Annotated in this window: 57 protein-coding genes and 2 pseudogenes (1 of these 59 running past the window's edge); 33 read left to right on the forward strand and 26 right to left on the reverse strand. The window is 48.3% G+C overall.

The window, feature by feature from the left end; genetic code table 11:
- Window positions 1-53: 53 nt before the first annotated feature.
- Together F4X88_11850 and F4X88_11855 are read right to left on the reverse strand one after the other, a co-directional pair.
- A complete protein-coding gene (locus F4X88_11850) occupies window positions 54-341 on the reverse strand; it encodes a hypothetical protein (protein ID MYA56985.1) in 288 nt (95 codons plus the stop codon).
- A gap of 62 nt (window positions 342-403) precedes the next feature.
- Complete coding sequence (locus tag F4X88_11855) at window positions 404-736, reverse strand: tetratricopeptide repeat protein (protein ID MYA56986.1); 333 nt, start codon at window positions 734-736, stop codon at window positions 404-406.
- A gap of 151 nt (window positions 737-887) precedes the next feature.
- Here F4X88_11855 and F4X88_11860 point away from each other — a divergent pair, with 151 nt between their 5' ends.
- Both F4X88_11860 and F4X88_11865 read left to right on the forward strand, forming a co-directional pair.
- Complete coding sequence (locus F4X88_11860; protein ID MYA56987.1) at window positions 888-1,613, forward strand: M14 family metallocarboxypeptidase; 726 nt, start codon at window positions 888-890, stop codon at window positions 1,611-1,613.
- Window positions 1,614-2,873, forward strand: a complete 1,260-nt coding sequence (locus F4X88_11865; GenBank protein MYA56988.1) for a mandelate racemase/muconate lactonizing enzyme family protein — start codon at window positions 1,614-1,616, stop codon at window positions 2,871-2,873.
- Window positions 2,874-2,974: 101 nt separating this feature from the next.
- Here the strand turns inward: F4X88_11865 and F4X88_11870 are convergent, their stop codons facing one another.
- The 7 genes and pseudogenes from F4X88_11870 to F4X88_11900 all read right to left on the reverse strand — a co-directional run bounded on the left by F4X88_11870 (window position 2,975) and on the right by F4X88_11900 (window position 8,486).
- Window positions 2,975-3,763 (reverse strand): hypothetical protein, encoded by a 789-nt coding sequence (locus F4X88_11870; GenBank protein MYA56989.1) that lies wholly within the window; start codon window positions 3,761-3,763, stop codon window positions 2,975-2,977.
- Window positions 3,764-4,198: 435 nt separating this feature from the next.
- Window positions 4,199-4,576, reverse strand: a complete 378-nt coding sequence (locus tag F4X88_11875) for a tetratricopeptide repeat protein (protein MYA56990.1) — start codon at window positions 4,574-4,576, stop codon at window positions 4,199-4,201.
- Window positions 4,504-5,100, reverse strand: coding sequence for a hypothetical protein (locus tag F4X88_11880; GenBank protein ID MYA56991.1), 597 nt, complete (start codon window positions 5,098-5,100; stop codon window positions 4,504-4,506). Before F4X88_11880 ends, F4X88_11875 begins: the two co-directional genes overlap by 73 nt.
- A 6-nt stretch (window positions 5,101-5,106) precedes the next feature.
- Window positions 5,107-5,434: pseudogene (locus F4X88_11885) on the reverse strand (type II toxin-antitoxin system HigB family toxin).
- A gap of 129 nt (window positions 5,435-5,563) precedes the next feature.
- Complete coding sequence (locus tag F4X88_11890) at window positions 5,564-6,457, reverse strand: hypothetical protein (protein ID MYA56992.1); 894 nt, start codon at window positions 6,455-6,457, stop codon at window positions 5,564-5,566.
- Between the two features lie 31 nt (window positions 6,458-6,488).
- A complete protein-coding gene (locus F4X88_11895) occupies window positions 6,489-7,616 on the reverse strand; it encodes a hypothetical protein (GenBank protein ID MYA56993.1) in 1,128 nt (375 codons plus the stop codon).
- Window positions 7,617-7,652: 36 nt separating this feature from the next.
- Window positions 7,653-8,486: an HAD family hydrolase gene (locus tag F4X88_11900; GenBank protein MYA56994.1), complete on the reverse strand. Its 834-nt coding sequence runs from the start codon at window positions 8,484-8,486 to the stop codon at window positions 7,653-7,655.
- Between the two features lie 129 nt (window positions 8,487-8,615).
- Here F4X88_11900 and F4X88_11905 point away from each other — a divergent pair, with 129 nt between their 5' ends.
- Together F4X88_11905 and F4X88_11910 are read left to right on the forward strand one after the other, a co-directional pair.
- Window positions 8,616-9,494 carry a DUF58 domain-containing protein gene (locus tag F4X88_11905; protein ID MYA56995.1) on the forward strand — a complete coding sequence of 293 codons (879 nt, stop codon included), beginning with the start codon at window positions 8,616-8,618 and terminating at the stop codon, window positions 9,492-9,494.
- Between the two features lie 83 nt (window positions 9,495-9,577).
- On the forward strand, window positions 9,578-10,348 hold the full coding sequence (locus F4X88_11910) for an ABC transporter ATP-binding protein (protein ID MYA56996.1): 771 nt from the start codon (window positions 9,578-9,580) through the stop codon (window positions 10,346-10,348).
- On the opposite strand, the gene F4X88_11915 is transcribed toward F4X88_11910, so the two are convergent.
- Window positions 10,345-11,337, reverse strand: coding sequence for an NAD(P)-dependent oxidoreductase (locus tag F4X88_11915; protein ID MYA56997.1), 993 nt, complete (start codon window positions 11,335-11,337; stop codon window positions 10,345-10,347). The genes F4X88_11910 and F4X88_11915 overlap by 4 nt on opposite strands.
- A gap of 84 nt (window positions 11,338-11,421) precedes the next feature.
- Window positions 11,422-12,936 carry a glycoside hydrolase family 32 protein gene (locus tag F4X88_11920; protein MYA56998.1) on the reverse strand — a complete coding sequence of 505 codons (1,515 nt, stop codon included), beginning with the start codon at window positions 12,934-12,936 and terminating at the stop codon, window positions 11,422-11,424.
- 269 nt (window positions 12,937-13,205) lie between these two features.
- Here F4X88_11920 and F4X88_11925 point away from each other — a divergent pair, with 269 nt between their 5' ends.
- Both F4X88_11925 and F4X88_11930 read left to right on the forward strand, forming a co-directional pair.
- Window positions 13,206-13,961: a hypothetical protein gene (locus F4X88_11925; protein MYA56999.1), complete on the forward strand. Its 756-nt coding sequence runs from the start codon at window positions 13,206-13,208 to the stop codon at window positions 13,959-13,961.
- A gap of 17 nt (window positions 13,962-13,978) precedes the next feature.
- Window positions 13,979-14,959 (forward strand): Gfo/Idh/MocA family oxidoreductase, encoded by a 981-nt coding sequence (locus F4X88_11930; GenBank protein MYA57000.1) that lies wholly within the window; start codon window positions 13,979-13,981, stop codon window positions 14,957-14,959.
- A gap of 6 nt (window positions 14,960-14,965) precedes the next feature.
- Here F4X88_11930 and F4X88_11935 read toward each other — a convergent pair whose 3' ends face one another.
- On the reverse strand, window positions 14,966-15,202 hold the full coding sequence (locus F4X88_11935) for a hypothetical protein (protein ID MYA57001.1): 237 nt from the start codon (window positions 15,200-15,202) through the stop codon (window positions 14,966-14,968).
- A gap of 507 nt (window positions 15,203-15,709) precedes the next feature.
- On the opposite strand from F4X88_11935, the gene F4X88_11940 reads away from it, so the two are divergent.
- Window positions 15,710-16,606 carry a hypothetical protein gene (locus F4X88_11940; protein MYA57002.1) on the forward strand — a complete coding sequence of 299 codons (897 nt, stop codon included), beginning with the start codon at window positions 15,710-15,712 and terminating at the stop codon, window positions 16,604-16,606.
- 575 nt (window positions 16,607-17,181) lie between these two features.
- Here the strand turns inward: F4X88_11940 and F4X88_11945 are convergent.
- The 6 genes and pseudogenes from F4X88_11945 to F4X88_11970 form a co-directional block, all read right to left on the reverse strand.
- The gene (locus F4X88_11945) at window positions 17,182-17,376 is read right to left on the reverse strand and encodes a hypothetical protein (GenBank protein MYA57003.1); all 195 of its coding nucleotides are present in this window, start codon (window positions 17,374-17,376) and stop codon (window positions 17,182-17,184) included.
- A gap of 69 nt (window positions 17,377-17,445) precedes the next feature.
- A pseudogene (locus tag F4X88_11950) lies at window positions 17,446-17,741 on the reverse strand (VRR-NUC domain-containing protein).
- The gene (locus F4X88_11955) at window positions 17,734-17,925 is read right to left on the reverse strand and encodes a hypothetical protein (protein MYA57004.1); all 192 of its coding nucleotides are present in this window, start codon (window positions 17,923-17,925) and stop codon (window positions 17,734-17,736) included. The pseudogene F4X88_11950 and the gene F4X88_11955 overlap by 8 nt, the downstream one beginning before the upstream one ends.
- Window positions 17,926-18,119: 194 nt before the next feature.
- Window positions 18,120-18,650, reverse strand: a complete 531-nt coding sequence (locus F4X88_11960; GenBank protein ID MYA57005.1) for a hypothetical protein — start codon at window positions 18,648-18,650, stop codon at window positions 18,120-18,122.
- On the reverse strand, window positions 18,643-19,698 hold the full coding sequence (locus tag F4X88_11965) for a zinc-binding dehydrogenase (protein MYA57006.1): 1,056 nt from the start codon (window positions 19,696-19,698) through the stop codon (window positions 18,643-18,645). Before F4X88_11965 ends, F4X88_11960 begins: the two co-directional genes overlap by 8 nt.
- Window positions 19,699-19,710: 12 nt before the next feature.
- Entirely contained in the window at window positions 19,711-20,697 is a 987-nt protein-coding gene (locus tag F4X88_11970) for an NADP-dependent oxidoreductase (protein ID MYA57007.1), read from the reverse strand.
- Window positions 20,698-20,949: 252 nt separating this feature from the next.
- Here F4X88_11970 and F4X88_11975 point away from each other — a divergent pair, with 252 nt between their 5' ends.
- The 4 genes from F4X88_11975 to F4X88_11990 all read left to right on the forward strand — a co-directional run bounded on the left by F4X88_11975 (window position 20,950) and on the right by F4X88_11990 (window position 24,940).
- Window positions 20,950-21,723: a class I SAM-dependent methyltransferase gene (locus F4X88_11975; GenBank protein ID MYA57008.1), complete on the forward strand. Its 774-nt coding sequence runs from the start codon at window positions 20,950-20,952 to the stop codon at window positions 21,721-21,723.
- Between the two features lie 17 nt (window positions 21,724-21,740).
- Window positions 21,741-22,580 (forward strand): phytanoyl-CoA dioxygenase family protein, encoded by an 840-nt coding sequence (locus tag F4X88_11980; GenBank protein MYA57009.1) that lies wholly within the window; start codon window positions 21,741-21,743, stop codon window positions 22,578-22,580.
- Between the two features lie 90 nt (window positions 22,581-22,670).
- The gene (locus tag F4X88_11985) at window positions 22,671-23,468 is read left to right on the forward strand and encodes a phytanoyl-CoA dioxygenase family protein (protein ID MYA57010.1); all 798 of its coding nucleotides are present in this window, start codon (window positions 22,671-22,673) and stop codon (window positions 23,466-23,468) included.
- Between the two features lie 47 nt (window positions 23,469-23,515).
- Complete coding sequence (locus tag F4X88_11990) at window positions 23,516-24,940, forward strand: sulfatase-like hydrolase/transferase (GenBank protein MYA57011.1); 1,425 nt, start codon at window positions 23,516-23,518, stop codon at window positions 24,938-24,940.
- 43 nt (window positions 24,941-24,983) lie between these two features.
- Here F4X88_11990 and F4X88_11995 read toward each other — a convergent pair whose 3' ends face one another.
- Window positions 24,984-25,451 (reverse strand): NUDIX domain-containing protein, encoded by a 468-nt coding sequence (locus F4X88_11995; GenBank protein ID MYA57012.1) that lies wholly within the window; start codon window positions 25,449-25,451, stop codon window positions 24,984-24,986.
- A 235-nt stretch (window positions 25,452-25,686) separates the two neighbouring features.
- On the opposite strand from F4X88_11995, the gene F4X88_12000 reads away from it, so the two are divergent.
- The 5 genes from F4X88_12000 (at window position 25,687) to F4X88_12020 (ending at window position 32,626) form a co-directional block, all read left to right on the forward strand.
- Window positions 25,687-28,770 (forward strand): DUF1553 domain-containing protein, encoded by a 3,084-nt coding sequence (locus F4X88_12000; protein ID MYA57013.1) that lies wholly within the window; start codon window positions 25,687-25,689, stop codon window positions 28,768-28,770.
- 56 nt (window positions 28,771-28,826) lie between these two features.
- Window positions 28,827-30,260 carry a DUF1501 domain-containing protein gene (locus F4X88_12005; GenBank protein ID MYA57014.1) on the forward strand — a complete coding sequence of 478 codons (1,434 nt, stop codon included), beginning with the start codon at window positions 28,827-28,829 and terminating at the stop codon, window positions 30,258-30,260.
- 39 nt (window positions 30,261-30,299) lie between these two features.
- A complete protein-coding gene (locus tag F4X88_12010) occupies window positions 30,300-30,482 on the forward strand; it encodes a hypothetical protein (protein MYA57015.1) in 183 nt (60 codons plus the stop codon).
- Between the two features lie 106 nt (window positions 30,483-30,588).
- Window positions 30,589-31,623, forward strand: a complete 1,035-nt coding sequence (locus tag F4X88_12015; GenBank protein MYA57016.1) for a zinc-binding alcohol dehydrogenase — start codon at window positions 30,589-30,591, stop codon at window positions 31,621-31,623.
- A gap of 58 nt (window positions 31,624-31,681) precedes the next feature.
- Window positions 31,682-32,626 carry a hypothetical protein gene (locus F4X88_12020; protein ID MYA57017.1) on the forward strand — a complete coding sequence of 315 codons (945 nt, stop codon included), beginning with the start codon at window positions 31,682-31,684 and terminating at the stop codon, window positions 32,624-32,626.
- Between the two features lie 17 nt (window positions 32,627-32,643).
- Here F4X88_12020 and F4X88_12025 read toward each other — a convergent pair whose 3' ends face one another.
- Window positions 32,644-33,180: a hypothetical protein gene (locus tag F4X88_12025; protein MYA57018.1), complete on the reverse strand. Its 537-nt coding sequence runs from the start codon at window positions 33,178-33,180 to the stop codon at window positions 32,644-32,646.
- 198 nt (window positions 33,181-33,378) lie between these two features.
- The gene (locus tag F4X88_12030; GenBank protein MYA57019.1) at window positions 33,379-34,371 is read right to left on the reverse strand and encodes a Gfo/Idh/MocA family oxidoreductase; all 993 of its coding nucleotides are present in this window, start codon (window positions 34,369-34,371) and stop codon (window positions 33,379-33,381) included.
- 345 nt (window positions 34,372-34,716) lie between these two features.
- Between F4X88_12030 and F4X88_12035 the strand changes: the two genes are divergently transcribed.
- The 4 genes from F4X88_12035 to F4X88_12050 all read left to right on the forward strand — a co-directional run bounded on the left by F4X88_12035 (window position 34,717) and on the right by F4X88_12050 (window position 38,240).
- Window positions 34,717-34,992 carry a glutaredoxin family protein gene (locus tag F4X88_12035; protein MYA57020.1) on the forward strand — a complete coding sequence of 92 codons (276 nt, stop codon included), beginning with the start codon at window positions 34,717-34,719 and terminating at the stop codon, window positions 34,990-34,992.
- A 32-nt stretch (window positions 34,993-35,024) separates the two neighbouring features.
- The gene (gene ggt / locus F4X88_12040; GenBank protein ID MYA57021.1) at window positions 35,025-36,644 is read left to right on the forward strand and encodes a gamma-glutamyltransferase; all 1,620 of its coding nucleotides are present in this window, start codon (window positions 35,025-35,027) and stop codon (window positions 36,642-36,644) included.
- A gap of 17 nt (window positions 36,645-36,661) precedes the next feature.
- Window positions 36,662-37,111: an NUDIX hydrolase gene (locus F4X88_12045; protein ID MYA57022.1), complete on the forward strand. Its 450-nt coding sequence runs from the start codon at window positions 36,662-36,664 to the stop codon at window positions 37,109-37,111.
- Between the two features lie 79 nt (window positions 37,112-37,190).
- Window positions 37,191-38,240, forward strand: a complete 1,050-nt coding sequence (locus F4X88_12050) for a BMP family ABC transporter substrate-binding protein (protein MYA57023.1) — start codon at window positions 37,191-37,193, stop codon at window positions 38,238-38,240.
- 97 nt (window positions 38,241-38,337) lie between these two features.
- Here the strand turns inward: F4X88_12050 and F4X88_12055 are convergent, their stop codons facing one another.
- Window positions 38,338-39,279 carry a hypothetical protein gene (locus F4X88_12055; GenBank protein MYA57024.1) on the reverse strand — a complete coding sequence of 314 codons (942 nt, stop codon included), beginning with the start codon at window positions 39,277-39,279 and terminating at the stop codon, window positions 38,338-38,340.
- A gap of 117 nt (window positions 39,280-39,396) precedes the next feature.
- On the opposite strand from F4X88_12055, the gene F4X88_12060 reads away from it, so the two are divergent.
- The 6 genes from F4X88_12060 (at window position 39,397) to F4X88_12085 (ending at window position 45,811) form a co-directional block, all read left to right on the forward strand.
- Entirely contained in the window at window positions 39,397-40,323 is a 927-nt protein-coding gene (locus tag F4X88_12060) for an ATPase (GenBank protein ID MYA57025.1), read from the forward strand.
- Between the two features lie 126 nt (window positions 40,324-40,449).
- A complete protein-coding gene (gene murQ, locus F4X88_12065; GenBank protein MYA57026.1) occupies window positions 40,450-41,334 on the forward strand; it encodes an N-acetylmuramic acid 6-phosphate etherase in 885 nt (294 codons plus the stop codon).
- A gap of 72 nt (window positions 41,335-41,406) precedes the next feature.
- Window positions 41,407-42,414, forward strand: coding sequence for a DUF362 domain-containing protein (locus F4X88_12070; protein MYA57027.1), 1,008 nt, complete (start codon window positions 41,407-41,409; stop codon window positions 42,412-42,414).
- Window positions 42,415-42,614: 200 nt separating this feature from the next.
- A complete protein-coding gene (locus F4X88_12075) occupies window positions 42,615-43,496 on the forward strand; it encodes a hypothetical protein (GenBank protein MYA57028.1) in 882 nt (293 codons plus the stop codon).
- A 184-nt stretch (window positions 43,497-43,680) separates the two neighbouring features.
- On the forward strand, window positions 43,681-45,024 hold the full coding sequence (locus tag F4X88_12080; protein ID MYA57029.1) for a selenium-binding protein: 1,344 nt from the start codon (window positions 43,681-43,683) through the stop codon (window positions 45,022-45,024).
- Window positions 45,025-45,169: 145 nt separating this feature from the next.
- The gene (locus F4X88_12085; protein ID MYA57030.1) at window positions 45,170-45,811 is read left to right on the forward strand and encodes a hypothetical protein; all 642 of its coding nucleotides are present in this window, start codon (window positions 45,170-45,172) and stop codon (window positions 45,809-45,811) included.
- 107 nt (window positions 45,812-45,918) lie between these two features.
- Here F4X88_12085 and F4X88_12090 read toward each other — a convergent pair whose 3' ends face one another.
- From F4X88_12090 to F4X88_12105, 4 genes are all read right to left on the reverse strand, one after another.
- On the reverse strand, window positions 45,919-46,473 hold the full coding sequence (locus tag F4X88_12090) for an amino acid transporter (protein MYA57031.1): 555 nt from the start codon (window positions 46,471-46,473) through the stop codon (window positions 45,919-45,921).
- A gap of 207 nt (window positions 46,474-46,680) precedes the next feature.
- Window positions 46,681-46,929 carry a hypothetical protein gene (locus F4X88_12095; protein MYA57032.1) on the reverse strand — a complete coding sequence of 83 codons (249 nt, stop codon included), beginning with the start codon at window positions 46,927-46,929 and terminating at the stop codon, window positions 46,681-46,683.
- A gap of 58 nt (window positions 46,930-46,987) precedes the next feature.
- Entirely contained in the window at window positions 46,988-47,203 is a 216-nt protein-coding gene (locus F4X88_12100) for a DUF433 domain-containing protein (protein ID MYA57033.1), read from the reverse strand.
- A gap of 38 nt (window positions 47,204-47,241) precedes the next feature.
- Window positions 47,242-47,919, reverse strand: a complete 678-nt coding sequence (locus F4X88_12105) for an HD domain-containing protein (GenBank protein ID MYA57034.1) — start codon at window positions 47,917-47,919, stop codon at window positions 47,242-47,244.
- 537 nt (window positions 47,920-48,456) lie between these two features.
- Between F4X88_12105 and F4X88_12110 the strand changes: the two genes are divergently transcribed.
- The 7 genes from F4X88_12110 to F4X88_12140 form a co-directional block, all read left to right on the forward strand.
- Window positions 48,457-49,512 (forward strand): aldose 1-epimerase family protein, encoded by a 1,056-nt coding sequence (locus F4X88_12110; protein MYA57035.1) that lies wholly within the window; start codon window positions 48,457-48,459, stop codon window positions 49,510-49,512.
- Window positions 49,513-49,572: 60 nt separating this feature from the next.
- Window positions 49,573-51,597 carry a DUF3352 domain-containing protein gene (locus F4X88_12115; GenBank protein MYA57036.1) on the forward strand — a complete coding sequence of 675 codons (2,025 nt, stop codon included), beginning with the start codon at window positions 49,573-49,575 and terminating at the stop codon, window positions 51,595-51,597.
- A 524-nt stretch (window positions 51,598-52,121) separates the two neighbouring features.
- Complete coding sequence (locus tag F4X88_12120; protein ID MYA57037.1) at window positions 52,122-53,438, forward strand: hypothetical protein; 1,317 nt, start codon at window positions 52,122-52,124, stop codon at window positions 53,436-53,438.
- A 104-nt stretch (window positions 53,439-53,542) separates the two neighbouring features.
- Window positions 53,543-55,063, forward strand: coding sequence for a BCCT family transporter (locus tag F4X88_12125; protein ID MYA57038.1), 1,521 nt, complete (start codon window positions 53,543-53,545; stop codon window positions 55,061-55,063).
- A gap of 116 nt (window positions 55,064-55,179) precedes the next feature.
- On the forward strand, window positions 55,180-56,151 hold the full coding sequence (locus tag F4X88_12130; GenBank protein MYA57039.1) for an acetyl-CoA carboxylase carboxyltransferase subunit alpha: 972 nt from the start codon (window positions 55,180-55,182) through the stop codon (window positions 56,149-56,151).
- 18 nt (window positions 56,152-56,169) lie between these two features.
- Window positions 56,170-57,300, forward strand: a complete 1,131-nt coding sequence (locus F4X88_12135) for a DUF711 family protein (protein MYA57040.1) — start codon at window positions 56,170-56,172, stop codon at window positions 57,298-57,300.
- A 138-nt stretch (window positions 57,301-57,438) separates the two neighbouring features.
- On the forward strand, window positions 57,439-57,671 hold the 5' end (the start) of the coding sequence (locus F4X88_12140) for a sulfatase-like hydrolase/transferase (protein MYA57041.1). The gene runs 1,225 nt beyond the window's last position; 233 of the gene's 1,458 nt are visible here — the first part of the coding sequence; the start codon lies at window positions 57,439-57,441; the stop codon falls past the right edge of the window.

The raw sequence follows: 57,671 nt of genomic DNA on the forward strand, positions 1-57,671 counted from the left end.
CCGCGTTCCTCTAAAGCACTTCCATCGTGCATACTGCACGATATACAAGACCCTCAGTCAGCAAGCCCTTCAATGACGAAATCTGCTTGCTCTGCTAGGTCAACAAGCAGTTCCGTCGGTGCGGGACGCGTGAACGTTGGTTTTTTAACATGAATCACTTCGGCAAGATCAAACCGTTCCTGCATCAATTCAGCAATGCGGTCAAGGAAGATATCGCTGCCGTTTTTCGTGATGTTCAGCAGTCCCATCACTTTTCCATCAAGGCTCTGAAGCCGCGGTGCGGGAAATTTCGCTGATGCGTCGCCTTGAGAAGTCGGATCAAGCAAAGTCGTATTTGGCATTATAAAAACCTCAAATATTCTGTTGCTGGCGAGGTTTGTAACCCCACCTATCCTTCAAGACATTATGTAGATGAACCGGATGCCTCCATCTGCAGTTGCTGCGACTTTGCCATCGCGTCTTCTGCTTCTTGGATCATCCCTTTTCGTTGATAACACATGGACAAACTGGTATATACAAGCGGGTCCTTCGGGTTGATTTCTATCGCCTTCTGGATAGCCGCAATGGCTTCATCGTATAGACTCATCCGTTCGTAGGCGTGTCCAAGCCCGAGAAATCCTTCAATATAGTCTGGGTAAGTTTCAATCAGTTCTTTAAAAGCATTAACAGCCGCTTCGAGGTCGTTATCAGCAAAATGGGTGAGTGCGACATCGTAAAGTTCTGCTTCGGTCGGCATCTTTTACGTCCTTTTATGAATTCCTAATAGGTTTAATGCATTTTATCAGAAAAGTCAGAAAATGTCAAAGATAAAATAGTATTGCACATCAGAGCGTTTTGCGATATGCTATGCGTATATGCTTTACCAACCTTGTTAAGGAGTCTGAAGTTTGCGCAATTACGCTGAAGTTACCGAACGCTTAAACCGTTTAGACGTGCCAATAGAATTACTCGGCACTGCCCATACTTACCCGATACATCAAATTCACTTAGCGTCTTCGGCGGGAACACCGAAACACATTCTTATCACTGGCGGTATGCACGGCGACGAACCTGCTGGTGTTGCGGCGGTTTTACAGTTCCTTGCGCGTGATAACACCGCACTCCTGAAAAACTTCTCGTTTTCAGTGATCCCTTGCATGAATCCATACGGTTACGTTCACAATACGCGTGAGACGTTTGACGACGTAGACATCAATCGCGCTTTTGAAACGGAAGATGTCGCCGAAGTCGCTATCGTCAAAAAAGCCTTAGGTCAAACGCAGTTCTCACTCGCGATAGATTTCCACGAAGACTACGATGCGACTGGATTTTACCTATATGAAGGCAAGCGGGACGAGAAATATATAGGTCCCAAACTCGCCACCGCTGCGAAAGCGATTGGTCCAATAGATCCCGAGGATCCGGGTGAAGATGCCCCCGATCTCGCTGAAGGTGTCTACAAAGTTGCCACTTCATGGGGAACACAAGGCTTGGCACCTTACCTGTTGCATTTTCATAGCGAACATGTTATTATCTCTGAGACACCGACAGTCTGGCAACTGGAACAACGCGTAGCACTCCATTTAACAATACTGGATACCGCGCTCAACATTATCTCAGAAAGGGACGTATAAATGGAAGATCAACAGATACTCTCAAATGTCAGGACGGCTTCTCAACCCTCAGCCCTAAAAATCACCGATATGCGTATCGTTCGGACGCAAACAGGTGGTCCTATTTTGAAACTGGACACGAATCAAGGCATTCACGGTCTCGGCGAGGTCCGCGATGGCGCGAGTCCGACATACGCACTGATGCTCAAAAGCCGTATTATCGGTGAGAATCCGTGTAATGTCGATAAAATCTTTCGGCAGGTTAAACAGTTCGGTCACCACGCTCGGCAAGGCGGCGGTATCTGTGGGATTGAGATGGCATTGATGGACCTCGCTGGTAAGGCTTATGGCGTGCCGTGCTATCAACTCGCTGGCGGTAAATTCCGGGACAAAATCCGATGCTATAGCGATACCCCGTCCTTCAAAGATCCTGAAAAAATGGGGAAAGTGCTCCAAGAACGCATGGACAGAGGGTTCACCTTTCTGAAGATGGACATCGGTATTGGACTGCTTCGCGGAACGCCGGGCACGGTCTCGGCACCCGCGGGGAATTTGGAAACCTCTAACCTGATGCACCCGTTTACTGGTATCCGTCTTACTGAAAAGGGTATTGCTATATTATGTGAATACGTGGAAACGGTTCGGGGCATTATTGGTTATGAGATACCACTCGCGGTGGATCATTTTGGGCATATCGGTATTGAGGACTGTATCCGCATCGCGAGGGCATTGGAGAAATACAATCTCGCGTGGTTAGAGGATATGGTGCCGTGGCAGTATACCGATCAGTATGTGCGTCTCTCGAACTCGTGTGCGACCCCCATCTGCACGGGTGAGGACATCTATTGCAAAGAGGATTTCATGCCACTGTTCGAGAGTCGAGGAATTGCCATAGCACACCCGGATATTGCGACATCCGGCGGGATTTTAGAGACGAAGAAGATCGGTGATCTGGCAGAAGAGCACGGCATTGCGATGGCTATGCACATGGCAGGCACGCCTATCGCCGCAATGGCGAGTGTCCATTGTGCTGCGGCGACATCCAATTTTATGGTGTTGGAAAACCACTCTGTTGACAATCCGTGGTGGGATGAGATGGTAACTGGCTTGCCGAATCCGATTATTGAAGACGGTTATATCAATGTCCCAGAGACACCGGGGTTAGGCATCGATCTTAACGAAGAGGTCATCCGCGAGCATCTCCACGCAGAAGAGACAGACTACTTCGCGCCGACGACAGAATGGGACTCCGAACGTTCACACGATAGGTTATGGAGTTAGGAATTTTGTTTGTAAGGGCGGACTGGACCTCCACATCCGCCCTACTTAAACAAGTTGCAGCACCCGGCAGATCGTTGAAAATCTGGAGGTTACAATAACGCCTAATATCGCATCGACCACATTTTCAGATTTGCCCACATTGTTGTGAGTTTACCATCTGCTTCAATAGCGGCAAATTCTTCGACATGGAACAGCAAATTTTCCATAAAAAGTTTTGCCATGTCTTTCGTGTTGTTATCGTTACCCGCGATATGGTATTTATCAGGCGCGATTGCCATCATCAGGAACTTACCTTTCCCGAATTCCGCCTCCATAATGACAGGTTCCCCTAAACTTTCCATCAGCACGTCAAAGCCCTTTTGAGAAGAGATGACTTCCCAGACAGTAGGCCAGCCCTGATGTTTCCAACCTTCAAACGTTTTTTGATCCATACGGTTCGGTTCGTTAAAGAGCGGATGGTCGGCTTGCAGTATTTCAAAAACTGGACTATCACGGTCACTACGAACACAACTCAATCCGGGTGGCAACCAATCCACATTCGCTTCGTTCTGATCAGCTTGGGTCGGTTCCCAGACGAGCCCCCCATTTTCGACGAAATCCTGAATCGTTTTTGCGTTTTTGTCAAGATTTTGATGCAATATAGGATTGTTAGTCAGCATGCTACCAATCAAAAAAATTTTAGTTTCTGCTTTGAGAGGTAACTTTCCACCTTCAAGTGCCTTTGTCAGATCATCGTACTCAACTTTAAACGCATCCAGGGTCTGACGTAACGCATCAACCTTTGTCCACTCGTCGGCAAAATCAACAACAGCAATTTTAGCAGCTTCTACAACCATTACATTCAAAACGAGCGTCAAAATACAGAGCGATGCAAACAAATGGGGAAACATAAGTTAATCTCCTTACGTGTAATACGTGTTTCCATGAGCTGAACCTCAAAATTATTGATAGTCACGGAAGACATAGCGTTGACGCCACGTCTGGTGGATGTTTCCTACGATTTGAAGGGTTTTGCTAAATGGGTGCCATCAGGCTCCACATACACATTATAACATAAATCCAAATTTGCAAAAAACACACATTGGCGCGCGAAACAAAAAAGGATAAACGCTATCAGCAGCAAGTTCAACTGCTTGCTCTCTGGGTCGCGAGTGGACTTCAAAGTCAAAAGCATTAAGTGTCTGAGTAGCATTGACTTACCATGTGTGATGGCTGAACCACCTGCTATAGACGATCGGCAAAAGAACACTCAAAAGGCATTTGCCACAGCGACCACATATAAAATGTTCACAACCTCATCGCCAATGTGTTTCATAGTTTCCCCTTTAAGTTTTTCCAAGGCATTCGGTGCTGCTGACTTTGATATCTTCACGTCCCTGCTGTTCAGCCAATTTTAACGCTGTTTGAAAATGAGAACGTGCTTCTTCACGCCGGTTGAGGGCAAGTTTTGTGGTCCCGCGATTGTAGTGTGCCTCTACAAATTCTGGATGCAGACGGATAGCTTCATCAAAATCAGGAATGGCGGCTTTGTATTCGCCAATTAACGTTTTCGCCGTGCCGCGATTGTAGTAAGCTTCGGCGTAATCGGGTTTCAGGCGAAGTGCCATGTCGTAGGCAGAAATGGCTTCTCTTACCCAACCCCCCCCGAAAGGATATTGCCCATTGAGAAGAAGGCATGGATAGTTACCTCCATTTCGCTCCATTCTAAGATAGCAGCAGGGCTATACCCTTTTTCAAGTTCCTGCATTTCTTCTGGTGTTAAGTCGCTTATTTCTATAATTTCCCATTCGTCGTTCCATTCAACGGGCTCCTCTTCTATCGGTTCCGGCGGAAGTTCTGACAACTTTGGGACGTTTTCGGTCTCATACCTTTCAACGAGAAACCCGACGAGCATCATTAGGGAGGTCGCAGGATGGTGTATATTTTCACCGACTGTGTCAACTAACTCTTCAAGCAGCGGTGAAAGTTGTCGGTAGTCACTTCTCAAGACGATGTTAAAACTAAGATCTTTGTCTCGATTCCCGATCTCAATTAGCAATTCCAGCACGTAAGCAAGCCAACGGTAATCGCTTTCTGAATAAGGAGCAACCTTCATAGTTTTGAGAAGGAGAAAGGGTTGTGTTACAAAAGGAGTTTGCTTTTCGGATTCAAACATACTCGGCTGCGTAGGTGTCGGAGGTGCCAATAGGGGCAATACATTTTTTGATGTTTGTGTGCTGGCTAACATTATTTTTTAAATCCTCTTGTTCCACTTATCATACTCCGCGTGCGTTAGCACTTTACGAATGGAGTTGATACTGTATAGATGCCAGAAGACGGACTTTGTTGCCGCCAATGTTGAAAACCGTCCAAATTCTCTTTAGGGTGGTGTACGAGCCCGTAGGCAGTCTTTCTTGAACTGTTACTGGAACTGGGTCCGCATGTGGAAATTTCTCACGCAACTCAACGATTGAACCGAAACTCTCTTGCTCTATCAACGCACGCCATCTGTTAAGTGCGGACCTAGAATTGGGGTGTTTCTGGACAAATTCGGTCAGTTTTTCTTGATTTCTGATATGCATAGGCTGTGTGATCTGCACGGTAGTGTGCTATTGTTATCCAGGTCCTTTTCATCTCCACTGAACGGTGCAGGTGCTTCCATCACAACAGTAACTATTATATCATCCCAAAATTGAAATGACAATGTTGATTTACTGTTTGAACGCATTTGCCACAGCGACCAAATCTAAGACATTGACAACACCATCGCCATTCACATCTGGGGCATTTCCCCCAAATCCATTGGCAACCGCAACCAAATCCAAAATGTTCACAATACCATCTTCATTGACATCGCGTCTGTCGGTTGTTCTTTTCAGGTAAATTTCACCGTCTAAATCGGGAAGCACATGCCAATGCCTATTTTCAACACCAGAATGCCAGCCTGACACTTTCTCAGGCAGATAGACCCAGCGTTCCTGACCACTTCTGTTATACACCGCCCAGCCGTTGGTGAATTCTCGGATAAATAGCCCATCTATTGTGCCACCTTTAGAGGTTTTGTGGAGGACACCCTTGCTTTCATCGCCACCGATTGGACGACCAAGGAGGGCATTCCAGAAGTCATACCAGATGTGTTCGTGATGCGGAATAAAGTCGCCTTTCTCATCAAACCCGTTAAAAAAACCCGATCGTCCCGTCGTGTAAAGGATGTATCCATCAGAATGTGTTAGACTCATTGTCGTAAAAAGCCGCATCCAACGTTTGTTTTCAGGGGCATCGGGAGCATATTGTCCGAACCCTTGGGGACGAAGCGAATTGATTTGTGGAGATCGAAGATTCTTTTCATTCCACAGGCGGGTATTTTCTACCGCTTGAAGGTATTTGTAACTATAGCCCCCTTGATGCCAAGGACCTATTTCCATGAAAGAACCGTTGACATATTCACTGTGAACCGGTACTTTACCATCGTTAGCGTTGACGAGGATGAGGAAGTCATCTCGGACCTGTTCGCGAACACCTTTTAGAATCTGGGCATGTGCCTCTATAATTTCTGTGCCACTCCAACACCGTTTGCAACGCCAAACAAAATCGATATTAAACATATCGTATAAATCGGTCTCATTCCTTATCACCTCATGGAATAACGGCAACGTAAACCTGTGAATGCCCGGAAACGTCTGAGGTATACACAACAGCCGTTTCATCTGGACTAAAGGAGGGATGTGGATGCGTCCATTGCGGTCCGTAGACCGTGTCTACCTTCATCTCCATCCAACTGAGTGCCTGCTCTCTATCGCCTGATTGCTGTGCGGCTGCCCAATCCTCGGCGAGTGCATACCGGTCGGTTTTCCACTGGCTCCCGCTGGATGAACTTTGCGGATAACAGATCGGCGTGTGTTCGCCTGTTTTCACATCAACGAGCCTTAAACCGATGTCAGGATGGACAGTGTCACATAGGACTTTTGTCCCGTCGCGATTGCTGGCGATGTGCCAGGCGTTGAAATCGGCGATTGTCTGCATCTGCAGCGTTTCCAGAGACATTCGCCGAAGCGCGTAGGGCCAATGCGTCACGATCAGTTCGTCCAACGCACCGAGGAAGGTTTCGTGGACAAGGAACTCGTTATTGTCGTGCTGATAAAGCGACTGGTTTTCTGTGCCGTCCCGTTTGAGAGTCCACATCCGAGGTGCCGGATCCCCGGAATACGCGATGAGGTCAGGATGTTTCGGATGAAATTGTGGATGGATAATCGTCTGATCTGGAGAGGTGTAGATGACCTCACCACCACTTCCATCGGTAGCGGTTACGGTGATGTGCGATTTGTCGTCGCGCTTCATCGCCGTTACGATGAATTGTTCATCTGCACTGACGCTGCATTCACCGAGGCTCCCACCCGGAAACTCTGCCAGCACACGTTCCTCAAGGGTATCAAGATGGATTGCTTTTATAGCGTCTGCTTGGGTGTAAAAGAGCTCAGTCCCGTCTTTAGAGATCACACCGGAGTAGCCGTGAATCTCGTCGGCATCGGTCAACTGGACGATGTCGCCATTGGGGAATTGTAGTTTGAAGAAATTCGGTTTTCCTGAACGGTAGGAGGTAAAGATAAGATGTCCTTGGTCGGGGGTGAACGAAGATGTCAGGAAGTAGAGGTTGTGGTTGATAGAGGTATCGTTTGTGAGTTGATAGATGTGCGCGCCCGTTTGGCTATCTTGCCATTCGCGGAGTTCTGAAGGATGAACGGACGCTTTGGCGTAGTTTGGCATAGTGTGCTCCTCGTGAGTCTGTTCATGAAATAATTTCTACAGATTGAACAGATGGTTTATTAGCTGCGTGCCTTCGCGAAAATCGGAGATGATGATGTCGGCTCCGGCGCGAATAAGACGTTCCCGTTTATCGGCGTTCATATTGTATATATTGCCCTCTACAGACGCAACCCCAACAGCGAGTGCTCCGACTTCTTTGGCGTTTTCGATTTCTACGTAGCCGTCCCCAACGATTAATAATTCGCTTCCGCTGAGGTTGAAATCCGTGATGATTTTCTGGATGACCATGGCTTTGGAAAACTTCTGGTATTCCCGCAATGCCCCGAAAATCCCACCGTCAAAGTATTCCGCAACACCGAGAAGTGATGCCTCATTTTTGACGAATTCGACATCTGTTCCACTGGCGAGATAGCAGCTGATCCCCATCTCACGCAGGCTTTGGAGGAATTCGAGCGACATCGGCACGCGAAGCGGATCGGCTGACAGTGTTCCCGCGGCGAGTCCCGCAATCCGTTCCTCAACGACAGGCAACAATCGACGGTTATATTCGTCTTTATAGGCGAGTGGATCCTTTGGTGTCCCACCACGTTTCTCGATTTCTTCGCTTAACTGGATCATTTGATAAATGGTCTGTTTACCGGTCAGTCTATCCACAAATTCAACGACGGTTGCTTCGAGCTGTTCTTGCGTCTCGGTGGTATGCGTTTCGGTCTGGAGATATTCAATCATCATTGGAACCATCACATTCTGCCAACCGTCTCGAATGAGGGAGATTGTTCCGTCAAAATCGAAGACGACGTGACAAATGTTTCCGACCTGGATTTCACGATGGATCTCAATGGCGGTGTTATCCAAAAAAGTGTTTTGCATGGGTATAGGTTTTACAGTTATCGGTTGTCAAAAAATATTGATTCTGCTTTTTTCCAATAGTATAATAGCGTTCAGAGCATTAAGCAAGGATTTTCCTTCTTTTAATTTTCCTCAGACAAAATAGGATAAATGGACGAAAAAGACATACTCAAAAAAATCCAACGCATTGAAATATTTACCAATCGGCTTGTTAACACTGTCTTTGCTGGAGAGTATGAAAGCGTCTTCAAAGGACAAGGGATTACCTTCGATGAGGTTCGCGAGTATCAGGTAGGCGATGAAATCCGCACAATCGATTGGAACGTCACGGCACGCATGGGCCAGGCTTACATCAAAAAGTACGTGGAAGAGCGTGAACTTGTCATGATGTTGGTTGTGGATATGAGTGCCTCGACCAGTTTCGGGAGTATCACAGAAACGAAGGCAGAAATTGCTGCCGAGATTGCAGCACTCCTCGCCTTTTCTGCGATAAAAAACAACGACAAAGTTGGACTTATCTGTTTTACGGACACCGTTGAGCATTTCGTCGCGCCCCGTAAGGGAAAAAGGCACGTCCTACGCGTCGTTCGGGATATTCTCCATTTTCAACCGAAGCAGTCCGGGACGAACATTGAAACGGCGTTAGCGTTCGCCGATCGGGTACTCAAGCCGCACAGCGTTGTGTTTCTCATCTCAGACTTCAAGGATTCGGGGTATGAAAAGCAGTTACGCCTGAGCAGTAAACAGCATTCGCTTATCGCTATTACCTTACAGGACAGGCGCGAGGTAGAATTGCCAAATGTTGGACTCATAGAACTGGAAGACGCGGAGAGCGGAGAGCGAGTCATTGTTGATACACGCTCCGAGACAGCCCGGGACCGCTATACGGAACTGAATCGGCGTGCCGATGCGGAACGCCGACACGTTTTTCGGGTAAATCAAGTGGATTCGATTCACATCAGAACGGACGAATCGTATGTGAAACCGCTTATCCAATTTTTCCGCCAACGTGCCGCCCGACGTCTTTAACTGTGATTTACTGATTATCCCTGCTACCGATTGCTTAGAATTCTATCCAAAAGATAGTAGTGACGGCGAGAATTTGTAGGCTTATGAGCAGATTAGAGGTAAAGAATTTAACACAAACCTTTGATCAGAAAAACACCTCATTGCGGGTTCTGGACGGCCTGAATCTCTCTGTTGATGATGGGGAGTTTGTCGCCCTGCTGGGTCCTTCTGGTTGTGGCAAAAGCACGCTTTTTAATATCATCTCTGGACTTCTCGTTCCAGATACTGGCGGAATTTACCTCAACGGCGAGCGTATCTATGGTAATACCGGAGATTTCGCCTACATGCAGCAGAAAGACCTCCTTTTACCGTGGCGGACAGTCATTAGGAACGTCCTCGTCGGACCAGAAATTCATAATGAACCGCTTGACACCGCGAAGATAGAGGCACAACAGCGTTTAGCACAACTCGGATTGAGCGGATTCGAAAATAGTTACCCGATGCAGCTTTCAGGGGGGATGCGGCAACGCGTTGCACTCGTCCGGACGCTTATGTTTCGAAAGAGAATCCTGCTTTTGGATGAACCTTTCGGAGCACTGGATGCGATGACCCGAACCGTCATGCAGTCTATTTTACTCGACATCTGGGCAGAAGACAAACAGACTGTGTTACTCATCACTCACGATGTTGAAGAGGCACTTCTACTCGCCGATAAAATCTATGTGTTGACGGCCAGACCCGCAACACAAAAAGCAGAGATACTTGTTCCCTTGCGGCGTCCGCGGAACATTACAGATGTTTCCCTCATTCGTTTGAAAAAGGAACTTCTGGCGGTATTACAGGTCGAAATGTCAACGGTTTTCGATGCAGGTTAACGCTCTTCAGCGTCTGAATCCTTTGTCAACGTCCGCCAAAATGAACGCGAAGGACGGTTCATGTTGTCAAACATCTCGTAATTCTCTTTTTTACAGAACTCGTAGAGTGCTTCTGTCAATGGAATGTCAAACCCAGAGGCTTCTGCTGCGGCGAGGAAATAGGGCAATTCCGGGTATTTGATGACGAGGGTTCCACCTTCCCCATCGATAATGCGCTTGGCGATTCTATCGAACTGTCCACGCCACCCTTCACCCATACCGACGGCTTCGCGAATCGCGGTCGGATCCACGCCTGCACATACACCGAACGCGATTGCCTCCATGAAGGCTGCATCGCCGAGTCCCATCGCCAATTGATTCACGCCTTTAACGATCTGCCCGGTGCCGCTCGGACCACAGTATACCACATATTTCGGTTCCCCGAGTACTTCTAAAATCGATCGGCATTTTTCGACAACCGCTGCATCACCACCGACAAAGATACGGAGTGTTCCGGTTTCGGATCCGTGTGGTCCTCCGCTTACCGGAGCATCTATCAAGGTCGCATTCTTTTCGGCGAATGCTCTGGCAATGCCCCGCGTTTTTTCCACTTCTGTCGTGCCTAAATCAATAAAGACGTGCCCCTCGCGCGCATTAGGGATGAGGTGTTGTTCTGCGACACTGCAAAAAATATCGGAAGATCGCAAACTGGTCATAATGACATCGCTATTTTTCAGAACGTCCTCGGTATCTTGACCTGCAGTCGCGCCTGTCGCAGCGAGTGCCGCGCATTTTGCGGCATCAATATCATATCCGATGAGGGGGTACCCGGCATTGTGAAGATTCTTCGCCATCCGCCCACCCATGTTTCCGAGTCCAATAAAACCGATTCTGCGGATTTTTAATTCTTCCTTGCGGTTAAATTTCATGCGTTTAAACTCCTGTGTGCGTTCCTCAAATCCGCACTCCATTACATTACGTGCTATGTGTTTTGACGTTATGCCGCACATATCCTTACTTCAGTCTCGACTTAACCCGAAACTTGCTCGCAATAAAATTGAGAGCAGCCCAAGGGACCCATAGTAAAAAAACGATTAGCCTACTGTTGGGGTCATCGTCCATGCGTCTAAACTGTTTAAAATTGCCTCGCCGCCGTGCGCGAAAATTGAGATGCCGAGGCTGTCAGCCCGGGTGGGATAGATACGCTGGGTTAGGCATAACCGACTGTTCGCGAAAACTTCCAGCACCGATCGATCTAAAAAGATATGGAGTTTCAGGGATTCTGCTTCAAGCAGTTTAAACGGTGCTTCCTGTGAATGTGTATAGCGTTCTCCGCCGTCTTCATCTTGTGGTGTCAGGCGCGGATATTTTACGTCGTCATCCAAAGTTGATTTCGTGAGATCAATTTGAAGGAATCCGTTGGCGGACGAATATACAATCGCGGTTTCCTCCTCACCATCAGGCGAACAGCGAACCTTTATACCGAATTCTGTAGCATCCCTCGGCTCAATTTCCACCTGTATTTCAAGACAATCACCCTTTACATCTTCAATCCCAATCTCCGTATCCGCATCGAGTCGGGTTGTTTCTTCCTGGTGATGCTGAGTTCGGAGTTTTTCGAGTTCTGGAGCAGGTTCGATACAAAGACCTCCGTCTGCATTCAACGATAGGATCCGCGGCAACGTCATCACAGAAGCCCAGCCGTATTTCTCCCATGGACGAACTTCGCGAATCCAACCGAAAAAGATACGGCGTCCCTTATCGTCAAGGAGCGTTTCGGGACCAGAAAGCTGTCCACCTTGCCAGTTCATACGTCCGTGTGTTTCAGGATAGAACTGTGCATCTTCGTAACGCCCGAGGTAGTAATGTGCCATACCGTAAGGACGATGCCCGTGCATCAGGAGCATATATTTATCGCCGATCGGAAAGAAATCGGGACAGGCGCAATCTTCAACCTCATCTGTCCAACGTCGCGAAGACGTGTAGAAGGGTCCGAGGTATTCCCACTGCATGCAGTCGTTCGAACGGAAAAGACTCGTCGCGTCGCCTTCGTATCCCGGTCGGCTGTTTTTGTTGCCGATGAGTGCATAATAGAAGCCATTTTCATACCATGCACACGGATCAAACACGTGGTATTCTTGCGGTTCGTCCGGTATTGGAATGACAGGGTTTGCGGGTGAAGGGTTCCAGTGAATCAAATCGTCGTCTTCACTGGTTGCGATGCAGGTCCCTTGATTGGGGACGTGATAGATGAAGGTCGGAATCGGCGCGTTCTCAATAGCGTCTCCGCTATATATGCCGCGCGGCATTGATCCATCAACCGCAGGTTTTATCGCCGGTGGATGGTGTATCCAATGCACCAGATCGCAGCTTGAGGAGTGGTCGAGGACTGGCAGCCATTCATCTGAATTTGGATTTGGCATGCGCCCAAGATAAAAGACGTGGTATCGCCCATTCCAGAAAATAGTGCAGTTTGCGTCGTTGAAAAATCCATCGGGTGGGAGCAGATGATAGCGTGGACGGTGGGGGTCTGCTGAGAGATATTCTCGCAATTCGCGCGCATTCCCGACGCGTTTATGAAGGTCGTCAGTTGTAAGTGCTGGTTCCATTTGCTGTGAGTTCTCCTCGAAAACTTGCTGTTCAGAAGATCGTTATTTCAAGTGTAGAAGGCGGTATCAGAGTATAGCATGTTAGGAGAGAAGTGGCAACAGAAATCGGGACACATCAAACCTATTTCAGTGTGTCTATAGAGACGTTTTTCCTTGAGGTTTTTTATTTTGTCTGTTATACTGCCTTGATTGGTTCTAACATCACTTGGGTCAGTGGATTTCGTCTCGTCTCAATAATTCTGATGGATCGTAACAGAGGAGTTTAGAGCATGACATACCTAATTGGATATGCCTTAATTCTGACGATACTCATTTTTGGAACGTTTGATGCGACAGCGGAAATTGTGTTACAAGAAGATTTTGAAGGCGAACTGGATTTAACTTCTAAATGGCAAACGGGTCATCCCAAATTTGTTTACCCAAAAGACGGTATCCTCTATTTAAACCAGAAGAAATCTGGTGGGGACTACGTGAGCCTCCGGTCTTTTGCAGTTTTCAGCGATGTCATCATCTATTACGAATGGTTCATCATTGAATGGAGTGGACAGGGTGATGGTGGCGGCGCACTCCGGCAGACACCGGATGGTTCTTATTGGATGCGCTGGTGGGGACGCAACAGTGTCAAAGTAACAACGAATAAAGATGGACCTGTCAATGCTTGGCAACCTTTTCCAGCGAAGGGGGGTCCGGCGTCGTCTAATTACAATGCGACATCTGACCATTTCATACTCAAAGCAGCGTTAATGACGCAGGAAAAGCGGGTGACCATTCATATATGGGATGTCACTGAGAAAAAGAAGATACAGGTCGCTGCGTGGGAAATCAAGGACGACACTTACAAGTCAGGCAATATCAGTTTTGATTGCTGGAAATTTGGTATTTATGGTGTTGATAATGTGATCGTTGCTACGCCTGAACACGAAGAAGAGATCTTCGCGGAAAATTTTGATCCACACGGTCTTGCCGTTCAACCGGAGGGAAAACTCACAACGACGTGGGGAGACCTGAAATTGAAGGGTTGGTAAACAGAAAGGATTTAGTCATGCAAAAATGTGCACTTATTAGCGGTAGAGGTATGGGTTTGATGCACGGCGGAAACTTCCACAACCATCCGGACGCGGAAGTGGTCGCGGTGTGCGATATGGACCCGGAACTCCTTGCGAAGGCAGCGGAACAATTCGGGGTTCCCGGATATTCAACGATTGAGGATCTCTTAGCAAATTGCGATGCGGAACTCGTTCTGCTCATTGTCAATGAGACGCGACGTATCCCACCGTTGCGGCAACTGCTCGAAGCAGGACGAAATATATTCACAGAGAAACCGCTCTGTGGATTGGAAGGACAAGCTCGGTTGCGTGAAGAGGATCTCCGAATCGCGGCACCTGCTATTGCAACATGGCGCGACTCTCATCTTAAGTTCGGGATCGATTTCAACTACCGATTTATGCACCATTTCCGTAAACTACACGATGATGTCGCCGAAAATCGATTGGGTGAGATTCGGATGGTACACGCCCGTGCACATTTCAACTGTTGGTCCCATGTCATTGATCAGATTCTCTGGACGGTCGGCAGACCGGAATGGGTAAGTGTTGTCGGAGATCCGAATGAAGCCGGGGGTTGGAGCCGTTTAATCCACATCGGTTGGGAAAATGGTGTCATCGGTTCCCTGAGCGGCACAAATCTGTGGGGTTACGACGATCACCCGCTGCGAGTTAAGGTTCTTGGCGATGAATTCTATGCGGAGGCAAAAGGCCTGGAGGGGTCGTACTGCCTGCGAAAAGCGAACAATTCGGAAATAGAGGAAGTCTGGGAAGCCGAAGATGACAGTCCAGAGATGCCGGAATCTTTCAAACGGATGGCTGATGGTGTGGTCAAGGCAATGCATGCCGATACACCCTTCCCTGCAGATGGCGAAGCGGCATGGAACGAGCTCCTGTTTGAGGCGGCAGTCCACAGGTCGGCCTTTCAGAACAATGCGCGCGTATATCTGAAAGATGTCGAAGAAGAAGCGAGTGCCTGAACAGGGCTACAGGATATGCGTTCCAGAACACGGATTGTTCGCATAGTCTTGCTTGAGTATCCAGTCAGCACCAAGACGGACAGCATAGGCGTAGTCTATCTCACTTCCAGTATGAATAGAGATTGTTGGTTCTTCTGGGAACTGACCTTTGTATCTGCGGTTCGCTGCGGCTTTCTGTCGGTTGATGATGATCTGTGTCTTTTTTACTTTTATATCCGTTTTATACCAATTTTGTATTGACAATAAACCCTGAAGACAGGTAAACTTAAAAGCATAAGGAGAGAAAAAGGTAACAGTCACGCAAAGTCAGAGATGTTAAATCTTTCTAAGCCTCCTTTAGCAGGGGATGCTACGAGACCGTCAAAACTCGATTTTCTCTTGCGTACTTTCTATATGGGGTGGGCTACAAAACCGCCCTATCCTCAATAAGCTATAAGCTCAATAGACTATAAATACTAAACTTTGGACAATTTTTAGAGGATACACCTGTCGCCCCGCTGGGGCTGAGACCTTGGGGGATACAGGGGTTCTACACACCTGTCGCCCCGCTGGGGCTGCCCCTCTCGGATTTTAGCGTTTATTTTTCTCCGAGTTGCGTTTCTACAAGGAACTCTCACAAAAATCAGAGATAGCGATGCACAGGAAACTAACAGCCTATGCTACAATTGTCCAAACTATAGTATAAATAGTATATCAAAATACTGCTGATTTAGCAAGTAATTATTAACCATACATCACCTTTTCTGCAGCATGAAATTTAGATATTTTCTAATACTCTTACTCATTATTACTTTTGGATGCAGTGAAAGCGAACAGCCTCTTAACGAAGATTCTGAAACTCTTAACGAAGATTCTGAAATCGCTATCGAAGAAACACCCACACTTGCACCCACAAATCCACCTGTGCAGATACAGGCATTATCTGGATCTAATTTTTTGGAATCGCGCGTATTGTTGGGAATGATGATCAATGGAGATTTTCTTCTACCAGACGGAAGTTATCTCTCCCCCGGTTGGGATCCAGTAGACCCTGGTAAAAAACGGCGGATAAGGGACGGCAAACTCATCAACAACACAAGCATGATTACTTCTGCGGGAACACCCACGAGCGTTTATCGTTTGCGGGAAGGTGAGCTCATGATAGAAGATGTCATCTTTAACAAAGAATATTTTTATCTTCAGTGGTTCGTGATGAATAACGAAATTGTTTTAGTCAATCTCTTAGAAGAAAAAATACCTTTTGTCGATGCGTGGGAACTCGCTGACTTACCGGAAGATGATCCCAGAGAAAAGCGTCTCGACGAAATTTGGGATGAATACAGGAAAAAAGTAGATAAAATTGTTGAAGAAAACAACCTTGTGATCGATCCTGCAGTGGGCTGGCGAGATCAAGAAGGTAATATTGCCAAAAAAGAACTCTTTGATGAACTGGAAGATCCATTCATCACATGGGAAAAAGAAGTAAGTACTCATCCATTTGCAACATACGTCTATATTGAAGCAAACAGCGATGTATTGGAAGTCAATATTAAGCATACTTACACCTATAAAGACGTAGCAGGAAATGAAAGAAAGATGCTGTTTGTAAAGATACTACGCAATCTCACACGCCCCCATATCACTTTTCCAAGACCTTTCTTCCCTTAAGTTTTTGAACTTAACGTAAATAGCCTTCGCTAAGTTCAACTGCAAAAGAAACGACAATTTGTATCATAACGCCAGTTTGAAAAAAAGTCCGAGAAGTTAAAATAAACGTCCATTCAGGAAAAAAGACGCTATTTTTACGGAATTAACCCCCTAAATCCCCCTTATCAAGGGGACTTTAAGAGAAAATGCGTCTGCCTTAAGTATTTATCAAACTCACGTTATCATACCATCTTTGAAGTCAGTAACACCCGGGAACGGCGTATAACCTGATGTCCTGCAACCATCTGCAATCTGAATCAAAGCATGCCGATCCCACGGGAGGTTACCTCTATCATCATTCAAAACACCTTTCCCTAAAATATCCTCCCCAAATCTCCCCACAGTCCAAACAGTGAAAGGGTTTTCTGGAATATAGTTTAAAGGATCATTGACACTTTTATCAGGGTACTTCATTAGAACGCGGCCAAAAATCAGCAAAAAAGTAATTTCAGCACTAACGTTAATGACCAGTAGGAAAAAACACAAACTCACAACGAAAAAAACTTTTTCATGAGAATCTCCTTCGGTTCTTCTCGTTATATTCCTATCAGAGGGTCTTGAGTGCGAGGTATTCTGATGACCCAAGGACGATTATTATATTGAAAGGTGAGCGTATACCCGTTCCTTCGCACAGCGTCATCATCGTCCTCCCAAGCGGTGCGGAACTCATTCGTTTGGAACGCTACTGGCTGATCGATACCTTCAACTTCTCTAAATTCTAAATTATACATGACAAACTCCTTTTTTACATCAATTTTTGGAAATTTTCTCTCATATTGCTCGGTCGCCACACCGCATAGTCAACACCAGCGCGGATCAGCTGACGTTGACAGTGTTTGAACAATTTCACTCATTGCCGAAGGTCTCCACACCGCATAATCCGCCCAGACGACTCCAGTACCTCACCCCAATCTTTTTGCACTTGCGCCAGCCATCGTTTCTCCGTCTTCAGCTCTCGGAACAATACTCGGTCTCTCACCAGCACCAGATCAAGGAACCCCGGCTCACATCGGCGGCTATCATAGGTATGGTATAGCAGCCAGCCAATCTGTTTTTCGATGTCAATAACTTCTGATTGAAACTGATTTTCAGTCATCTCTTTTCTCCACAACGACGACCTCCAACGGACTATCATTGGGTTCGCGAGAGACGAACACTCCTTCTAAATCCCCAGCCAATTTCGCACGTAAATGACACAAATGGTCTGCGATCTGTCTCAAGTATTCCTCTTGATTTCGCTGTGATTCAAGCATCTGTTCTTTGTATTCATGATCCATCATTTTCTTTTTCTCCTTTGCGGATTTGGGTCACAAAGGTCACATAGGGTGTATCCCACTTTGACAAAAAACACACCCTATGCATTTTCAGATTAACCACTATGCAACCGTGACCTTGTGACCTTGTGACCAAGTCAATAACCATGCGGGTTCACGAGATCCCAAAAACGTGACCTTTTCGTGACCAGAGCATGACCTTACAACGATTGCATGCCGACAAACGCAAAATAACGCTTGCCACTTTCATTCAACCTTTTGCGTTTTGGACCCCACAACTCAACACCATCACGAAACTTTGCTTTACTCAACGGCTTGATACCCTCATCATCACACCAGTCTTCTTTGTAGTGCGTGTAAAGGTCATCTTCAAGCACAAAAGAACCATCACAGCATTCATACCACTCGAACAAAAAGCGTGCAACGTGGTCATTCTGTTCCTTATACATTGCCAGCATATTGCGGGTTGACTCAGTTTTTTTGAATGCGTTATCCGCCAGCAAGACCCGCAAAGCGTCCAAGACATGATTCAGGATACCCGACAACTCATGTGGTTGTCTCAAGCGGTCATCAAGTCCACGATCCACCGCCGTCCCAGTGTGTTGTTGCATAAATGGTAGTATAACCAATCTTTCATACCACGCATCAGAACGATCGTGCGCGGTTTTCAGCCACGCCCACGATTCAAGATACAGCAGCTTGTGGGGAGGGTTGTAACCCGAATTATCCAATAGCACCACCTTCGACAGCGATCTTAATCGCGTCCTTTCCGTCTAAGTGGTAACTGCCGTGAAGCGCGTCGAAACCTTTGGACACATCCTCTAACGGAAGAATGTGGCTGACAAAACCTTCAAATAAGTGTGCGTGTTTCTCAAGCATCGGAATGGCGCGGATAAAATGTTTCCTCTCAAATCCCCATCCAGCTTCCAATCGTAGATTCTTACGCATTAACATCTGATTCGGATTACAATCAAAAGAACCAACATCCACAAAGTGTCCATAAACTACATAGGTGCCGCTATGCCTGATATAGTCCAAGCCTTCGGGAATAGCAGCGAGGAAACCGGTGCATTCATAGACGACATCTGCCCCGTTGCCTTGGGGTGTGTTTTCTCTGACAATCCGCTTTCGCTCTTCTGGGTCCGGCACTTCAGCGATGTCAATTGTAAGGTCTGCTCCCAATCTTTTTGCCATCTCAAGCCTTCCGGGAGGTCCACCGACGACAATCAGTCTTCCGGCACCAGAGACCCGTGCCCAATTAAGTGCCAGCAGGCCAATGGGACCAGTGCCTTGAATGACAACGGTGTCTCCGAATTCGATTTTGCCGCGTGACACACAGTGTGCGGCACACGAAGCAGGCTCCGCGAGCACAGCGATTTCCGGTGGTAGATCGGTCTTAATAAACATATTTGTCGCCGGGTTTGAGAGGTAGATGTACTCACTGAAACCGCCACGCAGATACGGTGCTTCCTCCGACGGAGAGAAACCGAGTCCTCCACTTGGGGAAAGTGCGATCCTGTCCCCCTCTTTAACGGGGTTGCCGAGGGAGTCCGTATCGACCCCTTCCCCTAAAGTCTCAATCACACCGACGTTCTCGTGTCCGAGGATAATGTCGTGGTCGATACGTTGAAATTCCCAGTTGTGAAGGTCGGTCCCACAAATACCGCCTAACTCCTGACGCACGAGCACCGTTCCCGGAGCAGGATCGACGATCGGGTACTCTCGAATCTCAAAATCTTTGCCACTCATCACAGTGGCTCGTGATGTTCTGGTTGCCATTTTAAAACTCCTTTATACTTTGACGATAATTTTCCCGAGTTTTTCGCCTGTGAAAAGCGCGATAAACGCCTTGGGTGCATTCTCTAATCCTTCCACGATCGTCTCTTCCCACTGTATCTTGCCTTCGGCTATCCACTGCCGCATATCACTGTAAAATTCAGGATTGCGTGCCATGAAGTCGGTGACGATAAACCCTTGTAATCTAATTCGTTTACCGATAGCGGAACTGAGGTTTGTCGGACCTGGCGTAGGTTCAACATCGTTGTATTGGGAGATCATACCACACAGGGGGATCCGTCCGTGCATATTCATCACTGCAAGCGCGGCTTGTAGGTGTCTGCCGCCTACATTTTCAAAGTAGATGTCAAGTCCATCGGGACCGTGTTTCCTGAGTTCAGCCTCCAAGTCATCGACATTTTTATAGTTAAATGCTGCGTCAACGCCGGCTGTCTCCAATAGCCATGCGACTTTCTGATCGGAACCAGCACTCGCAACGACTCGGCATCCTTTGATTTTGGCAATCTGGCATACGATTGAACCGACGGCACCTGCTGCTGCGGAGACGAAAACCGTTTCTCCCGCTTTGGGCTGACCTATCTCCAGAAACCCGAAGTAGGCGGTGCGTCCGGGCATACCGACAGCCCCTAAAAACGACTGGAGCGGTGCAACCGTCAGATCGACAGCGGTCACGCTCTCTGCAGACGCGATGTAGTGGTCTCTCCACCCTTGCATACCCGTTACATAATCTCCGGCTTGAAACTGGTCACTATTGGATTCCACTATCCGACCGGCGCATCTACCTTCTAAGGGTTTACCGAGTTCAGCCGACCGCATACCCCCACGCATATACGGGTCTACGGACGTGTAAAGGTTTTCAACTAACACCTCTCCTACTGCGGGTTCAGGGAGCGTCGCCTCAACGATTTCAAAATCATCTTCCTTGGGCATACCGACGATTCGGTTCTTCAAGCGAATTTGTCGGCTTACAGTGTTTGGCATTTTCTTCTCCTAATTGGCTTGTCAATGTACCCCGCCTAAAGGCAGAGGGTTTCCAATCCGTAAACTTTGATGATTTCATTGATTTAATTAGCATAGATGCAATGATAGCATATTTGAGAAAAAAGTCAAGATCGGAGTGATAAAGAATTCGCTTGACATCTGTTTGTGAATGTGGTTTGATTGAGTTCAATAAGGGGCTTGTAGCATAAATTGTTAGTTTGTGCCACTCGATGCTCATTTTAGGAGGAAAAGATGGACGTTCTCCCTAACGAATTTATGAGAACAGATTTCGGACATGAAGTATATGATGAATGGTATCTTGGACCTGCCAGTTATAATTTTGACCCACCGGAGTTCGTAGAGAGGCATTTTCCTTTCTATGAAAAGGCACTATCGCTATCTAAAGATGACAAAATATTAGAGGCAGGCTGTGGAACGGGCAGTTATACACGTGAATTTTCACGACGTGGATATCATGTTATCGGCATGGACCTGTCACCGAACTTTCTTGCTGAGGCAAAAAAGATTACACAACGCGAGAATTTAGAGATTGAATTTATTCTTGGTGATTATAACGAAATGCGTTTTAAAGAGAAATTTTCTGTTATTTTCTTTGAGGGTTCGTTTTTCTATCAATCCAAAGAAGGTTTGGTGTCGCTCTTAAAGCGAATCCACACAGCACTCGCACCTAAGGGTAGGGTTTACTTTGTGCATTCAAATCCGTCAACGCGAAAGAAGCAATTCCCAACGGTGGATTGGAGTGAGATTCAGGAGAATGTGTTTGTCCTACAAAAGGCAGAATGGAACGAAGATGATCAGGGAGAAAGATGTACTTGGCTTAAAATAGATCTAAGGACACAGAAACATTATCGGTGTAACTTTTTTAATCAGCACCTCCGACCGGACGCACTCAAGAACTGTCTTGTGGAAGCGGGATTCACAGATTTCCATTTCTACAAGAAACGTAGACTGGAGGACTTCCATCCAGAGAAAGATAATGGGTTTTCTGTAGTGGCTACAAAGTGATAACAACAGGAGCAAACATGAACGTTGAAAAACCGAAAGAAAGATACGATCAATTGATTGCTGACGGCTATTGTGTCGTTGAGGATGTCTTGAAAGAAGAGATGCTTAACCGACTTCGCTCAGTAACCGACGAACTACTGGATGCACAAACGGAAGATCAACACGCAGCCTATCGCTCCGCTGGTAGCATGATTAGCGTGTATATGCACTCACTGTTCGCTGAGTTGGTCGTTTATCCTCAGACATTACAGGCTCTTGAAGCGTTGGGTTTCTTGAGACCGAAATGGTCGTCGGGATATGTCATCAGTAAACCACCGCAGAGTCCACCCCTGTTTTGGCATCAAGACTGGTGGGGTTGGAACGATCCGTGCAGCTACACGGCATTGCCGCAACAGTTGTTCCTCATGTATTATCTGGTTGACACTATGCCGCATAACGGGTGCCTCCGTGTGATTAAAGGTTCGCATCTCAATCGGCATCCGCTGCATGATATACTGCCCGATGCCCATGGGGCAGCGCTCCAGCGCGTTGATGATGCTGACCACCCTGCCTATCAACATTTTCCGGACGAAATTGATATACCGGTGAAAGCGGGAGATCTGGTTATCGGCGACTCTCGGCTGTTACACGCCTCGCATGGCAACGAATCAAATAAACGCCGGACCGTGATTACACTCTGGTATCATCCATTTTTTGCGCTGTTACCTGCGAAAATGCAAGCACATATCGGGAGACTTCGGCAAAGTCTGGCTTGGTCGGACGGAGATTGGGAACGCATTGCCGAACTCGCGCCAGTCTGTAAAGGCGACATCGAACCGTTAAAATGGAACCGGAATCCGGGACCTGAATTGAAATAGATGGGTTTCAACATAAGTAGAATTTGGTTGGAAAGAAATGGTATTTCATGGTATATTATGCAACCGTAGCATAACCTGTTAGGTTGTGTCATGTTCACGTGGAGGAATTTCAAACGAAAGGAGGGCGCCATGCCACAAGGACCGATTTTTCACCCCTACACGTTTGGTGAACAAGAACGAAAAACGTTGGATAGCGATGGACATTTCGTCCTCCCTGGCGTGCTCACGTCGGAGGCACAGGAAAATTTGACCCGCTCCCTGTCGTATATTCTTGAATGCTCGCGCACGTCGAAGGAAGGACATGAGCCGAACCGGTTTTCTGCAGAATATGACAGTTATCTCGAAAGCCTGATTGCACATCCACAGATGCTTGAACTCGCACGGCAGGTGTTGGGTGAAGACATTCGATACGATCACTGTGTCAGTCTCAATCGGCCGGGCGGCAATCGTGGCATTGGGTGGCACAGCCACGGATACTCCGATGACGATCCGAGTTTGGGTTTCGTCCGTATCTTCTTCTATGTCAGCGGATTTGAACCGGATGACGGCGGTTTGAAGGCTGTTCCCGGAAGCCATTTGTATCGCGACGCAAGAATTCATGCCCAGTCCGATGCGGAACTGCGAGAAAGTTGGCTAACAGGAAAAACACATCCAGAAACAGGTGAACCTCTGGAGATCGAGGCATTATCTGCACCACCCGGTACAGTCGCGTTGATGTGGACGCATGCGGCACATGCTGTGTCCCCAAGAAAAGAGAATAGCGATACGCGGTGGTGCGTCGTTTACGCCTATCGGAATCCCGGAAAACCTTCTGGTGCCCGCTGGATCACACCCGAATTTGAGCAAAAGCCGATCCCCGGTGCAGAGGGATTGATGTCCCTTTATTAAATTTAAAGTAGTAGGCATACTCCGTATGCCGTAACCCCAAAGTAGCCATGCCACAAAATAAACCACACATTCTCTTCCTTATCAATGACGAACACCGTCCCGATGTGTTGCCGATCGAAGGGGACACTGCTATCCGCACCCCGACACTTTCTCGATTTATGGATGAAGGGGTCTACTTCCGCAATGCTTATACGCCTTCGCCGATCTGTGTGCCTGCCCGACAGAGTTTTCTTTCAGGACTCTATCCGCGAAACTGTGGAAGTCTTAACTTTGGGGATCCGATGCCGACAGAGGTCAGAACAATACCGGGACAGTTAGGAAACTACGGGTACTATAGCTGCTGCGCGGGCAAAATGCACTTCGTCGGGACAGATGTGATGCACGGCTGGCAGGAACGCGTGGGACGCGATATCATTGGTAAAAATGGTTATCCTTACCCTCCTGTTAAAGATGAACACTACGCACGCCCTGAATCGGAACCCGGCACGGGTCCGAAGCAGAGCAAGGTGATCCAGGAAGTCCGAGACGCACAACCCGGCTTAGGGCGTTGGATGCTCAATGACGAATACAATGTGGACGGTGCGCTGCTGTTCCTTGATGAATATTTTGTCGATGCGCCTTATGACCGTCCGAGATCCAATCCACTCTGCATGGCGGTAAGCCTCATCGCACCACACTATCCGTATCAGTGTCCGATGGATCTGTTTAACTACTACATGCAACGGGTGGAACCGATCGTTGAAGAGCCGAACGAGCAGTTTGGATACGACGATTTTTTCAGGGTCCGAGTTGGCGAAGATGTCACCTACCGTCAGGCGCACCGGGCAACCGCGGCGTATTACGGGATGATTGAATGGATGGACGCACAATTCGGGCGTGTCATTGAGAAACTGGAACATCTGAACGTCTTAGATGATTTTATCATTGTTTTTCTCTCTGATCACGGCGAAATGCTTGGCACGAAAGGACTGTGGGAGAAACAGAGTTACTTTGAGGCTTCGGCACGGGTGCCACTCTCTATCTGGTATCCGAAACGGTTCGGACGAGAACCGAAAATCATTGAACAGAATGTCTCGTTGGTCGATCTGTTTCCGACTCTATGCGAGTTAGTAGATATTCCCGCCCCGGATGAACTCGATGGACGTTCGTTCCTGCCCTTGATTGATGGAAATGCAAGCGACTGGCATGATACCGTTTATAGTGAACTGTGGCGTGCCCAAAACGGACCCTCTGTGATGGTTAAAGAGGGGAATTTAAAGTATTTCCAATTTAATAACGATAAGGGATGGCCCGAACAACTTTTTGATCTCGCCAAGGATCCGGATGAACGAAACAACTTAATCGATGCCCCCGCCTACGCCGATGCGCTCTCAAAACTGCGAGCGAAGGCCGACGCATTACCACCCCCGCGCCGAAAGGATGAGCATAACAGGTTCATTGATCCATATCGCCCGATCACGTTATCCAATTAAAGTCGCTCCACGCAAATTTAGATTCTTCTGTCTAAAAGAGCCGTCATCTGATAAAAGTCGTCATTTCTCCGCTATAAGCATCTTTGATACGCTGTGTATGGTTCAAAAGCAGATCCAATTCTTGTATCGCTTGATAGGAGAAATATCCGTATTCGGTGGTTTCGCAACTCAGCCGGAGTTCACCACCGACAACTTCTGCCTCGAAGCATAAAGCCACCAATTGGATTTTGTTCCCGTCTTGATACACAATTAATTGGTGTGGGGTTGTGTAAACACCGATTAAGCGTTTTATGGTGACTTGCAACCTTGTTTCTTCTTCAACTTCTCGTACACATGCTTCGCTTGCACTTTCTCCGGGCTCCATCCCTCCACCGGGTAAGCACCACTGGTTGTTATCTTCGCGTCTCGTTAATAGAATCTTGTCGCGATTCTTGTGAAAAATAACAGCCGAACATCCGACACGGATTATGCCATTTTGCCCAACGCGATGCCCCGTAATAATTTTAGCCATTTCCCTCTCTCCATCTGTGCCCAATATAATACTCCAAAGTATAATACTCTAAAGTATAATTAAAATTCAGTAAAATTGGTGAAAGTGGCATCTGTAGTTCGCGGGATTTGCTTGCACATATTTCGCTTTCATGATACACTATTGAGCAATCAAGCAATTTTGAGGATGGCAAGATTTACGTCACTGTCGGGGGTTGACATCACCCGTACAGAAGAAATGGAGGAGATATTCCATAATGTCCCAGACACAGTTATCACCTTTAAACTCTCGAAGATGGGTTTGCACGCGTTGTGTGAGCTTTGTATTACTCCTGTTAGGACTCGCTATTGTCCTACAACCTGTCTATGCTGAGAAGCTTCAATTCGACCGTGATGTTCTGCCGATATTGTCGGATAAATGCTTTGCGTGTCACGGTCCCGATCCCGCGGTCCGGCAAGCGAACCTACGGCTTGACACAAAGGAGGGTGCCTTCTCCGCGCCGAGTGGTTATCCGATTATCGTGCCGGGTGAACCGGAAAACAGCGAATTGGTCCTACGCATCACACACGAAAACATCGACCAACGGATGCCACCGCAGATTTCCAATCGACAGCCGACGCAGAAAGATATTGACACCCTCATCCAATGGATTGCTGAAGGTGCAGAATGGGAAGAACACTGGGTTTACAGTCTCCCCGAACGGGTTGAACCGGCTACTGTTGAGAACACAGGATGGGTCCGCAACCCCATCGATGCCTTCATACTTGGGAGATTAGAAGCAGAAGGCCTCACCCCGTCAGTGGAAGCGGATAAACGAACACTTATTCGTCGTTTGAGTTTCGATCTCACCGGATTGTTGCCTACACCTGCCGAAGTAGAGCAGTTCTTAGGAGATGAAAACCCCGATGCATATCAATCGCTTGTCAACAGACTTCTATCCGAACCGCAATACGGTGAACAGATGGCGATGTACTGGCTCGATCTGGTGCGCTATGCGGATACGAGTGGTTACCATGCTGACGAAAATGTGAGTATCTGGCCCTATCGTGACTATGTAATAAAAGCGTTTAACGACAACATGCCGTTTGATCAATTTACGGTCGAAAACCTTGCAGGTGATCTCCTGCCGAATCCAACGCCGGCACAAAAGATCGCTGTTGGTTATAACCGTCTGAATCAGACAACCTCAGAAGGTGGTGCGCAAGCGAAGGAGTATCTCGCGATCTATGCTGCTGACCGGGTACGCACGACTGCGTCTGTCTGGCTGGGTGCGACGCTCGGTTGTGCGCAGTGTCACGACCACAAGTTTGATCCGTATACCGCGAAGGATTTTTACAGTTTCGCTGCGTTTTTCGCTGATGTAGAGGGACCGGGGGTATACCCCGGTAGAAGTAAATGGGAACCCGTCGTAATGTTACCGACATCTACCCAAGAATCAGTACTCCAGGATATTGACGACGAATTGGCGAAATTGCAACAGGTATTCAAGACATCATCACCCGCATTGGAAGCCGAGCAAACAGAATGGGAGAACGAGGTGCTTTCACTGCTCGACGCAACAGAGCCCTCCGATTTCGCGTGGGTAGACGATGCCCAAGCAAACGGGGGTAGGACTGAGGGCACATGGGAATTCGTCGGGAAAAATGAGGCACCTGTTTTCAGTAAATTATACTCACGGAAGCAGACAGCGGAAGCCGGCAAGACCGTCCAGCACGCCTTCCGTGGCGCGAATCGAAAATTCACCGTAGCAGAAGGGGACCGACTCTTTGCATACATCTGGCTTGATCCCGAATCACCACCAGAAACCGTCATGCTCCAATGGAACGACGGCAATTGGGACCACCGAGCATTTTGGGGTGAAGACAAGATTAACTTCGGTGAGATTGGAAGCGATACACCTGCTCACAAGCCGATGGGACCGTTACCTGCAGTTGGCGAGTGGGTACGTCTTGAGATAGATCCAGCAGACGTTGGGTTGGAACCCGAGAGCGTCCTGAACGGAATCGCTTTCGTGCAGTTTGGTGGCACGGCTTATTGGGATATGGCTGGTGTCGCAACGACTCGCGGCTCGGCGGTGAAGCACACACATAGGGAAGAGGTCATCGCAGCGATTCAGGTCGATGCGTCTGTCAGGACGACACATCAGCGCGAGCAGATTGCCGCGGAGTATCGCCGGATCACACCTGCGCTTGACGGTATCCGAAATCAGATTTCAGATTTACAGAAGCAGAAGGGCGAACTCGAAGCGCAAATTCCTTACTCACTTACCACTGTGTCCACACTCCCGCGGACGACACGCGTGTTACCGAGGGGTAACTGGATGGACGATTCGGGCGAGATCGTCGAACCGATGATACCGGCATTCCTGGGTGACCTCGGTATCAAAAACCGCCGACCGACCCGTTTAGAACTCGCACAGTGGATAGCGTCAAAGGACAACCCGCTCACTGCCCGGACGTTTGTCAATCGGCTTTGGGCACTCTATTTCGGGACTGGATTATCCGGCGTCCTGGATGACCTCGGTGCCCAAGGCGAATCGCCGACACATCCTGAGCTGCTTGACTGGCTCGCTGTCGAATTTGTGGAGAGCGGTTGGAACGTTAAGCATATTGTAAAACTCCTTGTCACCTCAAACACCTATCGCCAAGCCTCGAAATCCAACGAGGTATTGGAGGAGAAGGACGCTTACAATCGCTTGTTGGCACGCCAATCCCGCTGGAGACTCGACGCTGAGGCGGTCCGCGACAATGCCTTGATGCTGAGTGGACTTCTTATTCCCAAAATTGGGGGTCCGAGTGTGAGACCTTACCAACCGACGGGTTATTACGCAAATCTAAATTTTCCGAAGCGGGTTTATATGCACGATACAGGAGAGAATCAATATCGTCGTGGGCTTTACACACACTGGCAACGCACTTTCTTGCATCCGAGTATGATGGCGTTCGATGCCCCGAGTCGTCAGGAGTGTACCGCTGAGCGGGCGACCTCTAATACCCCGATGCAAGCGCTGACGCTCCTCAACGACCCAAGTTATGTTGAGGCGGCGCGCGTCTTTGCGGCGCGGATTATCCAAGAGGGTGGTGAATCCGTGGCTGAGCGTATCAACTGGGCATATCAGTGGACCCTGTCTCGGATGCCGCAGCCGAAGGAATTAGAGATTATAACAAATCTCTATGAGAAGCATCAAGCCGAATATACTGCCCACCTTGATGCCGCTAACGCTCTCGTCTCAACGGGTGAAGCGCCTATGACAGAAGACATTGCCCCTGACGAATTAGCGGCATGGACTTCTGTCGCACGGGTAATATTGAATTTGCATGAGACGATAATGCGATATTAGAAGTGAACAGTTTGGAGTTCCTAACCTCATGATAGCGAATAGGAGGTATTATAGCTATGGATATTCATAAAGAAACCGATCTTCGCCTCACGAGGCGTACATTTTTAGGGAAAAGCGTGCGCGGCATCGGGTCGCTTGCGCTCGGATCCCTGCTGACACCAGCGATGCTGGGTGCTGCACCGGAGATTGAACGGTGGCAGGGTATTGTTACCGCACCACATGTACCGCCGAAAGCGAAACGTATTATTCATCTCTGTATGGCAGGCGGTCCTTCCCATTTAGAGACTTTGGATTACAAACCGCAATTGGCGGAACTCCACGGGCAACCGATGCCGAAGTCTTTCACGGAGGGGCAACCGATCGCACAACTCCAAGGACAAGCGGATTCACTGAAATGCCTCGGTCCGACCCATGAATTCAAAAAGTATGGACAGTCAGGGCAGGAGATGAGTTCGGCGTTTCCACATATTGGAAGTCTCGCCGACGATATTTGTATTGTGCGCTCCCTGAAAACCGAGCAGATTAACCACGATCCGGCACATACTTTCATGAACACTGGCACTGCAATCGCCGGCAGACCGAGCATGGGTTCGTGGCTGCTCTACGGACTTGGGAGTGAGAATGAAAATCTGCCGGGTTACGTCGTCCTCACCTCCTCTGGCGGCGGACAGGACCAACCGATCGCAACACGGCAGTGGCATAGTGGGTTTCTTCCAGGTCAGTTTCAAGGCGTTCAGTTCCATTCGACCGGCGATCCGGTTCACTACGTCACGAACCCTGGCGGTGTCAATACCGAACAGCAACGAGACGTTGTGGATGCCGTTCAAACCTTGAACGGCATGCTCGATGAGACTGTAGAAGACCCTGCAATTTCGACGCGGATTAGTCAGTACGAAATGGCGTTCCGAATGCAGACGAGTGTCCCGGAGTTGACCGACATTTCCAAAGAACCGCAGCACGTTCTGGATGCTTACGGTGCGGAGCCCGGTGACGGATCCTACGCTTCAAACTGTCTCCTCGCACGACGGTTGGCAGAGCGCGGGGTGCGGTTCATCCAACTTTACCACCGCGGCTGGGATCACCACGGCGGTATTGAAAACGCTATCAAGACAACCTCAGGCTATGTTGATAAGGCAACCGCTGCGCTCGTCAATGATTTGAAACAGCGCGGTATGTTGGATGACACTTTGGTGATTTGGGGCGGGGAGTTTGGCCGGACACCCATGGCGCAAGGCACCGGACGCGATCACCACATCAAGGGATTCTCGATGTGGATGGCTGGCGGTGGCATCAAGGGTGGTATGAGTTACGGGAACACCGATGAGTTGGGATATAATGCCGTTGAAAATATCGTGCATGTTCACGACTTCCATGCTACGATGCTTCACCTCTTTGGGATTAACCACGAAAAACTGGTCTACCGTTTCCAAGGACGAGATTTTCGCCTCACCGATGTCCACGGGCATGTCGTCCGCGACATTTTGGCTTAAAAGGAGCAGGTGCACTCTGTGGATATTAAAGGGAATTTGATGAAAAAAGCAAGCAGGATTTTAGTACACATCTCGTTCTTGTTGCTTTTAACGGTATCTGTCTTCGGCGATGGGCTCCCTACGTTGGTGCCTGAAGCCGTTGGGATTTCCACCGAAAGGCTCTCCAGAATTGATAAAGTCATGGAAATGCACGTCGCTCAACAGAAAATCGCTGTAGGTTAGAACTGTGATGTGCCTTTCCTCAACCCGCCCTCCACTACGTTAGGGGCTACGGTTTTTGATTTTACCTTTGAGGACACAAATTACCAGGAGGAGATAAATTAAAAGTATGTTAAGAGAACTCATTGCCCCCGCGCAAGAACAGGTCGCTTTCCGAGAGTATGAAAGTCACCCCTTGCAAGCAAATGAAATTCGGGTCAAGAGTCAGTTTGGTGCCGCCAAACACGGTTCAGAGATGGCATCATATAAGGGATATGCCGGTCCCCGCGGTGGCTACGATGGCGAATATAAAATATTTCGAGCAAACGGCTCCGGCGGGATGGTGAACTATCCTTCAGGACTTGGGAATATGTGCGTCGGCGAGGTAACTGAGATTGGTGCGGACGTTACCGATATTGAGGTCGGCGAGCGAGTTTTTCGGCACAGTGCCTTCCGCGAAGAACATGTGTGGAATGCAGCAGGCACACGAAAACTCCCTGAGGGTGTGCCGTGGCAGGCAGCCGTTTGTCTGGATCCCACAGACTTTGCCTTGGGTGCGGTGCGCGACGGGCACATCCGCATTGGAGATGCTGTCGCAGTCTTTGGAATGGGGGGCATCGGACTGATAGCACTGCAGCTCGCCAAGTTGGCGGGTGCCTACCCCGTGATAGGGGTTGATCCACTCGAATTGCGTCGTAATGTTGCCCTCGACTGTGGTGCGGATATGGTTATCGACCCAACAATTGAGGATGCTGGCTTGGAAATTAAAAAAGCCACCGACAAACGAGGTGCCGATGTTTGCATTGAATATAGTGGTCATCACACGGCACTTCAAGCCGCGATCCGTGGTGTGACGTATCTCGGAACGGTTGTCGCTGGGGCATGGCCCGGGACCTACCCTGCAGGATTGGATCTGGGGGCGGAAGCGCATTTCAATCGACCGACGATTATCTTCTCACGTGCGTGTAGTGAACCGAATCCTGAGTATCCCAATTGGAATGAAGGGAGACTCTTTGAAATCAGTTGGCGGCTCCTTTGCGATGGCAGCCTGAAATCTGAACCGGTCATATATCCTATTGTCGATTTTGACGATCTGTTGGACGAGTACCCGAAGATTGCGACGCATCCAGGTGAGAATGTAAAGTTAGGCGTTCGATTTGCCTAATCTCCGCCCATCTTGTGAAATTGAAAGCAAGAGAATAAGTTTGGAAGAAAGGGAAACTATGACTGCTGGTATCCTGATGATTTTAATGGGGATTGCTTCATCCCAAATTATTGGCGACAGCACAATGCGAAGTGTTGAGGTGACACCGAAAATTGAAATCGTAGCGGTGCCGAGCGAATTTTCTGTTTTCAGACAAGTGGGCTGTGACAGATATGTCAACGTTTTCGGCGTTCACATCTTCGCAAGTCCAACGACGGCTGAAGATAAACTCGCTCACGCCGCAGGCGTTTTGGCGCAATACCTCGATAACGACGAAGACGGTGTTCCTGACAACACACGGGTTCTCAGTCATCTGGTGAGCCGAAACGTTTTCATCATTATGCCCGGAACGGAGGCGGAAATGGAGGGGTTGGAAATAGAGCTAATAGAGGAGGCAGGCTACCGATGTGGTCAAGACCTGTATGGCGAAGAAACCAAACCGGATTTCCTTGTTGATGGCAAAATCAATGCCCCCGATGGCTCGTACTACGACGGTGCATTAGAGGAAATCCTGCATCCCATTACACAACACGGTTATGCCAACGCTTACCCCGAGGTGTTCGGTGAGGAACGGGGATCCATCTTAGCGAAGTGCATGGATGCCGCCCGTGGCGGATATTTTGAGCACGTACCGGAAGGTGGACCCAAGAGTGGATATCCGGCAGAAGCCTGGTATCACTATACAGATGAAACCTGTGACTACGGTTGCATGGTTACGGAGTATATCTACTGGGCTTTGACCTCGATATTGGGAACGCAAGACTTCCCCGGACGACGCGAGGCTCTCGAAGTTGAATGGGAGTTGAATACCAGAGAGCGGGTGAGAACCGGGGATACTGCGGTATATGAACTTCTGACGGACCCTCAGTACAGATTTCCGACCAAAGCACCAGATGGCAACTACAAACCATCTGCATTTCCTGTTACAATCGTTCCCATCATCCCTATCGAAGACGAAGATTAATAGGGATAACAGTATTTTTAAGTGGTTTTCGGTAGGTATTCGGACAGGAGTTTATTAGCGTTCTGACGCTGGTCGGCTCGAAATTTGTCCCACTCAAGCCACCAAGGGAATTTGTCTCCCGATTTCGTCACACCAAGGATATACGCCTCTTTGCCGAGTCCTAATGCGTAGTCCCCCTCTTTTTTCCATTTGAAGGCGTTAAGTTTCTCCCATTTTACAAAATTTCCGTTAGAGATAATGCCAGCTTCTCTGATTTCAAATCGGTTTACGGAATGCATACGAAATAGGGAAAATATGGGTGCCACTATCACGGGCCAAAATTGGGGTGTAGACTGCCAACCCTCCCTGATTAGGAACACGATTTGCATAAGAACGATACCCGCGCACACAAGGATGACAAGCTTCAAAAGCACTTTGTGGCTTTTGGACGTAGGGAGGTGAAACAGCACTTGCCCCATCATTCTCTGTTTCCAAGATAAATACCAAGGCGGTGCCACCAAGAGGGACAGACACACAATGACAAAACAGATATTAATTATATCTCCGACTAACATCGTTTACATCCCCCTTAGCTATTGTAATACCATTCAGGACTTACGCAAATTGAATAAAAAAGCGATAGATTCACCTAAAAAGCCGTTATTTCAGTGATTTAACCCCCTAAATCCCCCTTATCAGGGGGACTTTAAGAGAAAATGCGTAAGTCCTACTGATAAGAAGAAGGTCAACAAAAAATTAAACCGGTTTCTTTATTACCGTCGCAGCCCTGCCGCCCGCAGCACCGTTTCCTGAACTGCGAACTCGTGGTCGAGAGAGCGATCAGGAGATTTCTCGCCTCGAATATCAGCGACAAACGCTCGAAGGCTTTCAACGTAACGCGGTCGCGGCTCCACAAGCACCGTCTGCCAGCCCTTCGCATATCCATCCCGATCTTCGTCAAGACACAGCCGCAACACTGGGGGTTCAAGCGGCTCAAGAATCGCACTGCCCTGTGTCCCGTAGACCTCCAATCGCCTGGATTTACCCGCATCCACTTCCAATGACGTTGACTCAAGAATCGCCAACGCTTTGGGATATTCGAACACAGCCGCTGTATTGTTCCGATACCACGGGACGTCATGCCCGTCGTGCCTCGAAAGGGGTGTCACGTGTGTGGGTCGTCCGAGCAACGCAACGATAATATCGGTGAGATGACAGGCAAGGATGAACATAATGCCGCCTGAGTGTTCACCGAGTGAATCCCAGCGTTGCCAATGCGCGTCGCTTGAAGGTCCCGATGAGATGCGTCCTCGAACAGAAAAAATGTCGCCGAGTTTGCCGGAATGCACCCAATCCAGGATAAACTGGAAGCCAGCATTGTATCGGAACATATAACCGAGTTGAACGAGCAACTTCCTGTCTCGTGCGAGGTCCAGAACCTCCCGAAATTCATCGAGGTTATCACCCGCAGGTTTATCGAACCACAGATGTTTGCCGTGCTCAAGGATCTCCCGTGCAAAGGTGAGATTTTGCGACACCCGTCCCTGCGCCGCGACACCAACGATTGTCTCATCTTCGAGTATCTCTTCTTTGGACGTAAACCAGTGAACGCCGTCATAGACTGCGCTTTGACCCAAAGTCTCTCGGACTTCTGGTGATGGCTCAAAGACACCGGCGAAGTCAATTTCGTCGCTCTCCTTCATGACACGGGCTTTCCCCGAAGCGTGGTCGTGGGAAATACCGTATTGTGCAAGTCTCAATTTCACGTTTTTTCTCCTGTTTGAAACCTATGATTGCCAAAAGCATCAGATAAAGTCTAACATGATTCTATCACAGAATCCACAGCGATTGGTGCAAAAAGTGCGTGCGATTTTTGCCGACTTGTGCTAAACTCTCTTTTAATTATACCTTGCGGGTAAACAACGAGATTTGTGCTTTGACGGTTTTCGCTCAAGAGTCGCCTGCGTGTTTTTGATAGGGTATTTTTGCGTATTGTTGTAGGCTGCCATTTAAGGCACGGCGAGCGTCCTAAATTATTTAAAAACCCGTAGGGATGCAATGTTTGTAGAAGAGATCAGAGACACATAATTAAAAAATTGAGAACCAAACCGATGCAACTCCAGTTTTACACGAAACCGGATTGTCCGCTCTGCGACGATGCAAAGAGCGTGCTGCAGCGTATCGGAGCGAAGACATCGTTTATTGCAATAGAGGAAATCGACATCACCAAAAATCTGGGACTCTTCACGAAATATAAACATCTGATTCCTGTGCTTGAGTTAGATGGGCAAAGACTTTTTGCACATCATGCCACCTATTGGAAGTTAGTGTGGCAGCTCCGATGGTACCGGTTTCGGAGGTATTTCATCGGTAGGAGGGATTTGTAATCCCGACACATGTCAAATCTAAGGAGATAAGCATGGCTTTTCCATCACACGGGACAACGCATCGATCCACTGTAACGGGTACACGCGGCATGGCGACGAGTGCGCATCCGCTTGCGAGTCTTGCGGGTGCACGTATGCTGCTCGCTGGCGGTAATGCCTTTGATGCAGCAGTTGCTGTCGCTTCAACGCTCAACGTCGTTGAACCTTACATGTCGGGGATCGCGGGTAACGGGTATATGTTGCTCTATAACGCGAAGGAAAAAACGCACCGCGTGATAGATTATCTGGGCACTGCACCTTACGCAGCGACGCTGGATGTCTATCCGACACTCGAAAGTCAACAGATTGGCATTCGTGCCGGTATGGTCCCTGGTGGCTGTGGTGGCTGGCTCGCCCTTTTAGAACGCTACGGAAGTATGGATCACGCCGACATCTTTTCCCCGGCAATTGAATTGGCAGAAAATGGATACGCCGTCACCGTCAAGAATGCGGAATTCATCGCTGGTGCCCGTCCCTATTTCTCCGAGAGAGCCGAAGAGGTAATCGCTTCACGAGGGAGAACACCACTCCCTGGCGAGGTCTTGGTCCAACAGGATTTAGCCAACACATTCCGTCAAGTTGCTGAAGGCGGCGCGGAGGCGTTCTATCGCGGCGACATCGCCAAAGAGATCGTCCGCTTTTCGGAAGAGACCGATGGACTGATTACCGAAAAGGATTTAGCCGACTTTGAGGTGGAGTGGCAGGACCCGATCTCCGTTACCTACAAGGATTACGAGGTCTACTGTCCACCCCCGCCGTGTGCTGGCATTCAGTATTTGGAAACGCTCAACATCTTGGAAAACGATGCCCTCGGTGAACTCGGACACAATACCCCGGAATACCTACACTTGCTGATTGAAGCGATTAAGTTAGCGAGCGCGGATAGAGCCGAGTATGCCCCACGTCCGAACCCTCCGATTGAACGCTTGTTATCCAAAGATTACGCACGTGCACAACGCGAACGCATTGGTGAACAAGCCGCAGTCAGCGGGGGTGAACGTTGGTCAAAGGACAAACTTCCCGGTGAAATCCGAGCGGACGACTGGACCACCGAGTGCACAACCCATTTTGACACCGCCGATGCAGAGGGCAATATCGTGGCAGTGACACAGAGTCTCGGACAACCTTTCGGATCAGGGGTGATCCTTGGATCGACCGGCATGTTTCTCAACAATTTCATGAACTGGTTCGATAGAATCCCAGAGAGTCCAAACGCCGTTGGACCGCATAAACGGATAGAGATGTGTATGTCGCCGTGCCAAGTTTGGAAGGACGGAAATCCGTTCGCGGCGATTGGCACCCCCGGAAGCCACGGCATCCTTCAAACGACGTTACAGATGGTGTTGAACCTGATTGAACACGGGATGAACGTGCAAGCGGCGATTGAAGCACCGCGCGTTCGGTTGATAAATCCGGGAACGCATGTCAGTATGGAGGGACGCATTCCTGCTGCTGTCCGTGCGGCATTGGAAGCACGTGGACATGAGGTAGAGGTATTGCCCGATTGGACTGCCACTGTCGGCGGCGGACAGGGAATCGCCTTTGATACCGAAGAGAGAAGTTTCATGGGTGGGGCTGACCCACGGCGCGATGGGTATGCAATCGGTGTGTAAGTGAAAGTGAGGGTTAAATGGACCATCCGCAACACATTGTTGCCGTCTCTGGCTTGATCAGTCATCCCGACGGTAAAATCTTGCTCATACGGAGTCCACGTCGTGGTTGGGAGTTTCCGGGTGGTCAGGTCGAAGAAGGTGAAAACCTTATTGAGGCACTCCAACGTGAAATTCAAGAGGAGTCTGGCGTCATTGCCTCAATTGGGTCGCTGGTCGGTGTCTACTCAAACATCAAAGCGCCTACTAAATTGGCGTTTGGTTTCTTAGGGGATTATGTCTCCGGTGAATTAACAACAAGCCCTGAGAGCTTAGAAACCGAATGGGTTGCACGTCATTCCGCTCTGCCACGTATATCCCATCCGGCTATTTATGACAGAATGAAAGATATGCTCAATTTTTCGGGGCGTGTCATTTATCGCGTTTACACCAATGACCCGTATCAGGTTTGTGAGGAATGTTTCCTGTGAGACCAAAATGGGTCCATTTCGTTAACGAAGCAAAATTTTTCAAACTTTATATTTCGGCAAAGTGTTTTCGGGAGGAAATGTGAAGAATTTTATCATTTTTAACAAATACTTTTTTATAGCGTTCGGGTTAATTTTCATCTGTGGTTGCGAGACAATTCAGGATGTTATTCTCACTGAACCACCGAGTGAAACAGATATAACACCACTGCGCGTAACCATGATATATCCCAGCGATTGCGTTGGCTCAGCGGCTTACTGTGATGCCTTCCATATCGGTGTAAGAGCAGCAGAGACAGGACTTGGAATTAGTCTCACTGAGGTTAGCGGGGTGGAAGACGATGCGACGGTGTCAGAAATGTTGTTAAGAGAAGCTGCACAAAATTCGGACCTCGTTTTAACAGCGGGCTATCAGATGGGAGAGCCTCTGGCGATGATAGCGCCTGAATTTCCTGATGTCCAATTTGCAATCTTTGATGTTGTCCTTGATATTCCAAATGTGGCTTCCGTGAACTACAAATCCAATGAAGGGTCGTTTCTGGTTGGAGCAATTGCGGCTTTAAAATCAGAGAGCGGTAAAATCGGTTATATTGGTGGAGTGGATGTTCCGTTGTTACGCGAGTTTGAAGGGGGTTACGTCGCCGGAATTCAAGCGATCAATCCAGATGCAACAATCTCCGTAGAATACATCAGCGAGGATGTAACCGGTTTCGGTCAACCTGAAAAAGCAAAAGAATTGGCGTTGGCACAATATGAAAGCGGTATTGATGTAATTTACGTCGCCGCGGGTGGGTCGGGTCAAGGGGTCCTTGAAGCCGCCCAAGAACAACAAAAATTTATAATTTGGGTTGACTCCAACGGTAACCATCTTGCCCCAGGCATTGTCCTAACGAGTATGACCAAAGAGATTTCAACTTCTGTGGAGCACATCATCCGAGAAGCCGTTGACGAAAATTTTATGGCAGGTATCCGATACTTCGGACTCAAGGATGGTAGTGTGAGTTATGCCGTCGATGAACACAACCAATCCTTGCTTTCGGACGACATGATAGCGACCGTTGAATCATTGAAAGCAAAGATCATTGCTGGCGAGATCGTTGTTCCTGATACAGTTTCACTTCCGCGCGAATAGAGCCTATAGTTAGAAATTCACTGGACGAGTAGAGCTGAATCACTGGAATTTGGCTCTACAAACCCGATTAATTTAGGACGCGCATAGGGCTTGAATCCTAATGTCCCCGTAGGATAGTCCCCTTTGCCCCAACAATCCACCCGGCATTTTTCTGCAGATGGATATCCTGCAAGTTATGCTGAGCAGGTGTAGGATAGCGATTCCAGGTGTTACCACTGTCTGTTGTATGGAGGATCAAGCCGTTTTCACCGACTGCCCATCCGCGTTTTTCGTCTCGGAAGGCGATGTCTCGCAAAGTCTGATTCACAGGCGTTTTTTGTCGAACCCACGTTATGCCACCATCAGTGGTATGGAGAATCAAGCCGTTTGTCCCGACAATCCAGCCGTGCGTCACATTTACAAAATGGACAGCGAATAAAGGCTGCTCGGCGTTACTTCGCTGTTGAACCCACCGGTTTCCGCCATCTTGAGTATGGAGAATTTCACCCTCCTCACCGACAATCCACCCGTGTGCTGGGTCGACAAAATACACACCCCATAGATGTTTATTTGACAGATCCCTTTGATTTTCCCAACGGCTTCCGCCATTCTCTGTTTTGAGCACTGTCCCTTTCCCGCCAACTGCCCAGCCATGCGTCGTATCAACAAAATGAAGATCCAAGATGCCAGGCGGGGTCTTACCGATCCCGCGTGCTTGATGTTGCAAGTTCCACGAGGCGCCCCCACTGCCGGTGTAATGCACCTGTCCAATGCTGACTGTCCAGCCGTTGTTTGGGGTGGCGAAATTAACCTGTGTCAGCGTGGCGTGTGAAATGGAAGCCACCTTCCAAGAGATTCCACCGTCAACCGTAGAGAGTACCGTTCCACCAGTACCGACTGCCCATCCGTGTTTCGTGTCTATAAAATGGATGCCGTAAAGATGTTCACCCGTTCCGCTTTCAAGTTGTCGCCATTCAAATTGTACCGTATCTTGGGAGCAACCGAAGTATACAAGCGTTCCACATAAAATGATGAGCGCGATGTAGTTTCTATTCTGCATTTTGAGGCACCTACTGTAAAAATTTATTTGCAACTATTTGCTAAATCGTGTAAACTACATTATAGAGGATGCAAGCCGAATTGTCAAGTTCTTACAAGGATATTACTCCAAAGTATCATGTACATCATTGGAATTGATGGCGGTGGAACGAAAACGACAGGTATTCTGGCAACAGAAACGGGGCACCCCCTTGCAGAAGTGGAATCAGGACCCGCAAATTACCACGTCGTTGGTGAGGCAGAGACACAAGCGGTTTTGGAAAATATCATCGCGGAGCTTCACGAAAAAGCAGGTGTTCCATTAGGGAGTCCTGTTCAGTGTTGTTTGGGTATGGCTGGTTTGGGACGCGCCGCAGACCGAGAAGTGATTGGACGGATCTGTGATGAACTCGGCATCTGCCAAAATCGGATATTAACCCACGACGCACACATCGCTCTCGTGGGTGGCACGGAGAAACAGGAAGGTGTAATCGTCATCTCTGGAACGGGTGCGATTGCCTACGGCATCAATACCCATGGGAGAGAAGCCCGCGCGAGTGGATGGGGATACCTCCTTGGAGATGAAGGGAGTGGTTACGCCATTGCGATAAAGGGACTCCAAGCCGTCGCTCGTGCTGCTGACGGCAGAGGTGATCCAACCGACTTGACAGACCGAATCCTCAATAGACTTGAACTCAACGAACCGAGCGAACTGATTCGGTGGACGCACGCCGCGAGTCGAGATGCGATTGCGCAGTTAGCAGCGGTGGTATTTGAGACTGTCCGCATAACGGATACAGTGGCTGAAGACATCGTTGACGAAGCGGCTGATGAACTCGTTTGTGCCGCAGTCAGTGTAATTGAACAGTTAGAATTCACAGAGCCGTTTGATATTGTTCTCAGTGGTGGGAATCTCATCCATCAAAGGATGTTCGCCGACAAACTCCGACACCGGTTTGCGAGGATCCGACCAACGGCATCGGTGCAACTCCCGAAACATGAGCCGGCCTACGGTGCCGTGTTGTTAGCACAAGCAAGTTTGCAGAAGGACCCTGTGTCAGGTTAATAGGCTTTAGTTTAACAGTTTAAAACGTTAGCCCGTAATGAAATGGAGGGGTTTTTGCTGGGGCGTTTCTTCAGATATACGGAAAGGCACGTCAATATCTAAACCCGCCTCACCGAACCGCAAGGGATAATTAAAAAAACGGAACAGCAAAACCTGAATTCTGTTGACATCGATCTGAAGTCAACACCAGAAATCGTCCGGATTTTCCATGAAGAAGACCGGAAAGCGATGGAGGCAGTAGAAGCGGAGTCCGAAGCGATTGCAGATGCCATTGAATTATGCGTTGCTGCCTTCCGCACTGGGGGCAGACTCTTTTATGCCGGTGCTGGCACGAGCGGTAGACTCGGGGTGTTGGATGCTTCTGAATGTCCACCGACCTTTAGCACGTCCCCGGAAATGGTTCAAGGGATAATTGCCGGTGGGGACATCGCCTTACGTCGCTCGGTGGAAGGAGAAGAGGATAAACCCGACAGTGGCATGCGGGCTGTCCGAGAGCGACACCTCACATCGCAAGATGTGCTTGTCGGAATCGCAAGCAGCGGACAGACCCCTTACGTGATAGGTGCTTTGAAAGAGGCGCATACCATTGGTGCAACAACAATATTTCTCTGCTGTGTTCCACCGCCTGAGGAATTGAAAAACTGGGTGACGCATTTCATCACACCAATTGTCGGTCCAGAAATCATTGCAGGCTCGACCCGACTGAAAGCAGGGACAGCCACGAAACTGGTTCTGAACATGTTGACGACTGTTTCTATGATCAAACTGGGTAAGGTCTACAACAACCTGATGGTAGATGTCCACGCCTCTAACACGAAATTGGTCGCGCGGAGCGTTCGGATTGTCCAAGCCGTCACTGGGGTTGATGCCGCGGTGGCTGAGGCAACATTAGCACGAGCAGACGGTCGCGCCAAACTCGCTATTGTAATGCTCACAAAAGGACTGAATCCAACGGACGCGAACACACTCTTAGAAAAACATGGAGGATTTCTAAGGCAGATTCTTGATTAAAAAACTTTTAACGATTGGATTTCTGCTCTAATTTTCCCCGCTTCTCATTGAAGGCAAGATCGGATTTTCGGTATGAACAAAGAACATCGGGAAAGATTAGGAGCACCCACAAAAGGTCAGGAGGAACCGATGGGTACGAAAGTTGGGCTTGCCAAAACCGGCAGGCGGCGTTCTAACGTTTTTGAAGCGTTGGACAATATACGCGAGGCGCTCACACCGAAAGTTCGTGAGCAGGTGTTGTTAAAACCGAATTTCCTCTCCAGCACGAATCAACTCGCCTCCTCGCACGTTGATGCGATGCGCGGTGCGATTGATTTTCTGCTGAGCACACCACATCCGCCAAAAGAGATAATTGTCGCTGAGGGCGCGAATGAAGCATTCTCTGGCGAGGCATTCCAAGTTTTCGGGTATGAAGCCCTTCAAGCCGAATACGATCTCCCAATCCGGCTCGTGGATTTGCATCAGGAAACCGAATGGGTAGAAACCACGGTCTTTCTTGCTGAACGTAATGAGGATACCGTGAGGATGCCGAAGATAGTATTGGATTGTCCCTGTACTCTCTCTGTTGCTATTGCGAAAACACATGATGCTGGTGTTGTAACGCTCGCTATGAAGAATATGATTATGGGCACCTTGCATAAGGAAGATCGGATTAAAATGCACGGCTACCACAGTCACGCAGACCGAGTGCTCCCACGTGAAGCGCAGACGTTGAATATCAACCTACTTCGCCTCTCACGCCACCTTAAGCCCGACATCGCTATTGTTGATGGCACGGTTGGGTTACAAGGCAACGGACCCGGTGGCACGGATTCTGTGCCTCTCGGTATCGCAGTGGCAAGCGGAGATGTGTTCGCAGCGGACGCAGTTACGACCAAAGCGATGGGATTTGAGCCGTTGGAGATAGGGTTGTTCCACTATGCCAATGCGTTAGGATACGGCACCGCAGATCTCGGCAACATTGACATCATCGGCCCCGCTGTAGCGTCAGTTGCGACAGCGTTCAAGCCCCATGAAACCGCTGAACTCCAGTTCCAATGGCAGGAAACGAGTCACACAGAATATTTGGCAGCGGACTAACAATTTTATCGGTAATTTGATTGTAGCCTGCAACAATACGCAGAAATACCCCGGGGAATGCCACACGGCATTCATACCCGGGGAAGCCCACACGGGCTTCATACCGTTGATTCTGATTCGCAAAAACACGCAGGCGGATATACGTCGATTGACGGTATTTAACGAATTCACCTGAACGAACCGCAAGGGAAAATTAAAAAATGAAACGTTTCTATAATATTCTTATTCTATTTTCGATATTTCTCACTACACCTGCGTGGGCATGGTGGGGCGGTGGACACGATATCATGACACGGGCATCCACCCAGGTACTTCCCGAAGAGATGCCAGAATTTTTTCGAGCCGCCGGAAAAATGATCGCTCACTGCGCCTACGACCCAGATCTATCAAAGAATCGTAGCCTACCACACGCGCGACAGGCTGAATACAGTGAACATTACATTGATGTAGAATTGCTAAAAGATCACCCGATTCCAGAGGGACGCGAGGCACACATTAAGTTGTGTGCTGAGTTGGGACTGACGCCGCGGACGGTTGGTACACTCCCCTATGCGGTGGCAGAATGGACAGAAAGACTCGCTTTCGCTTTCGCGGAGTACCGGAAGTGGCCCGACAATCCGATGATTCAGTACAAATGCTTTCTCTATGCGGGATTCTTATCTCACTATGCGCAGGATATGTGTCAACCGCTGCACCTGACAATCCATTTCGATGGTATTGTTCAGGAGGACGGAACGCGCTTACATGCGGGTATCCATGAAAAAGTGGATTCAGCCATTGAAATGTTGAAACTGGATCCGACAGAACTCGCGAAAGCACAAGAGATTGAAGCCGTTGGCGACTTAATGCCAGCAATCGTAAAGCAGGTTAAAGCGGAATTCAGTTTCGTAGGCGGCGTTTACGAACTTGTCAAAGACTGGCAAAACTTGAAAGATCCGACACCTGCAGTGGTTGATTTTACAAATGCTCGAGCGCGTGAAGGAGTGCGTTGGACGGCTTCACTCTACTTAACTGCGTGGCAGCTCTCTGAGAGCATCAAACTGCCTGGCTGGCTCGACCGCGCACAAAACGACGCGGAATAATCGTCAGTTAAGAGCCGCTTCAGGGGCAATGTATCCAAACGCGGTGGCACCCGGAAGGCGAATGATAAAAGAGACACTCTTTCGCCGAAAACTAATAACCCATAACTGACAACTCTTAAATTAAGGAGAAATAACTTTGTTACAACAGTGGAGACCCGATCCGACCTTTTATCCGTCCCCAAAGATGGCGATTGAGGCACCAATTGAAGATGTCGCCTATGTCGCTGCGCCGAGAGATGACGGCAACCCCGACGCTATGTGTGTGGTTGACCTCAACAAAGCGTCTGACACCTACGGCCAGATGGTCCATAGACTGGAGCTCGGTGTTCGTGATGAAATCCACCACTTCGGTTGGAATGCGTGTAGTGCAGCACTCTGTCCCTACGCACCACACCCCTATGTAGAACGGCGTTATCTTGTTGTGCCAGCACTGCGCGGTTCTCATATCTATATCCTTGATGTCAAGGAGAACCCAAAGGCACCGAAACTCATTAAAACGTTGGATGCCAGTGAAGTTGAGTCGCGTTCCGGATATACCCGTCCGCATACAGTCCATTGTGGTCCTGAAGGCATTTATGTCAGTGCTTTGGCTTCAGCAGGTTCTGAAGAAGGACCTGGGGGTATTTTCCTCATGGATCACTATAACTTCAATATTCTGGGACAGTGGGAAGTAGAACGCGGTCCTCAATCCCTGTCCTATGATTTCTGGTGGCACTTGGGTTACGACATTGCCGTTACCAGTGAGTGGGGCACGCCAGCGATGATCGAAAATGGGGTGAGCCTTGAAGATTTAGGGGCGCGCAAATTCGGTCATAAGATTCATATCTGGGACATCCGGCATCGGAAAAACATTCAGACCCTGGACTTGGGCGATGATTATCAGATGATCTTGGAATTACGTCCTGCACACGATCCGACCAAAGCGTATGGGTTCGTCAATGCCGTGCTTAATATGAACGATCTGTCGAGTTCCATTTGGACGTGGTATAAAGATGGAGACCACTGGGATATCCAAAAGATTATTGATATTCCGGCACAGGTACCTGAAAATCCAGATGACTTGCCACCTGCTTTGAAAGATATAGGGATGATCCCGCCCCTTGTCACTGATCACATCCTCTCATTGGATGACCGATTCCTGTATGTCTCCTGTTGGGGCACCGGAGAGATGTTGCAATACGACGTTTCGGATCCATTTAATCCAAAGCATACAGGAACTATCGAAATAGGTGGGATTACAAAATCGCATCCGCATCCGGCTGCGGGACCCGTGAGTGGCGGTCCACAGATGGTTGAATTGAGTCGAGATGGCAAACGTCTTTACTTCACCAATTCCCTCTACGTCGCATGGGATAATCAATTCTACCCCGACGGTGCCAACGGATGGATGGTGAAGGCGGATGTGAACGGAGAAGACGGTGGATTGGAACTGGATCCCGACTTCTTTGTAGACTTCGGCGAGAGTCGCGCCCATCAGATTCGGTTGCAGGGCGGAGATAGTTCTTCCGATACTTTTTGCTACTCATAAGAATCAAATGGTATTCCTGATGGGTGCCCTGGGGAGATTTCCAATCTCATTCCCGAAGTGAGCATGTCACTACAATACCGTTTAAAAACAGGGTGCACAAGTTTTCTTGTCGCACCCTTATATATCACTGGAAAGATATTTTTTTATGGATACTGTTTCATGGTTAAGCTATACGCTCCTCGGCGTATTTCACGGTATTAATCCGGGGATGGGATGGCTTTTTGCTGTCGCATTGGGCATGCAAGAAAAGCGGAGAAGTGCAGTTATCGGTGCGCTCTTCCCAATGGCACTCGGACACGCAATATCCATCGCAGTTGTGGTTTTCGTCATTGCCTTAGCACAGCAACAACTCCAAGAAGACGTGCTGCGTATCGCCTGTGCAACCGTATTGTTCGGTTTTGGCGTCTATAAGTTTTTCCGAGCGCGGCATCCGAAGTGGGTCGGGATGCGTGTTAACTTCAAAGACTTAACGATTTGGTCATTTCTGATGGCATCCGCTCACGGGGCGGGTTTGATGCTGGCACCGCTTCTATTGCGAACCCCCGTTGCCGAGGCATCCGGGCACATGCACCACGCTCCTGCAAGCATGGCACACAACGCGACGATGTTATTGTCGGCAGTTGGGGTGCATACGCTCAGTTTCTTCGTCGTGATGGGGATTGTAGCAATTATCGTTTACGAGGTGGTGGGACTTGCGCTGCTTCGTAAGGCGTGGTTTAACATGGATCTGTTATGGTCTATCGCTTTGATGATTGCGGGTGTTGTTACGCTCTTCTGGAAGCATTAAGAGACCTGTAAGAGAGGTTTCCGCCCTCGACTTTTTCAGGAAGATTCCCTACCTGGTAGGCGAGGTTTCCTAACCTCGCCTATCTTCCCTATGGCATAATTGTTTTGCTAAACGTTAATCTGCTCAGCAAGCAACTTAACGCCGAATTTCTCCTGCAGTGCTTGCATATCAGCAAAATCTGTATCTTGCAACGTGTAACCAACGTGCGAACGGACTTGGTAATCTACTGATAAACACCGGACCGCCCGCCCTCCAATAAGACCAACAGCACTCAACTCCGATTCGGTGATTACCCAGTCGATTTCACCGGGACCGTAGATGGCGCCGCCGCCTTCGGTAAGTTCGATGACATGAAAATCGATCCTCCCATGCAATTGATGTCCCATCACGAAGTTTCGATCTTTACGATCATCGGTATGAATATCAACAAAGCCTCGAGCGAAAAGTGCCTCGGTGAGTATTGCTGAATCTTCCCATGAAATCATGATGTCCAGATCTTGGTGCTTCCGAGTGCATTCGCCCAATAGTGCATCAACACCCCATCCACCATCAACCCAAACTGTAATACCGAGTTCATCAAACAGATCGAGAAACCAGTGAACCTTGTTAATAGTCATAGAAATTTCGCATTCACTGTTAATGAGTGACTCCTTCGTTTGCATTAGTTACGTCCCAATTTGAATATGTTCTGCCATCCACGGTGTGAATTCACTCGCTTCATGTTTCCATTTTTCACGCAATGGAACTCTTTTCAATTCGCTGAATTTAAGCATTTAATAAATTTTCCTTATTCACATAATCTTTGCTGAATTTTTCATAGATTTCTAACATGAATATACACGGTACTCACACCATTAAATAATGAGTTATTAGAGTCTTACATGCACAATTTGCCCATTTTTAAGTGTTTTCAGTACAGCATTGACTTCAGAAATCAACGGGGCAAGGTCTTCAAAACGGTTACTCTTCGCTTCCAACAATATAATCCCGATATTAATTTCACCTAAGTTCTGTTGATGGGGAATACCTCGATCCATTGTGATAAAAGCGTCAAACTCATTCGCTGCGATTCTCAACAGTTCACCATTTTCTTTTCCTTGCCAACCACGATAACTCACTGAGAACACTTCGATGTTGTATTCAAATAATTCTCACAGTTGATGCGGTAGGTTTTCATCAAGCAACACGCGCATCAGCAACCTCTAATGTCATCTCAAGATACGCGACAGCCTGTTCTTGAGATACCGTCGGAAAGTCATCAAGAAACTTGTTGAGTGAGTCCCCTGCCGTTAGATGTTGAATTAAAATCTCGACGGGTACACGGGTACCAGCGAAAACTAAGGCTCCATTCATCACTTTTGGGTTGCGCGAAACAATATGTTCTTTTTTCATTGGTGAACCTCCTTGAAAAGGGTTATATGGAATTTATGTCAGAGTATCCTCAAAGCGGCTTCATACTTGTCTCTAACCATGTCTTGGACATCTTCTTGCAGTTTCTGCCAACTCCGTTGCAGTTTTGCTTTGACCCATACTTTACCTTCATCAATTCCCATTCCGTGATGAACATAAGCCAAGTACAAAAGTGAAGGCACCTGTTCAATGTGAGACATGGCATCAGCATTGGCAAGGCACGCTCCCTCTGCACTCCGATGTTTAACTGTTACACTTCCTCGATGTGTTGCAATAGCGTCCTTGACAGCTTCCGTTTTCTCTTTTCGATAGCCGAAACGCTTAAGCAGTTTCTCTGCTTCAATCGGACCATGGATATGATGATCCGCATAGAGTGCTTCGTCCTTTATGCTGGCGTAATCGTGGAGTAACGCCGCAAATTCCACAATTTCGGGATCAGCATCAAAGCGTGGGGCGAGTTGTTTTGCGTTATGAACGACTGGTAGGATATGGTGGGTCCAAATGTCGTAACCGAAAATATTCGTATCAGCGGCACAAGCCTGTTCAACAATCTGCTCAACCTTGTTTTTTACAGTTTCAATCATAGAGAATCTTCTTTTAGAGTAAAGTTTAGAATTAATTAGACACTCCGCACCGGCGAGGTTAGAAACCTTGAAGAAATTGAGGAAACACCCTACGTTGTGTTTACATTCCATCATCAAAATCGTCCGGAAGTCAGTGCCTATCAGAATTTACGTCTATAGATCAAATGGATATTGCAGAACTATGGAAGCCTTGCCATGACTGGATCCGGAGCCACAATGTAAACACTACCTAGCAAAAACCCTACCAAGGGAGGGACAAATGTCTATTTATTTTTGGTTTTACTATAAATCACCCACAGATTAAGATTAATATCAAATATTCTACGTGAAGGCATTCGTCACAGCAGAATTTTCCAGTTAGTACACCTCGTTTTCAACAGTATTAAGAATACCACAAGACTCAAATCGTAGCAACTGAAATGCTATTGAAAGAAGATGAACATCACGTGATTATTTCTACCGATACTGAAACGAAAAACTTGCTTTTTTTTCCCATATATGCTATAATTTTCTCTCAGCAACGGAATACAGAAAGTGTGACCTACCTTCTTAACATGTGCCTGAAGGCAACGCCCTTGAATAGAAATTATCAAGCTGCACCAGAAAGGGGAATCCCATTTGATAAACTTATATGGAGCAACCTATGACAGAATGCAACTGCTTCGCCACGTCGGAGATGTATCGCAAATTGCCCATGCCAAAATGTACCAATTAACGGATGGCAACGAAAAGGGCGTTGACGCTATCGACTTCCGAACCGGTAGCGGTCTTAATTTCACCGTGCTACCCAGTCGCGGTTTGGATGTATCGTATGCAGAATATCAGGGCATCCCGCTCTGTTGGCGTTCGAGTACAGGCGATGTCAGTCCGGCACATTATGAACCAGAGGGGCTGGGGTGGCTACGAGGGTTTTATGGCGGCTTGCTGACAACTTGCGGTATGCGACAAGTGGGTGTCCCCGGAGAAGATGACGATGAGGCATTCGGGCTTCACGGCAGAGTCTCACATATCCCTGCCAAAAACGTTTGGGTGGACAGCCGATGGGAAGGACAGCGCTATATGCTATGGGCGCAGGGCAAGGTGAGAGAAACCGCCGCGTTGGGTGAAAATCTCATTCGCACCCGTAGAATTTGGACCGAATTAGGTTCTCGGACGTTGCATATTGAGGATATCGTCGAAAACGTGGGATACCAAGATTCACCTCACATGTACCTCTTCCATATTAATATCGGATTCCCAATCCTTACCCAAAACAGCGAATTGATTGCCCCTTCGTCACAAGTGACCCCACGAGATGAACAAGCTGCCGCAAATCTAAACAATTATAATCTCTGCGAACCGCCAACTGTCGATTTTCAAGAAGAAGTTTTCTATCACGAAATGGAACCAGATGTTGATAACCACATCCACGTCGCGCTTGTAAACCGCAATTTTAACGGTGGGCAAGGTATCGGTGTATCGGTCCGCTATCACAAAACGCAGTTTCCACATTTTGTCCAGTGGAAGATGTGTGGCGAAGGCAGCTATGTCTTCGGTTTAGAACCCTCGAATTGCAGGGTAGAAGGCAGGGCAAAGGAACGCGAACGGGGTGCTCTACAATATATCGAACCCGGTGGCCGTAGGCACTATGAAGTCGAAATCGGTGTATTGACTTCCAATGCGGAAATTAATGCACTCCAAGAAAAAATATCAAAAACCCAAAATTAATACTATAAATTTGGTGTGGATATACCAATAGGTTGTCTCACACCTCAGGAGAAATTGATAATGAAGAAACGTCTGTTTTTACCCCTGATTGCATTAGTGTTCCTGACAACGTTGATATTCGTTGGTTGCAGCGCAAAAGAGCCCCCTCCAGCCCCAATTACCACCGAAGCCCCTATAGCACAACAAGAACCAAAGGAAAAACAAGAAGAATCACAGACCATAGAACAAGACCTTGATGAACATAGCGAATCGTCGGAGGAAACACACGAAGACCCCCATACAGCTGAAGAGGAAACGCATCGTGAAGTCGAACCTGAAGAAGCAATGCCGCTGGTAGAGATTCCAGACAGCAGCGTGTTGCATCTGATACCGGAACACACAGCGGGAATCATCTATTGTCCGAGTTTGAATGCGTTAAACGATCGGGTTAACATGTTGGCGATGGACTTGATGCCGACCGCTGAAAATCCGGAGATCATCGCCAAAATTTTAGCAAATACGTTTGGGGCTGGCTTTGAGAATCTTAGTGAATTGGAGGAAATTGGGCTGGATATGAATCAAGATTTTGCCATCTTCATGACCTCCTTGCACCCACACGATCTCTCCGCAACCGTGCATCTCACTGATCCTGCGGCTATGAAACAGGTCATTGATGCCGAGAGCGAGGGCAGGGCATCTATAGAGTATAACGGCGTAACCTATTGGAACGCCGCTGGTGGGGGCGGTAGCTTCGCCATTATAGATAACATCCTCATTTTTTCTCAGTCCTCTGAAGTCTGTGAAAACGTTATCGACACCTATAAGAAAACAAAACCCGCTGTTACAACCGATCCCGATTATAGCACTTTCCTTGCTGAGGTATCAGGAGGGACTGCACAGCTCGCAGTCCACTTTAATCTGGAATCAATCGCGCCTCTGTTGAGCGTGGCACTGAAGGGTGAATCGGAAGCAATGAAGGACAGCCTTGAAAGCGATCCTGCAGCCATGGCAGCATCGCCCATTTTTGAAAGTATGTTCGTTGGCGCGATAGATTTTATTGAGCAGCTGAAATCTCTGAGTGCCACGTTGGAAGTAGAAGGCACCGATGTGAAACTCTCTCCATTTCTGAAGTTCCAGAGCAATGGCGGAATTCAGAACGCGTTAAAAGGGATGGCTCCCAACGAATTGACCCTCCTTAACGAACTTCCAAGCCCGGCATTCACGAACGGTGCCCTTCAGGGGACACCCGAACTGCTGATTGAGATGAGCATGTTCTGGCTGAAAATACTTGCACAGGACTCCAACCCGGAACAGACTGAGATGCTCGCGTCCCTTACCAAACAGATGAACGATTTTTACGAGGCTCTCGGTGAAGAATGGGCTTTCTCTATCAATTTCGGTAGCAGTATCCTCCCGGATTATTTAGTTATCTATGAGTTGAGAGATAAACAAAGCGCAAAAGCCTACATGGAAGAGGCGTTACTGAAACAACTCCAAGACTCAATGGCATTCGCTCGAAACATGATTGGCGATAGTGCTAATCTGGACATGTACAAAGGGGCGCATCCAGGCGAACCCATGATGCATAATGGCGTTGAGATTAAAAGTTACGTCTTTCCAAATTTCGGTAGTGCTTTCGGAACGATGCCACCCGAGGCTGCCGGGTTGATGCCACAGGAATGGCATTGGTACTATGCTATTACTGATGATCACTTATTTATAGTGACGGGCAGCCCTGAACTCCTAAAGATGAACCTGGACAACAGAGCAGGGATGGCGACTGTCCCCAGTTTCTCTGGGGAACCGAGTTATGAAAAATTGGTCACGGCTTTAGGCTTGGAGAGTAACCTGTTTTTTGCTATTTCTCCAATAACCCTGGTTAAAAGTCTCCTACCCATTATTGCGAAGGTAGCGGATCCGAATGGTGCAGCCGCATTGCAAATGATGTCGGGAATGTTTATGAATTTGCCAGAGCATTATAGCATCGGTTTTTCCGCGAAAGTCCAAGACGATGGCATCGGCGCGGAACTTCTGCTGACCCTCGGCGATTTCAGGCAACTCATCCAAATTTTTGCGATGATGCAGGGTATGGGGCAGATGCAATAAGGTCCATTTTTCTGGTTTACCATATAGTTAGATATAGACTTCATTTTTTTGAAAAAAACAAAATTGATTTATTATCACTTTTGAAGTCTCGAAAATTGTGTTCACTCTACATCCGTTGACTTTATAATGATATAACGATTTAAAATTTGACAAAACATGAAGTTTTTAGTAATATATACTCTTAACGTATGTGAAAATATAGAATGCGTGAACCGTTCTGGATGAGGCATGCTGTCCGCCTGTCTAAAATATTATAGATAGCAACTTGCGTTATCACTATATAAACCCAAGTTGCTACTTACAAGATTTCGGCATGCAGATACCGTTTTTCATTGAAATGGGTCATTATGGGTAGGTGTTTTGTAGCGTAAACTTTCAGTTTGCGTTCTGAGATGCACACCCTAATAGGTTATGCTACAAACTATCAACTTGGGTTATATAACCTTAAGTTGCTACTTCGGGCGTTATCGAGAGTTTGAATAAATTTTATTGGACGGCGTCACCTTACTGAGGAGGAAAGGCTCGTGCACAAATATAGAGGTTTCATGAATTTGTTTTTTATAGAAAATCGAAAATATCAATACATCTTCGGCTTCAGCATTGCGATTTTGCTAATCGCTTCTGCTTATGCCATTGCTGATACAACCGAAGATACAGCAGAGGCTGTTGAGGCTCCGGCACCCAAGAAGAGTCCGATTAAAGTCGGCGGAGCAATGCGTGTCAACTACGCCTATGGTGCTTATGGCAGTGAGGATGCTCCACATCCGCGAGGTGAAAAGATCGGGGATGTTGACCTTGAGATATTCCGCCTCAATGCTGATTTGGACTATAACAACATCATCAGTCGGCTTGAATACCGGTGGTATGATGGCTACAGCATGATACACACCGCATGGTTAGGGTATAAACTCGGTGATTCTGGCACAGTTAAGGCGGGTATTGTGCGAGTTCCCTTCGGTCCGACCGCCTATGGTGTTTCGACGAGTTGGTTTTTTGACCAACATTTTTACGTAGGACTCGCCGACGACATGGACTTAGGAGTCACCTGGAACACTACCTTTGATAAACTCACGCTCGATGTCGGTTACTATCCTATGAGCGACCCTCAGCTGATACAGTATGGCAGCCTGGCGAGTTCGCGATACAGTTATGACATTGTCAAATGGGAAGAAAAAGCCGATGCCAAAGGCACCGTTGAGTGGGGGGCTGGGGAAAACGGGTTTGATGAGCGACATCAATTTAATCTCCGCGCCATCTACGCACTTGAAAACATCGCAGACGTGGGTGTGTCGCTGCAATACGGATTATTGGCGGGAACAAATGTTGGGGATGACGATAGTGGGAACCATTATGCGTTTTCCGGACACATCAAGAACTCGTTCGCAGATTTCACACTCTTTTCACAATTCTCCTATTACGCCCATAATATCACCGATAAAACCCCTTGGGGGACTGGGGACCTAATTCCGATGGGGGCTTACGACTTTGCATGGCCCATCGCCTCAACAGGATTAATACCTGCGCTCTCGCTACGATACGGCGGTATAGATACCTCAAGTATCTCATGGGTTGACAGCCTTACCCCGTATGCGGAATGGAGCACTATCCTCAAAACTGTAGATGACTACAACGCCAGCACCCTCGTGACGCTCGGTGCAAGTTGGACAATCTTGGGAGCATTATATGTCTACAGTGATCTGGCACTTTCGAATGGCAACTTTTTTGTGGGCAACACGGGAGATGACTACGGAAATATCCTGACAGGAGTTAGTCACGTTGGTGCCAACGGAAATAACGTATGGCATTGGCGCCTTAACTTTAACTTCGGTTATTATTTCTAATCGGCTACGCGACCTTCCAGTGGGTGTGCATTTTGTAAGTGCACACTCCATTCCGTGCGCGGTTGAAAAACCGCCAAATCAACTCTAAAAGGAGAATTTTGAAAATGCACGAAGAAGGAAAACACCTCCAGAACGACACCAAGATATTTGGGCTGACTCCGGTTTTTCTCATTTCCTCAATCGCCATCGTCATTTTTGTCATCGGGTCCCTCGTCTTCCGGGAAGGTGCAACAAACCTTTTCGGTGCCACCCGAAAATGGCTCACCACAAATTTCGACTGGTGGTTTATGGACATTGTTAACCTCCTTGTGGTATTCTGTCTATTTCTGATTGTCTCCCCATTGGGCAAGGTCCGACTCGGCGGGCGGGATGCCGTTCCTGAATACTCCAACCTCACTTGGTTCGCCATGCTCTTTGCAGCTGGCATTGGTATCGGGCTCCTATTCTTCGGGGTCTTAGAACCCGTCCAACACTTTATGAGTCCTCCGCTCGGAGGTGAAGCAAACACCGATACAGCTATCGGTATTGCAGCAACGACATTTCACTGGGGCATACACGGCTGGGCAGTCTACGGTGTCGTCGGACTTGCCCTGGCATTCTTCGCCTACAACCGGGGGCTCCCACTCACCATTCGCTCGGCATTCCATCCCTTGCTCGGTGATCGCATTTGGGGCTGGCCGGGTCATGTCATTGATACGCTCGCTGTCTTCGCCAGTTTGTTCGGACTCGCCACTTCACTCGGCTTAGGTGCCCAGCAGGTGACCGCCGGACTCGACTATCTCTTTGGGATTCCCGCGACTAACACCACCATGGTAGTCCTGATCGTTGTAATAACCGCAGCCGCGCTCATCTCCGTGCTGACGGGGCTGAATGTAGGTATCAAACGTCTCAGCCAATTAAACGTGATTCTCGCGTTTTTGCTCCTACTCTTTGTCATCGTCGTCGGTCCGAAAATCGCCATATTTAAAGGTATATTCACTGGACTGACTGAATATATCTCTAAGATGAGACCCCTCAGCAACTGGGTCGGCCGCGAAGACACAGGGTTTCTCCATGGATGGACAACGTTCTATTGGGCGTGGTGGATCGCTTGGGCTCCCTTCGTCGGCACATTCATCGCCCGCATTTCAAAGGGACGGACGGTGCGTGAGTTTATCATCGGTGTCCTCCTGCTACCAACCTTGTTGTGTTTAATCTGGTTTAGTGCGTTTGGGGGCACTGCCCTGGATCAGATCACCAGTGATAACTACACGGGTGTGACAGAAACTGTCGAAGCGTATAAGCCAGAACTCTCGCTGTTCAAAATGCTTGACGAACTGCCGATGACGACCCTGATCTCTTCCATCGCGATGCTGCTAACGATCATCTTTTTTGTTACCTCATCCGACTCTGGGTCGCTTGTCATTGATACCATCACGGCGGGGGGTAAACTTGACGCGCCAGTATCTCACCGAGTGTTCTGGTGCACGGCTGAGGGAGCTGTTGCCATCGTGCTGTTACTTGGCGGCGGGCTGAGTTCGTTGCAGGCTGCCTCCCTCGTTGCAGGCTTCCCGTTTGCAGCTGTGCTATTCGGGATGGGAGCTTGTGTCTGGATTGGGCTTCGTAACGAAGCACGTCAATCTTAAGAGCAATTGACTGCCAGCACTTGGCAGTTAGAAGAATGGTTATTGGTGGTCGGTTAAGAGGTTTTGATTAAATCAAACATCTTTTAACCGCCGCCGAAAGCCGAAAGTCAACAAATATGAACACGACAGATCTGGAATTTGAGAAGCCGTTTATCGAATTAGAACGGCACCTTGGGCACCTGGAAGCCTTCGCGCAAGCACACCCTGAATTAGACCTGAAAGAAGGGATGACTGCGCTAAAGCAGAATACGAATACGCTTACACGGCAAACGTTCCAAAAGCTAAGTCGCTGGGATAAAGTCCGGTTAGCGCGGCATCCGCAACGCCCACAAGCCCCCTTTTATATTAACGCACTTTTCGATGAACATGTTGAACTTCACAGCGATAAACTCTACGGTGACGATCGGGCACTCGTGGGGGGGGTTGCCTGGTTCGACGGACAACCGCTTGTCTACCTTGCACAGCAAAAAGGCACGAATCTTGAAGAACGACAGGAGATGAATTTCGGGTACACGCATCCGGAGGGATACCGCAAGGCAAGACGATTGATGCAGTTAGCTGATAAATTCAACCGCCCCTTAATATGTTTTGTCGATACGCCAGGGGCACATTTTGACCTCCGTTCCGAAGAATACGGGCAAGCAATGGCGATCGCTGAAAATCTTGCGGAGATGATGACCCTGCGTGTTCCACTCCTTGCTGTCATTATTGGCGAAGGGGGCAGTGGCGGTGCTTTGGCAATTGCAGTTGGAAATCGCGTCTTGATGATGGAATACGCTGTCTACTGTGTCGCCCCCCCTGAAGCCTGCAGTGGTATCGTGTGGAAGGATAAAGGCGAACACGCTCCTGAAGCAACCGAAGGGTATAAACCTACCGCTCCAGATCTGCTCAAGTTAGAGATTATTGACCAGATTATTCGGGAACCGCTCGGTGGGGCACACAGGGATGCGGAAGCCGCTGCACGCAGCGTTAAACGCGCAGTCCGTAAACACCTCACTGAATTGATGCAGATGACCCCCGAACAACTGATTCAACAAAGATACGATCGTTACCGGCATATAGGACTTTATGGCGAAGATCATGCTTGATGGGTGAATACGAGCACTATGAAAATCCGAACGATTACCACAGGCATTCCACTCCCTTTTTCGCCGTACCAACTTCAACGTGCAGCAAAATTTAACGCTGACTGTCAATCCTATTTTGAGGCGAAGGGTTACGAGGTCCAAACAACTCGTGTAAGTTGCCAAATTTGGGGTGAGAATCGGGACGTAGATACCATCTTAAGGTTGGAATCCGAGGCACGGGCATTCGGAATTGAGTTTCTTAACTTAGGGACAATCCTACCTGAAAAACGGCACACCCAAACGCATATTGCTTGCCTCGCTGACGTAATTATCCAGAGCGAGATCCTCTTCGCTACTGTTACCCTTACGACGCCATCTGGACATGTCGCATCGGAGATAGCGGAAAGTACTGCTGAGGTTATTCAGCAAATTGCGCATCGAACCGATGCCGGTTATGGGAACCTTCGTTTCGCAGCCTTGATGAATTGTCCACCAAACACCCCTTTTTTCCCAGCCGCCTTCTGGCAAGACACCCGAACTAACTTCGGTATCGGATGGCAAGCGGCGGATCTTGTGCAACAGGCTTTCACAGATGCCCCTAATCTGGAAATTGCGTTGCAAAATCTGAAGACGCTCATGGAAGTCGAAGGACAGAAGATTGTCGCACTCGCAGAAACCTTTGCGCAGGAATGGGGCGTGAAATTTGTCGGTATAGACGTGTCACCCGCGCCAATGGGTGATGAGAGTATCGCTTATGCAATGGAACACCAACTGCCCGGTTTCTTTGGTGAACGGGGCACGTTAACAGTTGCTGCTGGTTTGACGCGAACCCTTCGATCACTCTCATTACCTCTCTGTGGATATTCGGGATTGATGCTCCCAGTCCTTGAAGATGTTGGACTGGGAAAACGCAGCGCAGCGGGACACTTTAACCTCGACAGTCTCCTCCTCTATTCCACTGTCTGCGGGACAGGGTTGGATACCATTCCGATACCCGGTAATGCTTCGACCTCTCAAATTACCTCTATTCTGAAGGATGTCGCCACGCTCTCTATACAATTAAACAAACCGTTATCCGTCCGCCTTTTTCCGGTTCCAGGATGCGACGCACACTGCATGACAGAATTTGATTCCCCCTATCTCACAAATACTGTAGTGATGCAGATATAGTCAAGGAATTTATCATTAGGACGAGATTGATTGTAAACTTTTTTGCTTGTCAATTGCCATACCTTTTGATAAGATGATGCGAATGAACCGATTGTAACCTTCTACTTTACGCAATATGACCGATAAAAAAGGACAGCCATGAGTGACAAACCCCATGTTCTCCTGATTTCGACAGATCATTGGCCCAACTCTTTATTAGGTGTCAATGGGCATCCAGCCATCCAAACACCGACGCTGGACACACTCGCTCGCGCGGGCACCCGTTTTACGCGAGGTTATAGCGAATGTCCCGTCTGCGTTCCGGCGCGAAAAACGCTGATGACCGGCACAACAACACGCACCCATAAAGACAGGGTTTTCAACGATCGGCA

This window comes from Candidatus Poribacteria bacterium (assembly GCA_009839745.1).
In the GTDB taxonomy this organism is placed as follows: Bacteria; Poribacteria; WGA-4E; order WGA-4E; family WGA-3G; genus WGA-3G.

What these genes read in the sequence shown, in the direction of transcription:
- F4X88_12135 (MYA57040.1), top strand. Translation starts at nt 56,170, where the DNA reads ATGAAAATCCGAACGATTACCACAGGCATTCCACTCCCTTTTTCGCCG.
- F4X88_12115 (MYA57036.1), top strand. Translation starts at nt 49,573, where the DNA reads ATGAAGAAACGTCTGTTTTTACCCCTGATTGCATTAGTGTTCCTGACA.
- F4X88_11905 (MYA56995.1), top strand. Translation starts at nt 8,616, where the DNA reads ATGGACGAAAAAGACATACTCAAAAAAATCCAACGCATTGAAATATTT.
- F4X88_12100 (MYA57033.1), bottom strand. Translation starts at nt 47,203, where the DNA reads ATGAAAAAAGAACATATTGTTTCGCGCAACCCAAAAGTGATGAATGGA.
- F4X88_11855 (MYA56986.1), bottom strand. Translation starts at nt 736, where the DNA reads ATGCCGACCGAAGCAGAACTTTACGATGTCGCACTCACCCATTTTGCT.
- F4X88_12060 (MYA57025.1), top strand. Translation starts at nt 39,397, where the DNA reads ATGTACATCATTGGAATTGATGGCGGTGGAACGAAAACGACAGGTATT.
- F4X88_11880 (MYA56991.1), bottom strand. Translation starts at nt 5,100, where the DNA reads ATGTTAGCCAGCACACAAACATCAAAAAATGTATTGCCCCTATTGGCA.
- F4X88_11990 (MYA57011.1), top strand. Translation starts at nt 23,516, where the DNA reads ATGCCACAAAATAAACCACACATTCTCTTCCTTATCAATGACGAACAC.
- F4X88_11850 (MYA56985.1), bottom strand. Translation starts at nt 341, where the DNA reads ATGCCAAATACGACTTTGCTTGATCCGACTTCTCAAGGCGACGCATCA.
- F4X88_11955 (MYA57004.1), bottom strand. Translation starts at nt 17,925, where the DNA reads ATGATGGATCATGAATACAAAGAACAGATGCTTGAATCACAGCGAAAT.
- F4X88_12075 (MYA57028.1), top strand. Translation starts at nt 42,615, where the DNA reads ATGAAACGTTTCTATAATATTCTTATTCTATTTTCGATATTTCTCACT.
- F4X88_12035 (MYA57020.1), top strand. Translation starts at nt 34,717, where the DNA reads ATGCAACTCCAGTTTTACACGAAACCGGATTGTCCGCTCTGCGACGAT.
- F4X88_12090 (MYA57031.1), bottom strand. Translation starts at nt 46,473, where the DNA reads ATGCAAACGAAGGAGTCACTCATTAACAGTGAATGCGAAATTTCTATG.
- F4X88_11895 (MYA56993.1), bottom strand. Translation starts at nt 7,616, where the DNA reads ATGCCAAACTACGCCAAAGCGTCCGTTCATCCTTCAGAACTCCGCGAA.
- F4X88_12055 (MYA57024.1), bottom strand. Translation starts at nt 39,279, where the DNA reads ATGCAGAATAGAAACTACATCGCGCTCATCATTTTATGTGGAACGCTT.
- F4X88_11985 (MYA57010.1), top strand. Translation starts at nt 22,671, where the DNA reads ATGTTCACGTGGAGGAATTTCAAACGAAAGGAGGGCGCCATGCCACAA.
- F4X88_11925 (MYA56999.1), top strand. Translation starts at nt 13,206, where the DNA reads ATGACATACCTAATTGGATATGCCTTAATTCTGACGATACTCATTTTT.
- F4X88_11870 (MYA56989.1), bottom strand. Translation starts at nt 3,763, where the DNA reads ATGTTTCCCCATTTGTTTGCATCGCTCTGTATTTTGACGCTCGTTTTG.
- F4X88_12005 (MYA57014.1), top strand. Translation starts at nt 28,827, where the DNA reads ATGGATATTCATAAAGAAACCGATCTTCGCCTCACGAGGCGTACATTT.
- F4X88_12000 (MYA57013.1), top strand. Translation starts at nt 25,687, where the DNA reads ATGTCCCAGACACAGTTATCACCTTTAAACTCTCGAAGATGGGTTTGC.
- F4X88_11970 (MYA57007.1), bottom strand. Translation starts at nt 20,697, where the DNA reads ATGCCAAACACTGTAAGCCGACAAATTCGCTTGAAGAACCGAATCGTC.
- F4X88_11915 (MYA56997.1), bottom strand. Translation starts at nt 11,337, where the DNA reads ATGTGCGGCATAACGTCAAAACACATAGCACGTAATGTAATGGAGTGC.
- F4X88_12125 (MYA57038.1), top strand. Translation starts at nt 53,543, where the DNA reads ATGCACGAAGAAGGAAAACACCTCCAGAACGACACCAAGATATTTGGG.
- F4X88_12010 (MYA57015.1), top strand. Translation starts at nt 30,300, where the DNA reads ATGAAAAAAGCAAGCAGGATTTTAGTACACATCTCGTTCTTGTTGCTT.
- F4X88_11865 (MYA56988.1), top strand. Translation starts at nt 1,614, where the DNA reads ATGGAAGATCAACAGATACTCTCAAATGTCAGGACGGCTTCTCAACCC.
- F4X88_12015 (MYA57016.1), top strand. Translation starts at nt 30,589, where the DNA reads ATGTTAAGAGAACTCATTGCCCCCGCGCAAGAACAGGTCGCTTTCCGA.
- F4X88_11920 (MYA56998.1), bottom strand. Translation starts at nt 12,936, where the DNA reads ATGGAACCAGCACTTACAACTGACGACCTTCATAAACGCGTCGGGAAT.
- F4X88_11930 (MYA57000.1), top strand. Translation starts at nt 13,979, where the DNA reads ATGCAAAAATGTGCACTTATTAGCGGTAGAGGTATGGGTTTGATGCAC.
- ggt (MYA57021.1), top strand. Translation starts at nt 35,025, where the DNA reads ATGGCTTTTCCATCACACGGGACAACGCATCGATCCACTGTAACGGGT.
- F4X88_11995 (MYA57012.1), bottom strand. Translation starts at nt 25,451, where the DNA reads ATGGCTAAAATTATTACGGGGCATCGCGTTGGGCAAAATGGCATAATC.
- F4X88_12110 (MYA57035.1), top strand. Translation starts at nt 48,457, where the DNA reads ATGCAACTGCTTCGCCACGTCGGAGATGTATCGCAAATTGCCCATGCC.
- F4X88_11900 (MYA56994.1), bottom strand. Translation starts at nt 8,486, where the DNA reads ATGCAAAACACTTTTTTGGATAACACCGCCATTGAGATCCATCGTGAA.
- F4X88_11910 (MYA56996.1), top strand. Translation starts at nt 9,578, where the DNA reads ATGAGCAGATTAGAGGTAAAGAATTTAACACAAACCTTTGATCAGAAA.
- F4X88_11980 (MYA57009.1), top strand. Translation starts at nt 21,741, where the DNA reads ATGAACGTTGAAAAACCGAAAGAAAGATACGATCAATTGATTGCTGAC.
- F4X88_11965 (MYA57006.1), bottom strand. Translation starts at nt 19,698, where the DNA reads ATGGCAACCAGAACATCACGAGCCACTGTGATGAGTGGCAAAGATTTT.
- F4X88_12045 (MYA57022.1), top strand. Translation starts at nt 36,662, where the DNA reads ATGGACCATCCGCAACACATTGTTGCCGTCTCTGGCTTGATCAGTCAT.
- F4X88_12130 (MYA57039.1), top strand. Translation starts at nt 55,180, where the DNA reads ATGAACACGACAGATCTGGAATTTGAGAAGCCGTTTATCGAATTAGAA.
- F4X88_11875 (MYA56990.1), bottom strand. Translation starts at nt 4,576, where the DNA reads ATGGAGCGAAATGGAGGTAACTATCCATGCCTTCTTCTCAATGGGCAA.
- F4X88_11945 (MYA57003.1), bottom strand. Translation starts at nt 17,376, where the DNA reads ATGTATAATTTAGAATTTAGAGAAGTTGAAGGTATCGATCAGCCAGTA.
- F4X88_11940 (MYA57002.1), top strand. Translation starts at nt 15,710, where the DNA reads ATGAAATTTAGATATTTTCTAATACTCTTACTCATTATTACTTTTGGA.
- F4X88_11975 (MYA57008.1), top strand. Translation starts at nt 20,950, where the DNA reads ATGGACGTTCTCCCTAACGAATTTATGAGAACAGATTTCGGACATGAA.
- F4X88_12085 (MYA57030.1), top strand. Translation starts at nt 45,170, where the DNA reads ATGGATACTGTTTCATGGTTAAGCTATACGCTCCTCGGCGTATTTCAC.
- F4X88_11890 (MYA56992.1), bottom strand. Translation starts at nt 6,457, where the DNA reads ATGTTTAATATCGATTTTGTTTGGCGTTGCAAACGGTGTTGGAGTGGC.
- F4X88_12080 (MYA57029.1), top strand. Translation starts at nt 43,681, where the DNA reads ATGGCGATTGAGGCACCAATTGAAGATGTCGCCTATGTCGCTGCGCCG.
- F4X88_12025 (MYA57018.1), bottom strand. Translation starts at nt 33,180, where the DNA reads ATGTTAGTCGGAGATATAATTAATATCTGTTTTGTCATTGTGTGTCTG.
- F4X88_12020 (MYA57017.1), top strand. Translation starts at nt 31,682, where the DNA reads ATGACTGCTGGTATCCTGATGATTTTAATGGGGATTGCTTCATCCCAA.
- F4X88_12070 (MYA57027.1), top strand. Translation starts at nt 41,407, where the DNA reads ATGAACAAAGAACATCGGGAAAGATTAGGAGCACCCACAAAAGGTCAG.
- F4X88_12105 (MYA57034.1), bottom strand. Translation starts at nt 47,919, where the DNA reads ATGATGGAATGTAAACACAACGTAGGGTGTTTCCTCAATTTCTTCAAG.